General features: G+C 60.7%; 55 protein-coding genes and 1 tRNA gene (2 of these 56 cut by a window edge). 18 read left to right on the top strand and 38 right to left on the bottom strand.

Annotated elements, in window-relative coordinates; all coding sequences use genetic code 11:
- The 3 genes in view from ACVCMJ_RS12810 to ACVCMJ_RS12800 are tightly spaced (at most 11 nt apart) and all read right to left on the bottom strand, a layout consistent with a single transcriptional unit that may run on beyond the window.
- A protein-coding gene (locus ACVCMJ_RS12810) for a deoxyguanosinetriphosphate triphosphohydrolase (RefSeq protein ID WP_447081780.1) crosses the window boundary here: on the bottom strand, window positions 1-1,068 show its 5' portion. The gene continues 60 nt to the left of window position 1, outside the view; only the first 1,068 of its 1,128 coding nucleotides appear in the window; its start codon is at window positions 1,066-1,068; its stop codon lies off the left edge, out of view.
- A gap of 11 nt (window positions 1,069-1,079) precedes the next feature.
- On the bottom strand, window positions 1,080-2,162 hold the full coding sequence (gene aroB, locus ACVCMJ_RS12805) for a 3-dehydroquinate synthase (RefSeq protein ID WP_447081779.1): 1,083 nt from the start codon (window positions 2,160-2,162) through the stop codon (window positions 1,080-1,082).
- A complete protein-coding gene (locus tag ACVCMJ_RS12800; RefSeq protein ID WP_447082591.1) occupies window positions 2,156-2,662 on the bottom strand; it encodes a shikimate kinase in 507 nt (168 codons plus the stop codon). Before ACVCMJ_RS12800 ends, aroB begins: the two co-directional genes overlap by 7 nt.
- Before the next feature lie 238 nt (window positions 2,663-2,900).
- Between ACVCMJ_RS12800 and ACVCMJ_RS12795 the strand changes: the two genes are divergently transcribed.
- The 4 genes from ACVCMJ_RS12795 (at window position 2,901) to ACVCMJ_RS12780 (ending at window position 9,948) form a co-directional block, all read left to right on the top strand.
- Window positions 2,901-5,372 (top strand): penicillin-binding protein 1A, encoded by a 2,472-nt coding sequence (locus tag ACVCMJ_RS12795; RefSeq protein WP_447081778.1) that lies wholly within the window; start codon window positions 2,901-2,903, stop codon window positions 5,370-5,372.
- Window positions 5,372-5,569 carry an LPS translocon maturation chaperone LptM gene (lptM, locus tag ACVCMJ_RS12790; RefSeq protein ID WP_447081777.1) on the top strand — a complete coding sequence of 66 codons (198 nt, stop codon included), beginning with the start codon at window positions 5,372-5,374 and terminating at the stop codon, window positions 5,567-5,569. The genes ACVCMJ_RS12795 and lptM overlap by 1 nt, the downstream gene beginning before the upstream one ends.
- The gene (gene lysA / locus ACVCMJ_RS12785; RefSeq protein ID WP_447081776.1) at window positions 5,566-6,846 is read left to right on the top strand and encodes a diaminopimelate decarboxylase; all 1,281 of its coding nucleotides are present in this window, start codon (window positions 5,566-5,568) and stop codon (window positions 6,844-6,846) included. Before lptM ends, lysA begins: the two co-directional genes overlap by 4 nt.
- Window positions 6,847-7,005: 159 nt before the next feature.
- Window positions 7,006-9,948, top strand: coding sequence for a putative bifunctional diguanylate cyclase/phosphodiesterase (locus tag ACVCMJ_RS12780; RefSeq protein WP_447081775.1), 2,943 nt, complete (start codon window positions 7,006-7,008; stop codon window positions 9,946-9,948).
- A 24-nt stretch (window positions 9,949-9,972) separates the two neighbouring features.
- On the opposite strand, the gene ccsB is transcribed toward ACVCMJ_RS12780, so the two are convergent.
- From ccsB to ACVCMJ_RS12765, 3 genes are all read right to left on the bottom strand, one after another.
- The gene (ccsB, locus tag ACVCMJ_RS12775; protein WP_447081774.1) at window positions 9,973-11,334 is read right to left on the bottom strand and encodes a c-type cytochrome biogenesis protein CcsB; all 1,362 of its coding nucleotides are present in this window, start codon (window positions 11,332-11,334) and stop codon (window positions 9,973-9,975) included.
- Window positions 11,324-13,318 (bottom strand): cytochrome c biogenesis protein ResB, encoded by a 1,995-nt coding sequence (locus tag ACVCMJ_RS12770; protein ID WP_447082590.1) that lies wholly within the window; start codon window positions 13,316-13,318, stop codon window positions 11,324-11,326. The genes ccsB and ACVCMJ_RS12770 overlap by 11 nt, the downstream gene beginning before the upstream one ends.
- Before the next feature lie 225 nt (window positions 13,319-13,543).
- Complete coding sequence (locus ACVCMJ_RS12765; RefSeq protein WP_447081773.1) at window positions 13,544-14,236, bottom strand: c-type cytochrome; 693 nt, start codon at window positions 14,234-14,236, stop codon at window positions 13,544-13,546.
- A gap of 161 nt (window positions 14,237-14,397) precedes the next feature.
- Here ACVCMJ_RS12765 and yihA point away from each other — a divergent pair, with 161 nt between their 5' ends.
- Entirely contained in the window at window positions 14,398-15,021 is a 624-nt protein-coding gene (yihA, locus tag ACVCMJ_RS12760) for a ribosome biogenesis GTP-binding protein YihA/YsxC (protein WP_447081772.1), read from the top strand.
- Between the two features lie 14 nt (window positions 15,022-15,035).
- A complete protein-coding gene (gene hemB / locus ACVCMJ_RS12755; protein ID WP_447081771.1) occupies window positions 15,036-16,052 on the top strand; it encodes a porphobilinogen synthase in 1,017 nt (338 codons plus the stop codon).
- A gap of 84 nt (window positions 16,053-16,136) precedes the next feature.
- Here hemB and ACVCMJ_RS12750 read toward each other — a convergent pair whose 3' ends face one another.
- A complete protein-coding gene (locus tag ACVCMJ_RS12750; RefSeq protein WP_447081770.1) occupies window positions 16,137-17,300 on the bottom strand; it encodes a S1C family serine protease in 1,164 nt (387 codons plus the stop codon).
- A 26-nt stretch (window positions 17,301-17,326) separates the two neighbouring features.
- Between ACVCMJ_RS12750 and ACVCMJ_RS12745 the strand changes: the two genes are divergently transcribed.
- A complete protein-coding gene (locus ACVCMJ_RS12745) occupies window positions 17,327-18,106 on the top strand; it encodes a Nif3-like dinuclear metal center hexameric protein (protein ID WP_447081769.1) in 780 nt (259 codons plus the stop codon).
- Between the two features lie 80 nt (window positions 18,107-18,186).
- On the opposite strand, the gene mscL is transcribed toward ACVCMJ_RS12745, so the two are convergent.
- Window positions 18,187-18,633: a large conductance mechanosensitive channel protein MscL gene (gene mscL, locus ACVCMJ_RS12740; protein ID WP_447081768.1), complete on the bottom strand. Its 447-nt coding sequence runs from the start codon at window positions 18,631-18,633 to the stop codon at window positions 18,187-18,189.
- A gap of 140 nt (window positions 18,634-18,773) precedes the next feature.
- On the opposite strand from mscL, the gene petA reads away from it, so the two are divergent.
- From petA to ACVCMJ_RS12710, 6 genes are all read left to right on the top strand, one after another.
- Window positions 18,774-19,439: a ubiquinol-cytochrome c reductase iron-sulfur subunit gene (gene petA, locus ACVCMJ_RS12735; protein ID WP_447081767.1), complete on the top strand. Its 666-nt coding sequence runs from the start codon at window positions 18,774-18,776 to the stop codon at window positions 19,437-19,439.
- A gap of 42 nt (window positions 19,440-19,481) precedes the next feature.
- On the top strand, window positions 19,482-20,870 hold the full coding sequence (locus ACVCMJ_RS12730; RefSeq protein ID WP_447081766.1) for a cytochrome b: 1,389 nt from the start codon (window positions 19,482-19,484) through the stop codon (window positions 20,868-20,870).
- A gap of 30 nt (window positions 20,871-20,900) precedes the next feature.
- Window positions 20,901-21,746 carry a cytochrome c1 gene (locus ACVCMJ_RS12725; protein ID WP_447081765.1) on the top strand — a complete coding sequence of 282 codons (846 nt, stop codon included), beginning with the start codon at window positions 20,901-20,903 and terminating at the stop codon, window positions 21,744-21,746.
- Window positions 21,747-21,884: 138 nt separating this feature from the next.
- A complete protein-coding gene (locus ACVCMJ_RS12720; RefSeq protein ID WP_447081764.1) occupies window positions 21,885-22,493 on the top strand; it encodes a glutathione S-transferase N-terminal domain-containing protein in 609 nt (202 codons plus the stop codon).
- Window position 22,494: 1 nt separating this feature from the next.
- On the top strand, window positions 22,495-22,956 hold the full coding sequence (locus ACVCMJ_RS12715; protein WP_447081763.1) for a ClpXP protease specificity-enhancing factor: 462 nt from the start codon (window positions 22,495-22,497) through the stop codon (window positions 22,954-22,956).
- A 32-nt stretch (window positions 22,957-22,988) separates the two neighbouring features.
- Window positions 22,989-23,064, top strand: a tRNA-Thr gene (locus tag ACVCMJ_RS12710).
- Between the two features lie 67 nt (window positions 23,065-23,131).
- Here the strand turns inward: ACVCMJ_RS12710 and ACVCMJ_RS12705 are convergent.
- The gene (locus ACVCMJ_RS12705) at window positions 23,132-23,416 is read right to left on the bottom strand and encodes a type II toxin-antitoxin system RelE family toxin (RefSeq protein WP_447081762.1); all 285 of its coding nucleotides are present in this window, start codon (window positions 23,414-23,416) and stop codon (window positions 23,132-23,134) included.
- On the bottom strand, window positions 23,406-23,654 hold the full coding sequence (locus tag ACVCMJ_RS12700; protein WP_447081761.1) for a type II toxin-antitoxin system Phd/YefM family antitoxin: 249 nt from the start codon (window positions 23,652-23,654) through the stop codon (window positions 23,406-23,408). Before ACVCMJ_RS12700 ends, ACVCMJ_RS12705 begins: the two co-directional genes overlap by 11 nt.
- A gap of 376 nt (window positions 23,655-24,030) precedes the next feature.
- Here ACVCMJ_RS12700 and ACVCMJ_RS12695 point away from each other — a divergent pair, with 376 nt between their 5' ends.
- From ACVCMJ_RS12695 to ACVCMJ_RS12675, 5 genes are all read left to right on the top strand, one after another.
- Window positions 24,031-24,456 carry a quinol oxidase gene (locus tag ACVCMJ_RS12695; protein ID WP_447081760.1) on the top strand — a complete coding sequence of 142 codons (426 nt, stop codon included), beginning with the start codon at window positions 24,031-24,033 and terminating at the stop codon, window positions 24,454-24,456.
- 4 nt (window positions 24,457-24,460) lie between these two features.
- A complete protein-coding gene (locus ACVCMJ_RS12690; protein ID WP_447081759.1) occupies window positions 24,461-25,093 on the top strand; it encodes a LolA family protein in 633 nt (210 codons plus the stop codon).
- A 10-nt stretch (window positions 25,094-25,103) separates the two neighbouring features.
- On the top strand, window positions 25,104-25,583 hold the full coding sequence (locus tag ACVCMJ_RS12685; protein ID WP_447081758.1) for an SRPBCC family protein: 480 nt from the start codon (window positions 25,104-25,106) through the stop codon (window positions 25,581-25,583).
- A gap of 206 nt (window positions 25,584-25,789) precedes the next feature.
- On the top strand, window positions 25,790-26,230 hold the full coding sequence (locus tag ACVCMJ_RS12680; protein ID WP_447081757.1) for an Hsp20/alpha crystallin family protein: 441 nt from the start codon (window positions 25,790-25,792) through the stop codon (window positions 26,228-26,230).
- Window positions 26,231-26,257: 27 nt separating this feature from the next.
- A complete protein-coding gene (locus tag ACVCMJ_RS12675; RefSeq protein ID WP_447081756.1) occupies window positions 26,258-26,665 on the top strand; it encodes an Hsp20/alpha crystallin family protein in 408 nt (135 codons plus the stop codon).
- A gap of 39 nt (window positions 26,666-26,704) precedes the next feature.
- On the opposite strand, the gene hutG is transcribed toward ACVCMJ_RS12675, so the two are convergent.
- The 28 genes from hutG to ACVCMJ_RS12535 form a co-directional block, all read right to left on the bottom strand.
- On the bottom strand, window positions 26,705-27,643 hold the full coding sequence (hutG, locus tag ACVCMJ_RS12670; protein ID WP_447081755.1) for a formimidoylglutamase: 939 nt from the start codon (window positions 27,641-27,643) through the stop codon (window positions 26,705-26,707).
- Complete coding sequence (locus tag ACVCMJ_RS12665) at window positions 27,643-28,425, bottom strand: amino acid ABC transporter ATP-binding protein (RefSeq protein WP_447081754.1); 783 nt, start codon at window positions 28,423-28,425, stop codon at window positions 27,643-27,645. Before ACVCMJ_RS12665 ends, hutG begins: the two co-directional genes overlap by 1 nt.
- The gene (locus ACVCMJ_RS12660; protein ID WP_447081753.1) at window positions 28,422-29,090 is read right to left on the bottom strand and encodes an amino acid ABC transporter permease; all 669 of its coding nucleotides are present in this window, start codon (window positions 29,088-29,090) and stop codon (window positions 28,422-28,424) included. Before ACVCMJ_RS12660 ends, ACVCMJ_RS12665 begins: the two co-directional genes overlap by 4 nt.
- Window positions 29,090-29,800, bottom strand: a complete 711-nt coding sequence (locus ACVCMJ_RS12655; RefSeq protein WP_447082589.1) for a transporter substrate-binding domain-containing protein — start codon at window positions 29,798-29,800, stop codon at window positions 29,090-29,092. Before ACVCMJ_RS12655 ends, ACVCMJ_RS12660 begins: the two co-directional genes overlap by 1 nt.
- A gap of 380 nt (window positions 29,801-30,180) precedes the next feature.
- Window positions 30,181-30,594 carry a type II toxin-antitoxin system VapC family toxin gene (locus tag ACVCMJ_RS12650; protein WP_447081752.1) on the bottom strand — a complete coding sequence of 138 codons (414 nt, stop codon included), beginning with the start codon at window positions 30,592-30,594 and terminating at the stop codon, window positions 30,181-30,183.
- A complete protein-coding gene (locus tag ACVCMJ_RS12645) occupies window positions 30,591-30,848 on the bottom strand; it encodes a type II toxin-antitoxin system Phd/YefM family antitoxin (RefSeq protein ID WP_447081751.1) in 258 nt (85 codons plus the stop codon). Before ACVCMJ_RS12645 ends, ACVCMJ_RS12650 begins: the two co-directional genes overlap by 4 nt.
- A 467-nt stretch (window positions 30,849-31,315) precedes the next feature.
- Window positions 31,316-32,083, bottom strand: coding sequence for an IclR family transcriptional regulator (locus tag ACVCMJ_RS12640; protein ID WP_447081750.1), 768 nt, complete (start codon window positions 32,081-32,083; stop codon window positions 31,316-31,318).
- A gap of 180 nt (window positions 32,084-32,263) precedes the next feature.
- Entirely contained in the window at window positions 32,264-33,556 is a 1,293-nt protein-coding gene (locus ACVCMJ_RS12635) for a sugar transferase (RefSeq protein WP_447081749.1), read from the bottom strand.
- Between the two features lie 7 nt (window positions 33,557-33,563).
- Complete coding sequence (locus ACVCMJ_RS12630; RefSeq protein WP_447081748.1) at window positions 33,564-34,712, bottom strand: glycosyltransferase family 4 protein; 1,149 nt, start codon at window positions 34,710-34,712, stop codon at window positions 33,564-33,566.
- A gap of 7 nt (window positions 34,713-34,719) precedes the next feature.
- Window positions 34,720-35,529, bottom strand: a complete 810-nt coding sequence (locus ACVCMJ_RS12625) for a glycosyltransferase family 2 protein (RefSeq protein ID WP_447081747.1) — start codon at window positions 35,527-35,529, stop codon at window positions 34,720-34,722.
- A complete protein-coding gene (locus tag ACVCMJ_RS12620; RefSeq protein ID WP_447081746.1) occupies window positions 35,514-37,904 on the bottom strand; it encodes a glycosyltransferase in 2,391 nt (796 codons plus the stop codon). The genes ACVCMJ_RS12625 and ACVCMJ_RS12620 overlap by 16 nt, the downstream gene beginning before the upstream one ends.
- The gene (locus ACVCMJ_RS12615) at window positions 37,904-39,145 is read right to left on the bottom strand and encodes an O-antigen ligase family protein (RefSeq protein WP_447081745.1); all 1,242 of its coding nucleotides are present in this window, start codon (window positions 39,143-39,145) and stop codon (window positions 37,904-37,906) included. Before ACVCMJ_RS12615 ends, ACVCMJ_RS12620 begins: the two co-directional genes overlap by 1 nt.
- A gap of 228 nt (window positions 39,146-39,373) precedes the next feature.
- On the bottom strand, window positions 39,374-39,904 hold the full coding sequence (locus tag ACVCMJ_RS12610; RefSeq protein ID WP_447082733.1) for a hypothetical protein: 531 nt from the start codon (window positions 39,902-39,904) through the stop codon (window positions 39,374-39,376).
- 444 nt (window positions 39,905-40,348) lie between these two features.
- Window positions 40,349-40,933 (bottom strand): O-antigen ligase family protein, encoded by a 585-nt coding sequence (locus tag ACVCMJ_RS12605; protein ID WP_447081743.1) that lies wholly within the window; start codon window positions 40,931-40,933, stop codon window positions 40,349-40,351.
- Between the two features lie 732 nt (window positions 40,934-41,665).
- On the bottom strand, window positions 41,666-42,427 hold the full coding sequence (locus ACVCMJ_RS12600) for a glycosyltransferase (RefSeq protein ID WP_447081742.1): 762 nt from the start codon (window positions 42,425-42,427) through the stop codon (window positions 41,666-41,668).
- A 52-nt stretch (window positions 42,428-42,479) separates the two neighbouring features.
- Window positions 42,480-43,895, bottom strand: coding sequence for a mannose-1-phosphate guanylyltransferase/mannose-6-phosphate isomerase (locus tag ACVCMJ_RS12595; protein WP_447081741.1), 1,416 nt, complete (start codon window positions 43,893-43,895; stop codon window positions 42,480-42,482).
- A 90-nt stretch (window positions 43,896-43,985) separates the two neighbouring features.
- The gene (fcl, locus tag ACVCMJ_RS12590; RefSeq protein WP_447081740.1) at window positions 43,986-44,960 is read right to left on the bottom strand and encodes a GDP-L-fucose synthase; all 975 of its coding nucleotides are present in this window, start codon (window positions 44,958-44,960) and stop codon (window positions 43,986-43,988) included.
- 9 nt (window positions 44,961-44,969) lie between these two features.
- The gene (gene gmd / locus ACVCMJ_RS12585) at window positions 44,970-46,091 is read right to left on the bottom strand and encodes a GDP-mannose 4,6-dehydratase (RefSeq protein WP_447081739.1); all 1,122 of its coding nucleotides are present in this window, start codon (window positions 46,089-46,091) and stop codon (window positions 44,970-44,972) included.
- On the bottom strand, window positions 46,091-47,296 hold the full coding sequence (locus ACVCMJ_RS12580) for a glycosyltransferase (RefSeq protein ID WP_447081738.1): 1,206 nt from the start codon (window positions 47,294-47,296) through the stop codon (window positions 46,091-46,093). Before ACVCMJ_RS12580 ends, gmd begins: the two co-directional genes overlap by 1 nt.
- A gap of 1 nt (window position 47,297) precedes the next feature.
- On the bottom strand, window positions 47,298-48,425 hold the full coding sequence (locus ACVCMJ_RS12575; protein ID WP_447081737.1) for a DegT/DnrJ/EryC1/StrS family aminotransferase: 1,128 nt from the start codon (window positions 48,423-48,425) through the stop codon (window positions 47,298-47,300).
- Between the two features lie 2 nt (window positions 48,426-48,427).
- Window positions 48,428-49,183, bottom strand: a complete 756-nt coding sequence (locus tag ACVCMJ_RS12570; protein WP_447081736.1) for a class I SAM-dependent DNA methyltransferase — start codon at window positions 49,181-49,183, stop codon at window positions 48,428-48,430.
- Window positions 49,183-49,620: a hypothetical protein gene (locus ACVCMJ_RS12565; protein WP_447081735.1), complete on the bottom strand. Its 438-nt coding sequence runs from the start codon at window positions 49,618-49,620 to the stop codon at window positions 49,183-49,185. The genes ACVCMJ_RS12570 and ACVCMJ_RS12565 overlap by 1 nt, the downstream gene beginning before the upstream one ends.
- Complete coding sequence (locus ACVCMJ_RS12560) at window positions 49,613-50,287, bottom strand: glycosyltransferase family 4 protein (RefSeq protein ID WP_447081734.1); 675 nt, start codon at window positions 50,285-50,287, stop codon at window positions 49,613-49,615. Before ACVCMJ_RS12560 ends, ACVCMJ_RS12565 begins: the two co-directional genes overlap by 8 nt.
- 545 nt (window positions 50,288-50,832) lie before the next feature.
- Window positions 50,833-51,807, bottom strand: a complete 975-nt coding sequence (locus ACVCMJ_RS12555; protein WP_447081733.1) for a GDP-mannose 4,6-dehydratase — start codon at window positions 51,805-51,807, stop codon at window positions 50,833-50,835.
- Window positions 51,804-53,282, bottom strand: a complete 1,479-nt coding sequence (locus ACVCMJ_RS12550) for a class I SAM-dependent methyltransferase (RefSeq protein WP_447081732.1) — start codon at window positions 53,280-53,282, stop codon at window positions 51,804-51,806. Before ACVCMJ_RS12550 ends, ACVCMJ_RS12555 begins: the two co-directional genes overlap by 4 nt.
- Before the next feature lie 219 nt (window positions 53,283-53,501).
- Window positions 53,502-54,989 (bottom strand): hypothetical protein, encoded by a 1,488-nt coding sequence (locus ACVCMJ_RS12545; protein ID WP_447081731.1) that lies wholly within the window; start codon window positions 54,987-54,989, stop codon window positions 53,502-53,504.
- Window positions 54,990-55,932: 943 nt separating this feature from the next.
- Window positions 55,933-56,850 carry a hypothetical protein gene (locus ACVCMJ_RS12540; RefSeq protein WP_447081730.1) on the bottom strand — a complete coding sequence of 306 codons (918 nt, stop codon included), beginning with the start codon at window positions 56,848-56,850 and terminating at the stop codon, window positions 55,933-55,935.
- A protein-coding gene (locus tag ACVCMJ_RS12535; protein WP_447081729.1) for a hypothetical protein crosses the window boundary here: on the bottom strand, window positions 56,843-56,871 show its end. It continues 847 nt past the right edge of the window; the window shows 29 of its 876 coding nt (coding positions 848-876); the start codon falls outside the window, past its right edge; it ends in the stop codon at window positions 56,843-56,845. Before ACVCMJ_RS12535 ends, ACVCMJ_RS12540 begins: the two co-directional genes overlap by 8 nt.

The following is a 56,871-nucleotide window of genomic DNA, read 5'->3' as shown; positions in this document are numbered from 1 at the left end:
AATGTAGTCCGCGATCGCACGCGCCTGCTCCACCGGATCGTCGCGCCGGTATTCGTCCGCCAGCAGACGCGGGTCGTCCAGGAAGGCCTGGAACAGCTCGCGCACGACGCGGCGCGCCTTGCCCATCATGCGCATCACCTGGGAATGGCGGTACAGGTTGCGCAACAGGAACTGCTTGAGCGCATCGGCCTGCGCCTGGATCGTCGGCGAAAACGCCGCCACGGGCGGCCCGGCGCGCAGTTCGTCCACAGATTGCGGCGCCAGCGCCAGGATGCGCGCCTGCGTGGTGTGCGTCAGGTCCAGCACCAGCGTATTGATCATCGACCGGATGACCTCGGACACCAGCCGCCTGGGCTCCACGTCCGGATAGCGGCGCAGCACCTGATCATGATGCACGGCAAAGATCTCCAGATGCATCAATTGCGGCACCGTGATCAGCCCGGAACGCAGCCCATCGTCCACGTCGTGGTTGTTGTAGGCGATCTCGTCCGCCAGATTGGTGATCTGCGCTTCCAGCGACGGCTGGGTACCCGCCAGGAACCGCTCCCCCACATCGCCCAGCGCACGCGCGTGGCGGCGCGAGCAGTGCTTCAGGATGCCCTCGCGCGTCTCGAAGCACAGATTCAGGCCGTTGAAGGCGGCGTAGCGCTCCTCGAGTTCGTCCACCACCCGCAGACTCTGCAGGTTGTGCTCGAAACCGCCGGCCTGAGGCGCCAGTTCGTGCAGACAGGCGTTCAGTTCGTCCTGTCCGGCGTGCCCGAAAGGCGTATGGCCCAGATCGTGCGCCAGCGCGATGGCCTCGGTCAAGTCCTCGTGCACCCCCAGGCTGCGCGCCAGGGTGCGCGCGATCTGGGCAACCTCGATACTGTGCGTCAGGCGTGTGCGAAACAGGTCGCCCTCGTGATTGAGAAAGACCTGGGTCTTGTACTCCAGCCGCCGGAACGCGGAACAATGGATGATGCGGTCGCGGTCGCGCTGGAAATCGCTGCGGCCTTGCGGGGCGGGCTCCGGATGACGGCGCCCCCGCGTGGCCTCGGGGCGGCAGGCATAAGGAGCAAGCGTCGCCATGATGCAGGCCCCTAGGCGCCCAGGCGCGCGGGCTCGAGCAGCGGCCGCACCGTCTCGTCATCCACGGCCCGGACCTGCGCGCGGCCCAGTTGCGGCAGCAACACATACCGTATGTGTCGTCCCTGATTCTTTTTGTCCACCCGCATCAGGTCCAGCCAGCGCTGGACGCCCAGGTCCGGCGCCTCGATCGGGCAACCGATGGCCGCCACCAGGTCCCGGATGCGCCCGGCCACCGACGGGTCCAGCCCCATCACCCGCACCGAAAGCTCGGCGGCCATCACCATGCCGCAACCCACGGCTTCGCCATGCAGCCATTGCCCATAACCCAGGCCGGACTCGATGGCGTGGCCAAAGGTATGGCCAAAATTCAGGATGGCGCGCAGCCCCGATTCGCGTTCGTCCTGTGACACGACGCGCGCCTTGATCTCGCACGAGCGCCGCACGGCATGCAACACGGCCTCCTCGTCGAGCGCGCGCAACGCCGCGACATGGTTCTCGCACCACGCAAAGAAGTCGGCGTCGGCGATCATGCCATGCTTGATGACCTCGGCCAGGCCGGCGGAGACTTCCCGCGCCGGCAGCGTCGCCAGCACCGCCGGGTCGATCTCCACGGCCAGTGGCTGGTAAAACGCGCCTATCATGTTCTTGCCGCGCGGGTGGTTGATGGCGGTCTTCCCCCCCACCGACGAATCCACCTGCGCCAGCAGCGTGGTGGGCACCTGGATGAAACGAATGCCGCGCATGTAGCAGGCCGCCGCAAAGCCGCAGATATCCCCCACGACTCCACCGCCCAGGGCCACCAGCACCGCATGGCGGTCCAGGGCGTGCTCCAGCAGCGCGTCGAAGATGCGGTTCAGGGAATCCCAGGTCTTGTATTGCTCGCCGTCCGGGAGCTCGACCCGCAGCACTGGCTTGCCGGCCGCCCGCAGCGTGCCGCACACCGCGTCGCCGTACAGCGCACCCAGCGTGGTGTTGGTGACCACGACGACCGAGGTGGCGTCCGCCGGGACGCTCTCGGCGAGCAATGCCAGCCGCCCGGCACCGATATGGATGGGATAGCGCCCGCCGGGGGCATCGACCTGGACCGTCAGCATGAAGGCTCCTGGGACTGAGTGGCGCGCAGCAGCGGCAATAAATGCTGCAACACGTGAGAAATGGGCTGGTCGGCGGTATCCAGCGTGATGTCGGCCAGCTCCGCATACAGGCGCTCGCGCTGGGCGATCAGATCGGCCAGGCGCTGGCGCGGATCGGGGGTATGCAACAGCGGGCGATTGCGATCGCGCGCCACGCGCCGGTAGAGTTCGTCCACCCCGGCGCGCAGATAAACCACACAGCCGCGCGCCTTCAGCATGGCACGGTTTTCGGCCGCCAGCACCGCCCCGCCACCGGTCGCCAGGACCAGGCTGGTCTTGCGCGTGAATTCGTCCAGCGCGGCCGTCTCGCGGCGCCGGAAACCCGCTTCGCCCTCGATATCGAAAATGGTGGCCACGCGCACGCCGCAACGCGCCTCGATGGCCTGGTCCAGATCGATGAATTCACGGCCCAGTGCCGTTGCAAGCTGCCGTCCGATCGTGGTCTTGCCCGCCCCCATCATGCCCACCAGGAAAACGGACGAGACGCCATCCCCGCGCCCGGACGCAGGCCCTGCAGAGTCAGTCACAGCACATGCGTTCGTCATCGCGCATCAAGTATGGGGTGGTTCGTTTGCGTGTATTATCGCATTTGCGGTTCGTTCACCCGGCGCGGTTCGATCTCAGCCCGCAGCATTCAGTTACATAGACCCTGCCCAGACCTGCTGGGCCGCCCGGGCCCTGGCTTTACAATCGCCCCTGATGAGCTCTTCCTCCCAATCTTCTTCCCGTCAGCAGGCGCCTGCCCGTTCGTGGCTTTCCCGATTCGTCCTCAAGGCGATCGTCGTATGCGCAGGCCTGGGCTTGTGCGGCGCGCTGCTCATGACGCTGGCCTTGGCGCTGGCCTGGCCCAATTTGCCCGACCTGCACGCGATGACCGATTACCGGCCCCGTATTCCGCTGCGTGTCTACACGGCCGACAACGTACTGATTGGGGAATTCGGCGAAGAACGCCGCAACGTCCTGCGCTTCGATGAAATCCCGGACGTGATGAAGTCGGCCATCCTGGCCGCTGAAGACGACCGCTTCTACCAGCATGGCGGCATCGACTGGACGGGCGTGATCCGGGCCGCCATCGCCAATGTGGTGCACATGTCCAAGACCCAGGGCGCGAGCACCATCACCATGCAGGTGGCGCGCAATTTCTACCTGTCGTCGGAAAAGACCTACACCCGCAAGTTCTATGAACTGCTGCTGACCTTCAAGATCGAGGCGACCCTGTCCAAGGACCAGATCCTGGACCTGTACATGAATCAGATCTTCCTGGGACACCGGGCTTACGGTTTCGCGGCCGCCAGCCGCACCTATTTCGGCAAACAGCTGTCGGAGATCACGCCGGCCGAGGCCGCCATGCTGGCGGGCATTCCGAAGGCCCCCTCCCGCTTCAACCCGATTTCCAATTTTGACCGGGCCAAGGCTCGCCAGGGCTACGTGCTCGGACGCATGCGCGCCCTGGGCTACCTGACCGAAGCCGAATACCAGGCGGCCATGAAGCAGCCCATCGTGGTCAAGTCCGCCGCCGGCACGCCGACCGGCCGCTACGCCGTGCATGGCGAATATCCGGCCGAACTGGCGCGGCAGCTGCTCTACGGCGTGTATCAGGACGACATCTACTCGCGCGGATTCAACATCTACACCACGATAGACTCCAAGGACCAGGAAGCCGCCTACGATGCCGTTCGCGCGGGCGTATTGGACTACACCCGCCGCGCGCCCTTCCCGGGCCCGGAAGGCGACGTCGACCTGCCCGCCGGCATCGAGGGCAAGACCGACGCCTTCAATGACCTGCTCGACGAGCTGCAGGACAAATACCCGGACAGCGGGGATCTGCTCACCGCGGTGGTCCTTTCGGCCAGCCCGACGGACGTGAAAGTCGCGCGCAGCGCCACGCAGATCATCGACGTCAATGACAAGCGGGCCCTGAAGGTCATCGCTCGCGCCCTGACGCCCAAGGCCAAGGAGTCCGTCCGCCTGCAGCGCGGGTCGGTTGTGTATATCCACCAGATGGACGGCTACTGGGAAATCATCAACAAGCCCACGGTGCAGGCGGCACTGGTTTCGCTACGCGCCCAGGACGGCGCCGTTGAAGCCATGGTGGGCGGCTTCGACTTCGAAGAAGGCAAGTTCAACCGCGTGACCCAGGCCTGGCGGCAACCGGGATCGTCCTTCAAGCCGTTCATCTACGCCTCCGCACTGGAACGCGGCCTGACCCCCGCTACGCAGATCTCTGACGAGCCGTTCTCGCTGACGGCGGAACAGACGGGATCCAAGGCCTGGAACCCGAAGAACTACGGGAACGCCTACGACCCCGTCCTGACCATGCGCCAGGGCCTGTATAAATCCAAGAACATGGTGTCCATCCGCATTCTCCAGGCCGTGGGGCCCAAGTACGCCCAGGACTACGTCACGCGCTTCGGTTTCGACCGCTCCCGGCAACCGGCCGTGCTGCCGATGGCTCTGGGCGCCGGATCCGTGACGCCGATGCAGCTCGCGGGCGGCTATGCCGTCTTCGCGAACGGGGGCTACCGCGTGCCGCCATTCCTGATCGACCATGTGACCGACAGCGCCGGCAAGATCGTCATGCGGGCGCGCCCGACGGTGGCGGGTGACACACTGGCGCGCGTCATCGATCCACGTACCGTCTATGTGATGGACGACATGCTGCGCGGCGTGGCCACGTTCGGCACGGGCGCGCGCGCCCACCGCGAACTGGGCCGCAACGACGTCGGCGGCAAGACCGGCACCACCAATGACTCCCAGGACGCCTGGTTTGCCGGATTCACGCCCAAACTGGTGGCCGTGGCCTGGATGGGATTCGACCAGCCCAAGTCCCTGGGCCAGGGCGAAACCGGCGGTGGCGCCTCGCTGCCCATTTGGGTGAGCTTCATGCGCACGGCGCTGAAGGGCCAGCCGGAAACGCCGCCGGGTCCCATGCCCAGCGGCCTGACCAAGCTCGACGGCGACTACTATTTCGACGAATACCCGCCGGGCACGGCGATCGCCCGCGTGGGTCTGCCCGCCCCGGGCGACCCGGCACCCGCCCACCCGTCGGGCAACACACCGGACGGCATCGGCAATCTGCTCAACCAACTGCAGGGCAACGCCACCCCGCAAAAACCTTCCAACAACCCACCTGGCAGCGCCGTCACCCAGCCGGTGCGCGTCCCCTTCTGATGAAGCTCGAACCCTCTTTCCTGCGAGCCGCGCGCCTGGTCACTGTCAGCGTCGCCTTTCTCTTGGCGGGCTGCGGCATGAAGGGCCCGCTGCAGCATCCCGCGCCTCCGCCGCCCGCCGATGCGGAACTCGCCACGCCGCCGACCGTGGCCCCGGCGCCCAGCCCCCCGGCCGCGCCCGCCGCGCCGCGGCCATGATCACCATGAGTCCGGATTACTCATTTCCCATGCGCGACGGCGTCCTGTACGCAGAGGACATTCCGCTTACCGAGTTGGCCGACCGCTACGGCACTCCCCTCTACGTCTACTCGCGCGCGGCGCTGCACGCCGCCTGGCAGAGCTACGAACGCGCCATCGCCGGGCGCGACGCACTGGTCTGCTTCGGAGTGAAGGCCAACTCCAACCTGGCCGTGCTGCATGAGTTCAAGCGCCTCGGCGCGGGATTCGACATCGTATCAGGCGGGGAACTGGCCCGCGTCCTGGCCGCCGGCGCACGCGCCGACCGTATCGTGTTCTCGGGCGTGGGCAAGCAGAGCTGGGAAATCCGCTCCGCGCTCACGGCCGGCATCAAATGCTTCAACATCGAATCGGCGGCAGAACTCGACCGCCTGGCCGACATCGCGCACGAAATGGGACTGGTCGCGCCTATCTCGTTGCGCGTCAACCCGGACGTGGACGCACAGACGCACCCTTATATTTCCACCGGGTTGAAGGAAAACAAATTCGGCGTGGACATCCACCAAGCCCCTGAACTCTACCGGCAGGCCCTGCAGCATGCCAGTCTCAAGATCACGGGCGTGGACTGCCACATCGGCTCGCAGATCACCAGCGTCTCACCCTACCTGGACGCACTGGAGAAACTGCTGGCCCTGATCGACCGCCTTTCCACCGACGGCATCCGCCTGGAGCACCTGGATCTGGGCGGCGGCCTGGGCATCCGCTACACCGACGAAACACCGCTGGATCCCGCCGTTCTGCTGGATTCCGTATTCCAGCGCCTGGCGGCGCACGGGCTGGACTACCTGCAGGTAGTGCTGGAGCCCGGCCGTTCGCTGGTGGGCAACGCCGGTGTGCTGCTCACGCGCGTGGAATACCTGAAACGCACCCCGGTCCGCAATTTCGCGATCGTGGACGCGGCCATGAACGATCTGATGCGCCCCGCCCTGTATGAGGCCTGGCACGGAGTCGTCCCCGTCGAAGCGCGTGCGGGAACACCCGCCGAGACCTGGGACATCGTCGGCCCCATCTGCGAAAGCGGTGACTGGCTGGCACGCGACCGGACTCTGCCGCTGGAGCAGGGCGACCTGCTCGCCATCCAGTCGGCCGGCGCCTACGGCTTTTCGATGTCGAGCCAATACAACACGCGGCCGCGCGCAGCCGAAGTGCTGATCGACGGCCAGGACTCCTATCTGGTGCGTCCGCGCGAATCCACGCAAGCGCTTTTCGCATCCGAGCGCATTCCCCACAAAGGTTAATCTCCGGTCCGGTCCAACCTGTGGTTGAATTGAGGACCGCCGCCTCCAATCCCAGCGACTGAATCGCTCTTTGTGAGACGCGGCGCGGCGGCCCTAAAGTTCCTGCAGAATGGGCCGTCAATGCCGTTGGTGTGGGCTTGTCGTCCGCACACATTCGTAATGTCGCGTAGTCCTATGGCGCAGAAGAATCATCCGCCGGTTCGTGCCACCCGTCGGTTCGCCCGGCTTTCGGGCCGGCTGGCACCGCTTGTCACGCACGTCCTGGTGCCGCTGCTGATCGTGCTCTGTGTGGTGGCCGGCATCGCCGTGCTCCCATCGCTATTTGGCAACCACCAAGGCCAACCCTTGGCCACCCGCTTTCTCGTCCAGTCCACCGTCACCGACCCGGATACCGCCATCCTGCGGCTCACGCAGCGCCCCAGCCGGCTCACCGAACGGCTGCCCGCCGGTACCGTCTGGCTGCTGGCCGAATTGCCCGTCCGGACGGCCGCCTCACCGCTGCCCCAGGAATTGCTGCTGCCCTCCCACCAATTGGTGGCGCCCGCCTGCTGGCTGCTGGAGCGCAACGCGTATCCATCGGGCCACGAACCCTGGACGCTGGTGCCGATGCCGCTGCACACGAGCATCGCCGGCACCCAGATGCCATTGCCGACGGCCACGACCGCCCGCCAGGCGCTGTGCCGCGTCGGCCTGGCGCAGCCCGCGCGTCTGTCCCTGGAGCGATGGGATCGAACGGATCTCTCCGACGCCTCGGCGCGCGATGCGCGGTCTCTCGGCCTGTTGCAGGGTGGTCTGCTCACGCTGGCGCTGTTCCTGTTCGTGATCGCCGTGACCATGCGCGAATGGCCTTACGTGCTGCTCGCCTGCTGGCTGGTCGGCAACATGCGCCTGGGCGCGTGGGCGCTCGGGTGGGACTACCAGTGGCTGGGCCTGTTGATTGCGCCGGAGTACCTGCCGTGGGTGCGCAAGTTCACGCTGGTGCTCTATTACCTCGTCACCTACCATCTGTTTGCCGATCTGTTCCGTGAAAGCCTGGAGACTTCGACCCAGACCCGCGTGCGCAAGATCGGCACCCTGAGCAGCCTGGTGCTGCTGGTCGCCACAGTGGCGCTGCCCTACGACTGGTTCCAGACCATCGTTTTCCTGGCGGCGTGGCTCGCCACGGGCCTGGTCGCCATCCTGCTCATCCATGCCCTGTTCCGCTCGCACACACGCACCCGGCTGTGGCATACCGTAGGCGTCTGCGTGGCGCTCTCCATCATGCTGACCGGGCTGATCCTGGTCGGGCTGGAGCGGCGCGACCTCATCGATCCCCAGATCGGCACCATCGCGCTGCTGCTCTGCAACGTGCTCATCGCCCTGGCCGTCGCCGAGCAGATGCGGGAAGACCGGCAGCTTCGCTCACGCCAGCGCAACGACCTGATCGCGCACGACAGCTTGACGCCCCTGGGGCTGTTCACACTGGGCGCCACCCGCCACTTCGAGCACCTGAACCCGAATGCCCGCGACATCCTGGCCGTGAACGACGCGACCGACTCGCTCAGCCTCGCCTGGACCGATTTCTTCCCCGACATGGACTGGCTGCAGGTTTCGTTGGCGACCGAACAGGGCCAGGACACGGAAATCCAGACGAACGCCTCGAGCACCTCCCCGTCACGCAGCTTCTTGCTGCGCGCCACGATGGCCGGCAGCCGCATCGAGGGCTCCCTGCAGGACGTGAGCGCCCGCTACGAAACGATCCGCAACCTGCGGCTCATGGCCGACAATGACCCGCTCACCGACACACTCAACCGGCGCGGCATCGAGACGGCCATGCAGACCTCCATCGACGCCCTGCGCCAATCGGATACACCGGCGGCCATGGGGTTCCTGGACCTGGACCACCTGAAACGCGTGAATGATCTGTTCGGCCACTCGGCCGGCGACACACTGCTGCAGATGGTCTGTGAGAGAGTCCGGTACTCATTGAACGAGCAGCAGAGCATAGGGCGCGTCGGCAATGATGAATTCATCATTCTGTTTCCCAACATGCGCGCCCGTGAAGCCCGGCGCGTCAGCCAGGACATCGTGGAAAGCCTGAACAGCGCCCCGATATACGTAGGCGAACGCGCGTTCCAGCTCAAGTCCGCGATGGGACTCATCGACATCGACCGGAAGATGAACCCGGCCGACGCCATCGCGGCCGGCAGCCGGGCCTGCCGGGATGCGCGCAAACAGCATCGCGACATCACCCTGTACGAGGAAAATGCCCAGGAGCTCTTCGAACACATCGATGAACAGTACCTCTTCGAGCAGCTCGACAAGGACGAGCCCCCGAAAGACTTCCATCTGGAAATGCAGCCCATCATGTCGCTGCGCCACCCGCTGACCACGCTCAACTTCGAGGTCCTGCTGAGGGTCCGCAGTTCGGGCGAGCGCCTGGTGCAGACCCCCCGGATCATCCAGGCGGCCGAGGACAACGGCATGATCACGGCCATCGACAAATGGGTGTTCTCCACCACGCTGGCCTGGATGGCCCAACACCGGCTCATGCTCGGCCGGACGCAACTGGTGAACATCAACCTGAGCGGGGTGTCGCTCAACGATGACCGGTTCATCGATACGCTGTTCGGAATCCTGAACCAGCACGCGCAGTTCTCGCGCAGCTTGTGCGTGGAAATCACGGAGGGCGTAGCCTTGCAGGACCTGGAGCGCACCCGGCAATTCATGCGCCGCCTGCAGCGCATGGGGACGCGCGTGGCGCTGGACGACTTCGGGGCCGGCTACACCTCTTTCTCGTACCTGAAGGAGCTGCCCGCCGACATGATCAAGATCGATGGCACCCTGATCCGCGACATGCTGGCCAGCGACGCCAACATCGCCATCGTCAACAGCATCGTGGACCTGGCCCACAACCTGGGTATGGAATGCATCGCCGAATGGGTGGAGGACCTGCCCACGCTGCGCACGCTGACCGAGATGGGCGTGGACCACATCCAGGGCTATGTGGTGTCGGCGTCGCGCGCACCCGCCGAGATACTCGCCTACGACAGCATCCTGCCCATGATAAAGGACGCGGCCACCAAGGCCTATATCGAAGAAATCAGCGGGCGGCGCGTGTGATGCGCGCGCCCGCCATGCCCCCGATCAGAGTTCGCCGTAGGAATGCAGCCCCGACAGGAACATGTTCACGCCGAGGAAGGCAAAGCTCGTGACCACCAGGCCGCACAGCGCCCAATACGCCGCCATGGAGCCGCGCAGGCCCTTCATGAGCCGCATATGCAACCACGCGGCATAGTTCAGCCAGACGATCAGCGCCCAGGTTTCCTTGGGATCCCACTGCCAGTACGTACCCCAGGCATCCGCGGCCCAGAGCGCCCCCAGGATGGTCGCCACCGTGAAGAACGCGAAACCGACGGCAATCGCGCGATACATGACGTCATCCAGGACTTCGAGTGAGGGCAGCCGTTGAGCGATCGGCGCGCGCATGGCGAGAATCCCGCCGACGATGAGCAGCCCCACGCCGAAATACACCATCCAGATCGGGGACAACTCGCGAGCGCTGAAGACCACCGGCTCCGCACACAGCACCGCCCCCAGCACGAACAGCGGGATGAGCGGTTTCCAGCCACGCGTCTCGCCGTGCGCCTTCACCAGGTAGGCAAACCCCACCATCGCCGCCAGGCTGAAGGTGCCGTAGCCGATGAAATTGGCCGGCACGTGCAGTTTCATCCACCAGCTCTTCAGGGCCGGCACCAGCGGCGCGATCTGATAGGCATCGCGGGTAAACGAGTACCACAGCAGGAACACCACCAGCGAACTGATCACCAGCAGCGCAAAGCCGCCCAGCGCCCGCGTGGCATAGCGCCGTTCGTAATACAGGTAGAACAGCGCGGTGATGAGCGCGAACAGCACGAAGACTTCATACAGATTGCTGACCGGAATGTGGCCAATGTCCGGCCCCAGCAGGTGGCCTTCACGCCACCGCACCAGCAGGCCGGTCAGGCCGGCGTAAACGGCTCCCCACGTCAGCACCGTGCCCAGCCAGGCCGCCGTGTCGCTGGCGAACCCGATCCAATAGCAAACGGTCGCCAGGAAGAACAACGCGCACATCCACAGAATGGCGGACTGCGACGAGATCAGGTATTTCAGGAGGAAGTTGGTATCGGCCCGAGTCAGGTCGCCCTGCAGCAGAACGCCGGTCGGGCTGTACAGCCAGATCGCCAGCAGCGCCGTCAGCCCACTGGCGACCATGAGCGTCCGCATCGGGCGCCACAGCCAGCCCAGCCAACTGAACACGGCCACCGCGCCCACCAGGAGCAGCTTCTCGTAGTAGTTCATGAAGCTGCCGTACTGGGTGAGCACGTACCCGGCGCCGATGGCGAGCACCAGGAAGAATCCGAAATCGGTCCAGTCCGGCCGGCCCCGCCTGCCACGACGGTCCCCGCTCGAATTCGCGCCCAGCGACCACAGTGTCAAGGGATCGTGGGTAATGGTGTCAGACGTCATGGTCGGATCCTCCGGTAGACAGGCGGCGCAAGGCTTCGCGCAGCCGCTCAAATTCGTGATTGAAATCCAGTGTGCGGCGCTGCGTGGTCATGGCCGCGAGCCAATGGCTCCCATGGCCCTGATCGGACGGCCGGATCCACACCCATATCCGGCGCTCGCGGATGTAGAACATCGAAAACACGCCCAGCACGAGCAGAATGCAGCCGATGTAGACGATGTTCTTGCCCGGACTGCGCGCGATCTGGAAGACGCTGGCCTGAACCTGGTCGAAACTGGAAAGCTGCAGGGCGACAGGAGCAGGATAATCCGGAAGCGATGCCAGCGCCAACACGGCCAGCCGCATCCATTGCAGTTCGTGTTCGCCCTTCGTCCCCTCGCGCGGCACGAGCGGCTCATGTGCCTGCTCGTGGACCAGGTCGCGCAGCTCCACCAGGCTCAACTGGATCATGGGAACCGCAAAATTCAGTATCTTTTCGCGCTGATCCGCCGGGGCCGAAGCAATGATGCCATTGAAGCCCTGCGTCGCAAAGGTGCGCAATGCGCCGCGCGCGGCCTCGAACATCAGATCCTGCTGCTCGCCGTCCGGCGCACTGCGGCGCGCAAAGCGGCGGGCTGCTTCCTCGCGCAGGGCGGGGTCATCCAGCGCGGCCCGCAACCGCATGAATTCGGTCATCCCGCCCTGATCGTCGGCCGGGATGCGCAAATAGCGATACGGCTGGGATGCATCGTCGCGCGTGCCCATCAGGAACACCGGGAAGCCGTCGAGCTTGACCGGCAGCATGTACTGGTTGAAGTCGTGCGACTGCCCGTCGTCCCCGACTACCCGATACTGCACGCTGGGTCCCACATTGTGCAGGTTCTTGTTGGGCGCGCGAGCCCCGCTGCCCGTGACCGCGGCCACCTCGGCCACTATGCTCTTGGGTTGCGGATCCTTGGTGGCGCCCAGATCCTCGACATTGATCACGCGCAGCCCCGTGAAGTCGACCGCGAGCTTGGTGCCCGGCAGGGTGCCGTTGCCGCCCACGGTGCCGTCCAGCGCGGCGGGCTGGGCATCGGCGCCCTTCAGCGGCCAGGCCTTGAGCTTCAGCTTGCTGCCGCCATCGTCAAAGCTGGACTGGTACACGGTCACGCCGTCGTAGTGCAGCGGCTCATTGACCAGAATGGTGCGATCAAAGGATTTGCCGCTGCCGAGGTCCGTGACGGTGACGTCGCTGCGGAAGTCGCTGGGCTGCCCGTTGCTGTAATAGTCGATATAGAACTTCTTCAGGTGGAGCGTGAATGGCAGCGGTTGCAGCAGCACGCCCCGGCCCGAGGACACGATGCCCATGCTGCTCTGCTTGCCGTCAGGCAGCAGCATGTTGGCGCGGAAGCTGGGGTTGTACGCCGACAGCCGGCCGGACTGCGGCACGTCCGAAATCAGCATGTTTCCCACGACGGGCTGCTTGTCGAACAACCAGGTTTGCAGGCGCACCGGCAGCTCGCTGTCGAGCAGGCCGCCCAACAGAACCACCACGATGGCGGTGTGCGCAAAAATATAGCCCAGCCGGTTCGCGCCGCCTTTTTTGGCGGCGACCATCAGGCTGTCGCCGTCTTCCCGCACCCGATAGCGGTAGCCCTGTGCGCGCAGCAGCTTGCCGACGTTGTCACGCGCCTGCGCCGGCGTCTGGGCACTGGCCAGCTCCACCCGGTGGTGGAACGCGCGCAGGCTGCTGCCCCGTACGTATTCCCGGAAAGAGCGCGCATCCCGCAGCATCTTGGGCGCATTGCGGAACACGCACAGCGTGGTGGACACCACCAGGAAGGACATGACCAGCAGGAACCACGTGCTGTTGTAGATCTGCCAGAGCGAAAACTCACTGAAGACGGCAAACCAGAAGGGGCCGAACCGATCGATGTAAGTAGTAGCCGCCTGGTTCTGCTGAATGATGGTGCCGATCAGGCTGGCCACGCAAATGAACACCAGCAGGCTGATGGCAAAGCGCATCGAACCCAGCAATTCGATGACGTCCGCGCCGCGGGCGCGAAAACGGGAAAGAGATGACACGAGGACCCGATTCCGTAAAAAAAGGGGGCGCGCGCTTGCGCGCACCCCCCGATGAGCTTTTAAGCCTCAACCATACAGCGACTTTGCACCGCAGTCCACCAAGACCCCAGCCGCAACCCGGGAATCAGACCGGGGCGAGAAGGGCGTTCCGTGAAGGGCGATCGATCAGCGCAGACCCGCCGCGTAATCGGCCACGGCCGCGAGATCCTGGTCGTTCATGCGATCAGCGATGTCATGCATGATCTCGTTCTGGCGGTCGCCCGAACGGAAGAGCTTGAGTTGTTCCAGAATGTATTCCGGATGCTGGCCCGCCAGGCGCGGAAACTCAGCGGGCAAGCCCTTGCCATTGGCCGAGTGGCACGCGGCGCAGGCCGGCACATTGCGGTCGGCGATGCCGGCGCGCCAGATGCGCTGGCCCAGATCCTTGGTCGCCGGCTTGGTGGCCGTGCCGGCCTTGTCCCAGTCCAGCGGCTGCTGCGACAGGTACAGGGCGAGGTTCTGGATGTCCTGGGGCTTCAGATTGGCGGCGATGCTGCTCATGATGGTGGGCGCGCCATTGGCGCCGGTGCGGACAGGCGGCGTTTTGTCGTGCGCCTGGAAGTCCCGCAGTTGCTTCGCAATGTATTCGTGGGGCATGCCGGCCAGATTCGGATTGGCCGGAATGGTGCTGTTGCCCGCCGCGCCGTGACAGGTCATACAGGCCAGGACCCCGCGCGACGTATCGCCATGGACGAAAAGTTGCTCACCAGCCTTGACGTCCGGCTTCTGGGGCGCATCCTGGGCTTGGGTCAAGCCCGGAATGACACCGGCAAGCACCAGGCTGCCGGCCACGAACAAACTGGAAAGCGCGCGCTTCATGAGGTCCTCGGATATGGTTCGATCCTGGCGCCAAGCGGCGCCACCAGGGTCGTGCCCGAGCAGACCCGCAGGCCGACGCGGCATCAGGCACAACAAGTTCAATACGAAATTATACAATAGCGATCATCTCCTTCATTGCCCCTCCATCGAGACCGCACCCCGTGTCCCTTCTCCACCGCGCCCGGTTCACGGTTTCCGCCGCCCGCCTGGACCAGCTTCCCCCGCCCACCACCTCCGAAGTCGCTTTCGTGGGGCGTTCGAACGCCGGCAAGTCGTCGGCGATCAACGTGCTGGTGAACCAGAAGCAGCTCGCATTCTCCAGCAAGACGCCGGGTCGCACACGGCTCATCAATCTGTTCGGCATCCCGGATCCCGTCGAACCGGATGCCTGGCTGGGGTTCCTGGTGGACCTGCCGGGCTACGGCTACGCCGCCATCGACCAGAAGGCCCGCGAAGCCTGGGCCGAGGTCCTGGGGGACTACCTGCACCAGCGCACCAGCCTGGCGGGCGTGGTGATGGTGGTGGACATCCGGCGCGGGGTCACCGAGCTGGACCGCCGCCTCGCGCACTGGATCGGCCTGCGCGGGCTGCCGACCCTCGCCTTGCTGACCAAGGCCGACAAACTGCCCTACGGCCAGCGGGTGAAAGCCGCGCAGCAGACCCGCCGCGACCTGGCGGAGATCGGCACGCTGACGGCACTGCCGTTTTCCGCACCCCGCCGCATCGGCCTGGAAGAGGCCGGCCTCCATATCGAAAACTGGATCTCGCCCCAGATCGTGCCGTAAACCCCGGAGTTCCCATGACCCGATTTCTGCCTCAAACCGATTTCCCCACCCTGCGGCTGCGCCGCAACCGGCGCGACGACTTCTCGCGCCGCCTGGTGCGCGAGAACCGCCTGTCCGTGGATGACCTGATCTACCCGGTGTTCGTGCGCGAGGGGCAGAACGTGCGCGAGCCGGTGGCCGCCATGCCCGGCGTCGTGCGCCACTCGCCGGACACACTGCTGGCCACCGCCGAAGAATGCGTGCGGCTCGGCATCCCCGTGATGGCGCTGTTCCCGCACATCGATTCGGCGCTCAAGACCGCGGACGGCAGCGAGGCCGCCAACCCGGACGGCCTGATTCCGCGCACGGTGGCGCTCCTGAAGGCCAACTTCCCGGGCCTGGGCGTCCTGACCGACGTGGCGCTGGACCCCTATACCAGCCATGGGCAGGACGGCCTCATCGACGAGGAGGGCCAGTTGCTGAACGAGCCCACCGTCTCCATGCTGGTGCGCCAGGCACTGACCCATGCCGAGGCGGGCGTGGACATCGTGGCTCCCAGCGACATGATGGACGGGCGCATTGGCGCCGTGCGCCGGGCGCTGGACGGGCGCGGCCGCATCCACACCCGCATCATGGCCTATTCCGCCAAATACGCCAGCGCGTTCTACGGCCCCTTCCGCGAGGCCGTCGGGTCCGCGGCCAACCTGGGCCGGTCCGACAAGGCCACCTACCAGATGGACCCGGCCAACCGGCTGGAAGCGTTGCGCGAAGTCGCCGCCGACATCCACGAGGGCGCCGACATGGTGATGGTCAAGCCCGGCATGCCGTACCTGGACGTGCTGCGCGAGGTCAAGGACGCCTTCGGCATGCCGACCTACGTCTACCAGGTCAGCGGCGAATACGCCATGATCCAGGCGGCTGCCGCCAACGGCTGGCTGGATCTCGACAAAGTCATGATGGAATCCCTGCTGGCCTTCAGGCGCGCCGGCGGCGACGGGATCCTGACCTACTTCGCCATCGCGGCAGCCAAGCGGCTGCGCGAACAGGGCTGAGATCCCGGCCGTCTGGCGGCGCCCCCGCGGCCCGGCCGGTGTGCGACGGGCGCGGCCGGCGCCCCCGCGTGCCCGACGATTCGCTCAGCGCCGCTGAGCGGGCGGGCGCAGCCCCACTTTTGCCGTGCGCTGCAGCATCCGGCCGTCGCGCAGAATCTCCACCTTGACCTCCGTCCCGGGCTTGAGCGGCGCCAGCCGCGTGAGCAGGTCCACCGCATCAGCCACCGGCTTGCCGTCCAGCGTGCGGATGATGTCGCCCACGTGGATGCCGGCCCGATCGGCCGGGCCGTCGCGCAAGATGCGCGCCACGATGGCCCCCTCCGTCTGTTTGAGATGGAACGCCCGCGCCAGGTCCGGTGTGATGTCCTGCGGTTCCAGCCCCAGCCAGCCCCGCCGCACGCTGCCGTGCTCGATGATCTGGTCCAGAATGTTGTGCGCCACCGCCGCCGGAATCGCAAAGCCTATGCCCAGCGACCCGCCGGTATCGGAATAGATCGCCGTATTGATGCCGACCAGGTCGCCCCGCGTGTCGATCAGCGCGCCGCCCGAATTGCCGGGGTTGATCGCCGCGTCGGTCTGGATGAAGTTCTCGTACAGGGTCAACCCCAGCCGATTGCGGCCCAGCGCCGACACGATCCCCTGGGTCGTGGTCTGTCCCACCCCGAACGGATTGCCAATGGCGAGCACCACGTCGCCCACCCTCACGGCTGGATCGGGGTCGAACGTGATGGCCGGCAGCTTGTCCAGGCCGACCTTCAGCACCGCCAGGTCGCTGTCCGGGTCAGCCCCCACGAGCTTGGCCGTTTCCTGGCGCCCGTCGGCCAGGCCCACCCGGATGGCGTCAGCCGATTCAATCACGTGATAGTTGGTCAGAATGTAGCCGTTTGCGCGCACGATCACGCCCGAGCCCAGGCTGGTGGACGACTCGCGGCGCGTGAAGCCCGGCAACTGGCGCAACAGCCGCTCGAGGCCCGGGTCCGCCGGCAGCGGCACCAGCGGCACGTCCACGTGTTTGGCCGTGTAGATGTTCACGACCGAAGGCGCCGCGCGGGCCACGGCGGGCGCGTAACTGGCCGGCGCCTGCACCGCGGGCGCCACGACGACTCCCGCGCCTCCGGCCCCGGCTGGACCAGGCACGGCAGGCTTGTCACGCCCCGGCAGCCACTGCGGCCGCAAAGTCGTCACCAAAAACAGGATGCCCAGGCAGACCGTGACGGTCTGGGCAAAAATCAGCCACAATCGACGCATACGCTTCGCTCAGGAAAAGAAAACCCATGACAGCCGAAATCACCCGTCACGAACTCGCGGCCTGGCTGGCCGACACGCTGCAACCCGGGCGCTTTCGTGATTATTGCCCGAACGGCCTGCAGGTCGAAGGCCGGCCCACGATCCGCCACATCGTGACCGGCGTGACGGCGTCCCAGGCGCTCATCGAAGCCGCCGTCGCGCGCGGCAGCGACGCCATCCTGGTGCACCACGGCTGGTTCTGGAAGAACGAGGACGCCTGCATCCGCGGCCCCAAGCGCCAGCGCATCGCCGCCCTGCTCGCCGCCGACATCAATCTGTTCGCCTATCACTTGCCGCTGGACGCGCATGTGGAATGGGGCAACAACGCGCAGCTTGCCCGGGTCATGGACTGGACGCCGGACATCTTACCCGACGGTACCCCCCGGCGCTGCGGACCCGACGAACTGGTCTGGCTGGGCAGTCCCGCGCGCGATTGCACCGTCGCCGAGCTGGCCGCCGACATCGCCCACCGCCTGAAGCGCAAGCCGCTGGTGATCGGCGACCCCGACCACCCCGTCCATCACCTGGCCTGGTGCACGGGCGCCGCCCAGGGCATGATGGACGCCGCCCTGGCCGCTGGCGCCGACTGCTATGTCAGCGGCGAGATTTCCGAACCCACGGTGCATCTGGCCCGCGAAACGGGCAGCGCCTACATCAGCGCCGGTCACCATGCCACGGAACGGTATGGCGTGCAGGCGCTGGGTGCCGCCATCGAAGCCCAGTTCGGCGTGCCCTGCACGTTCGTGGACATCGACAACCCGGTCTGACGGCCCGCGCCGCCAGGCGGGGCTCCCGGGGCCGTCCCTTGCCCGGGCGCGCCCATCCCGGCCGGCGTGCGGCCGGGGGGCTATTTTTTCAGCGCGTCGCGAATTTCCCGCAGCAGCAGCACGTTCTCAGGCGTGACCGGCGCCGTCGGCGCGGGCTCTTCGAAGCGGCGGCGGGCGTTGTTGACCAGCTTCACCAGCATGAACACCACGAGCGCCAGCAGAATGAAATTGACGGCGACCGTCAGAAAGTGGCCCCACGCGAAGACCACACCGCCTGCTTTGGTCAGGTCCGCGATCGTCATGGGGCCGCTGTACCCCGCCGGCGTGCGGAGCACCCAGAACAGATTGTCGAAATTGACGCCGCTTCCGATGACGAAGTTGATGACGGGCATGATCAGATCACCCACGATCGAATCGATGATCTTCCCGAAGGCGGCCCCAATAATGACGCCGATGGCCAGATCGATCATGTTGCCTTTAACCGCGAACTCCCGGAATTCCTTGAGAAACCCTTTGGCAGTGCTCATCTCGGCTGTCTCCTGTCGATTTACCACATGGGACGTAACGCTATAATACGCGGTTGAAGACCCACTTACAGCCAGCAAAATATCTTTCAAACGCGCGTCCGGGACCAGCGGACGGCGACCAGGAACCTAGGGATCACAGCATGAGTCATCAACCGACACAGTCCGACGAGACGCAGCTCGACGAGGGCGCCAGCCCCCTGAACCTGCCCGCCGATCCTTCACGTCGCCGATGGGTGGCGACAACCTGTGCCCTGGGCGGCGTGGCGGGCGTGGCAACGGCCGTGCCCTACGCGCTGTCGCTCTCGCCTTCAGCCCGCGCCGAGGCCGCGGGCGCACCCGTCGAAGTCGACATCGCCGCACTGGAACCGGGCAAACAGATGACCGCCGAATGGCGTGGCCAGCCCATCTTCATCGTGCGCCGCACCGACGCCGAGGTCGCGGACTTGGCCAAGCACAACAGCGAACTCGCCGACCCGCTGTCCAAGAACACCGAATACACTCCCTTTGCGTGGGCGCAGAACGTCTGGCGCTCGCGCAAGAAAGAAATCTTCATCTGCGTCGGCATCTGCACCCACCTCGGCTGCGTCCCCACGCCGCGCTTCAAGGCCGGCGCCCAGGAAAACCTGCCCAGCGACTGGCCGGGCGGCTGGCTCTGCCCCTGTCACGGCTCCACCTATGACATGGCCGCGCGGGTCTACAGCAACAAGCCTGCGCCGGCCAATTTGCCCATTCCCCCCTATGCCTTCTCGCCGGATGGCAAACGCGTCATCATCGGCCTCGAAGAATATCCCGCCAACAAGGCCTGATGAACGCCGCCGTTCATCCTTTCGCGACACAAGGAGCTATCCATGGCCGATAACAACATCGAGACGACGGGAACGCTGGGTTGGGTGGACCGCCGCTTCCCGCTGACCAAGATGATCCGCGAGCATATGACTGAATACTATGCTCCGAAAAACTTCAATTTCTGGTATTTCTTCGGATCGCTGGCCCTGCTGGTGCTGGTGATCCAGATCGTCTCCGGGATCTTCCTGGTGATGAACTACAAGCCGGACGCGGCGCTCGCGTTCAATTCCGTCGAATACATCATGCGCGAAGTGCCGGGCGGGTGGTTCATCCGCTACATGCACTCCACGGGCGCCTCGATGTTCTTCGTGGTGATCTACCTGCACATGCTGCGCGGCCTGTTCTACGGCTCGTACCGCAAGCCGCGCGAGCTGGTCTGGATCTTCGGCGTGGCCATCTTCCTGGCGCTGATGGGCGAGGCCTTCATGGGCTACCTGCTGCCCTGGGGCCAGATGTCCTACTGGGGCGCCCAGGTGATCGTGAACCTGTTCTCGACCATCCCGTTCGTGGGTCCCGACCTGGCCATCTGGATTCGCGGCGACTACGTCGTGTCCGACGCCACGCTGAACCGCTTTTTCGCCTTCCACGTGATCGCCATCCCGCTGGTGCTGATCGGCCTGATCGTGGCGCACATCCTCGCGCTGCACGAAGTGGGCTCGAACAACCCCGACGGCGTCGAAGTCAAGCAGGGCCCCAAAGACAAATACGGCCGCCCGCTGGACGCCATCCCGTTCCACCCCTACTACACGGTGCATGACATCGTGGGCGTGGCCGGGTTCCTGATCATCTTCGCCGCCATCATCTTCTTCGCCCCGGAAATGGGCGGGTTCTTCCTGGAATACAACAACTTCCTGCCGGCCAACCAGTTGCAGACCCCGCCGCACATCGCGCCGGTCTGGTACTTCACGCCGTTCTACACGATGCTGCGCGCCACCACCAGCGACTTCACGTGGGTCCTGTCGGCGGGCGCCGTCATCGCGGCCGTCGCGCTGTTCGCCAAGGGCCGTCTGTCAGGCTTCTGGAAGTTCCTGACCCCGGCCATCCTGATCGTGGTCGCCATCCTCATGAAGACGCTGGACGCCAAGTTCTGGGGCGTGCTGACCATGGGCGGCGCCGTGGTGATCCTGTTCTTCCTGCCCTGGCTGGATCATTCGCCGGTCAAGTCCATCCGCTACCGCCCGAACTGGCACAAGGTGCTGTACGGGATCTTCATCGTGGACTTCCTCATCCTGGCCTGGCTGGGCACCCAGGAAGTCAACCCCGTGAACACCATCATCGGGCAGATCTGCACGGCCATCTACCTGTCTTTCTTCCTGCTGATGCCGGTCTGGTCACGGCTGGGCACGTTCAAGCCCGTGCCTGACCGCGTCGTTTTCCACTCCCATCACTAAGGCCGCCCCACTGACTGTTACGGAACAATCATGATCAAAAAACTGCTCGGTGCCCTGGCTCTTTCCCTGGTGAGCACCTTCGCCTTCGCCGAAGGCGGGGTCCACCTGGATCACGCACCGGATCGCATCACGGATTTGGCTTCGCTGCAAAACGGGGCCAAGCTGTTCGTCAACGACTGCCTGAACTGCCACAGCGCGCATTCCATGCGCTACAACCGCCTGACGGACCTGGGGCTGACGGAAGACGAAATCAAGAAGAACCTGCTCTTCACCGGCGACAAGGTGGGCGATCTGATGACCGTCGCCATGACCCCCGAAGACGGCAAGAAATGGTTCGGCAGCACCCCTCCTGACCTGTCCGTGATCGCCCGCGCCAAGAGCGCGAACTTCGGGCCGTCCGGCGTGGACTATATCTACACCTACCTGCGCAGCTTCTACCGCGACACGACAAAGAAATCCGGCTGGAACAACGTGGTCTTCCCGAACGTGGCCATGCCCAACGTGCTCTGGCAGCTCGAAGGCCCCCGCACCTACACCACCATCGAGACCCACGAAGTCGCCGACGCAAAGGGCAGCGACCATTGGGTGCGCACCACCACCAGCTACGATCAGGATGGCATCCCGACCGTCAAGACCGAAGACCTGAACGGCTACGAGGGCGAAGCTTCCGTGATCGGGCGCTTCAGTTCGGCCGACCCCAAGACCTTCGCGCACTTCGAAAGCAACGTCGCCGACCTCAGCAACTTCCTGGGCTGGATGGCCGAGCCGTCGCAGCTCCTGCGCAAGCAGATCGGCGTGTGGGTCATGCTGTTCCTGTTCCTGTTCCTGTTTGTCGCCATACGCATGAATGCGGCATACTGGAAGCACGTCCGGTAATCGCCGTGCGCCCCCTGGGGGCGCACGCAGGCCCGGCCGCCGCGAACAGGCCGCGCAGCCAGGCGCCCCTCAGCCGCCTGGCTTGTGTTTTCCGGCCCCGCCGGGCATCGGCCTCAATTTTGTATTGGAATCCACGACATGATGGTGCTCTATTCCGGGACAACCTGCCCCTTTTCGCAACGCTGCAGATTCGTGCTGTTCGAAAAAGGCATGGATTTCGAAATCCGCGATATCGACCTCTATAACAAGCCGGAAGACATCGCCGTCATGAATCCCTACGGCCAGGTCCCCATCCTGGTCGAGCGGGACCTGATCCTGTACGAATCGAACATCATCAACGAATACATCGACGAGCGCTTCCCGCATCCGCAGCTCATGCCGGCGGATCCGATCATGCGCGCCCGCACGCGGCTGTTCCTGTACAACTTTGAAAAGGAACTGTTCGTCCACGTCTCCACGCTGGAAAACCGCCACATCGCCGACGAAAAGATCCGCAACGCCGCGCGCGCCGCCATCCGCGACCGCCTGGCCCAACTGGCGCCGCTGCTGGTCAAGAACCGGTTCATGCTGGGCGAGGAATTCTCCATGCTGGACGTGGCGGTTGCGCCCCTGCTCTGGCGCCTGGACCACTACGGCATCGAGCTGCCCAAGAGCGCCGCCCCGATCCAGAAATACGCCGAGCGGCTGTTCTCCCGGCCGGCCTACATCGAGGCGCTGACCCCTTCCGAAAAGGTCATGCGGCGCTGACATGCAGGAATCGTCCACCAAGCCCTACCTGATCCGCGCGCTGCACGAATGGTGCACGGATAATGGCTACACGCCGTACCTGGTGGTGACGGTCGATGCCAACACCGTGGTGCCGGCAGCGCATGTGCATGATGGCCAGATCACACTGAACATCAGCCACCTGGCCACCAACCGGCTGACGATGGGCAACGATTACATCGAATTCGAATCCCGCTTCAACGGCGCGGTCGAACAGCTTTTCGTGCCCGTGGGCGCGGTGTCGGCCATCTACGCCCGCGAAACCGGCGCGGGCATGGGGTTTGATGTCATCGCCTCGCAGCCCTATCCGGGCGGTGAAACGGACGCGGAGCCGGCGGCCGGTATGCCGCCCGGCGACGAGGCTCCCGTGGCTTCGCCCACGCACGGGCCCGACGACGACACGCCGCCGCCCCCGAAGCCCTCGCACCTGAAGATCGTCAAATAAAGAACGTCGTTCCTGTAGAATGGCGATCTTTCGCCGGCTTAGCTCAGTTGGTAGAGCAGCGCACTTGTAATGCGAAGGTCGGGGGTTCGACTCCTCTAGCCGGCACCAAAATTCTTCATGTGACTTTCGGCTCGACAGAGGCCAGGCGGGTCGTACCTGCCTTCGTTGCCGAGCCTCAGCGCTTGGCCGCCGCGGCGTAGGCTGCATTGCGTTCGCGCTTGCCGATGGCGACAACAACGACGACAACGACCTCTATGTCGCGTACTTCATAAACCAGCCGGTAACCACTTGACCGTAGTTTGATTTTGTAGCGGTCGGCGTGACCAGACAGCTTGGCGGCGGTCACGCGTGGGCCTTGCAAACGTTCAGCGAGCTTCTTCTTGAATTGTTCGCGCAGCGTGCTGTCCAGCTTGTGCCATTCTTTCAAAGCCTCGTCTTTGAACTTCAACCTATAGATCATCCAGGGAAACCTCGATTTCCGCCTGGCCTTGGCGAGCATCGGCGAGAGCGTTCAGTTCAAGGTCTTCCAGTCGGTTCAGCAAGGCTTCATAGGCCTTTGCAGGGACGCAATAGAATGCGGGCTCGTTGCGGTTGAGGATGGCTACAGGCGACCCTTCGCCCGCCGCCACGGTCCCCATAGGGTTGCGCTTGAGCTCGGAAACGCTGGCGGTCGTTTCAGCAAGAACGGTGTGAGTCATGCAGAAGCCCTTTATGAAGTGCCATTAACGGAACTTATATTAGCCCTTTCAAGAGTACTTTTCAACGCCTGGAACTAGCTTGCAAGCGGGCGAGCGAGGGGCCGCACCGCAGTCTGGCCCGGGCCAGACCCTGACGGATGAACCTGCACTACAGGAGGGCCGGCCGATGACACCAATTTTCAGGCAACCGCGCAAGGAAGTTCAGCTCCTCGATCCGGCACCAACGGAATCAATGCGTTATGAAGTCCGGGAACCGAAATTCTGGGCTTTGCATCGCCCCGTGGCAGTGCGAGAATATTCGACGATAGGCGGGTGCGCCCTCCCATGAGGGACTTGAACGCGCAAGCCGACCTGCTCTGGTGTCCGGAGGCATGCCATGTACAACATTGTCACGCCGTTCCTTGGCATGGTGTGCCGCGTTCTGGCGGTCGCCGCGCTCCTGTCCCCGGGCATGGCCCACGCGCAGGAAATGCCCACGGCAGCCACCCCGGGTGCCGACGGCGTGCAGCGCGTCACCATCGTCGGCGGCAGCTACTTCTTCCGTCCGGCACGCATCACGGCGCGCGCCAATCAGCCACTGGAAATCACCCTGAGCATCGAGTCGGGCGTCATCCCGCATCGTTTCGTGCTGGATGGGCCTGACGGCACGCACGTGGCCGATGTCCCACTGGGCACCCACACGCAGGTCGTCCGCCTGGTTCCAAAGGCGGGCGACTACGTCTTCTATTGCCCCAATCGGCTGCTGTGGTTCAAGAGCCATCGCGAGCGAGGCATGGCGGGCGTGTTGCACGTGCAAGGATAAACGCATGAGGTGGTGGCTCCTGACTGCGACACTGCTGATGAGCTCCTTCGCCATGGCCGACCCGCTGACCGACGCCGCCGCCCGTTTTGAAGCGTTGCAGAGCTACCAGGTCACCCTGCGTTCGGTCGACGCCTCGGGCGACCAGCAAGTCATCCGTTACTTTTATCGCAAGCCCGGCTGGATCCGGATGGATTTCGTCAAGCCGCATCACGGCGCCGTACTGATCTACTCGCCGGACTCCCGGCGCGTGCACCTGTGGCCGTTCGGCCTGCACCACTGGCCGTCGCTGGACCTGGCGCCCGATGACGGACTGCTGCGCGGCCCGCGAGGCCGCCGCGTCGATCGCTCGGATTTCGGCGTGCTGCTGGCCGACGTCCTGGCGTTGCGCGCGCACGGCAGCACAACGCCATTGGGCCATACGCACGTGGCGGGGCGGGCGGCGACAGAACTGGAAGTCGTCGGAACGACCGATAGTCCGGTGAGCCATGTGCGCCGCTTCCGGATATGGCTGGCGGACGACACCTTGTTGCCGCTGCGGGTGGAAAGTTTCGCTGCGAACGAAAGCCGGATCGAAACCGTTGACATGAGCGACGTGCAGGCCGACGTGCCTTTCCCCGAGCGGTTCTTCACGCCTTGAACCCTCTCGCATGAACGAACCGGCCGTCACCGCCTACCGACTGACCACGCAATGGTGCTTCGATGCCCCCCTTGACGTGGTCTGGAATGCCATCCTCGATGCGGATGGCTGGGCGGCCTGGTGGCCAGGCGTTACGAGCGCCCCGCTGGTCCCGGGCGCCACCCATGGCCCCGGCTCGGCACGGCGCTACACCTGCCGCAGCGTACTGCCGCTGCGCCTGATCTTCGTCGCGAGGATTACCCGGGTTGCCCCGCTGCGGCTGATCGAAGGTCTGGTCGAGGGTGACCTCGCGGGCATCGGGCGTTGCCACTTCCGTCACACCGGGGGACAGACGACGGTCCGTTTCGATTGGCAGGTACACACGACCAACCCCTGGTTGAATCGGATGGGGGCGTTGGTGATTCCCGTGCTGCGATGGAATCATGATCGGCTCATGCGTAACGGCGGCCGGGGGCTGGGGCGCTATCTTCCTTCCCCTCCACACGTGTAAGCGTTCGCCGCTCTTCACGGCCTGTCGGAATACGCCGCTACCCTTGAAAAACTCCCAGCGGCCCTTATCTTCAACTTGCTCCAGGCAGACGTACGGCCAGTTCTCGGTCCACCGTCCCGCGCGTCGATCTATCGATCGCAGGCGGCCGGCGGATCGAGGCTTGCGTAGGCCGGTTCGCCTTCCTGTCTTTCGAGGGAGAAATAACCATGAGTGACATTTTTTCCGAAAACGACCTCTTCAACGAGTTGGATCGCCTGCAACAGCAGATGACCGGCTTATTCGGAGGCTTTCCATCCAGCATACGATCCGGGCGATCCAGCGCCTTTCCACAAATCAATATCGGATCGACGGACGACTCGATCGAGGTCGTCGCGTTCGCGCCGGGCATCAAGCCGGAGAGCTTTGACGTATCCGTCGACAAAAGGCTGCTGATCATCAGTGGCGAGCGCAACACAGAAACGCCCGAAGCCAGCGAAGAAGCGCGGATCTACGCTCGGGAACGCTTCACTGGCACATTTCGCCGGGTAATCGAGTTGCCCCAAAACGCGGATCCCGACAAGATCACGGCCCAATACGTCAACGGGTGTCTGGCGATCAGCATCAAAAAGGCCGAGGCGTCCAAGCCGCGCGCCATCACGATTCAGTAAAACCGTCACGGAACTCAGGAGGACATCATGAGCAACACAGCGGAACTGGCTACGAAGAACGAATCGGCGCTCAGCCAACAGACAGACGACCAGACGAGGCGTCGAATCACATTGACGCCGCCCGTCGATATCTTCGAGGATAGCCAGAATGTGACACTGCTGGCGGATCTGCCGGGCGTCGCAAAGGACGGGCTCAATATCAGAGTATCCGAGGGCACCTTGTACATCGAAGCCGAAGCGACGGTGCCCACACCCGCAGGATTGCGCTTGCAGCATGCGGAAATTCGTCAACCTCACTTCGCACGGGCATTTTCGCTCGCAGCCGATCTGGACACATCAAAAATAGATGCCAGCCTGTCCGATGGCGTGCTGAAGCTGACGATCCCGCGCCGCGAAGAAGCGCGGCCACGCCGGATCGAGGTCCGCACTAGCTAGCGCGGGGGGCGGCTGGCGACACATCGCGGTCGCGCTGGCTCATGCCGCGGGCCGGAGCAACTGCCACGCCAGCCGCGCCGCCACGCGAGCTGTCCGACCGTCGGCATCTTGCTGGGGATTCATCTCCGCGATGTCGGCCAGACGCAGCTTGCCGCTGGATTTGACCGCCTGCAGGCAAGCCTCGACCACGCTCAAGGGCACGCCCAAGGTGGCCGGTGCCGAGACGCCTGGAGCCACCCCCGCAGGCAGGACATCGAGGTCAATCGTGAAATAGACCACGTCCGCCTGCGCGACCAGGTCGGCCAGCTGCTTCAGTCTCGCATCCAGATGCCGTTCCTGCATCTGGCTGTCTTCGACGTAGGTCGCTCCGAGCGACTGTGCATGATCAAACAAGCCCTGGGTATTGCCAATGGGCGATATACCAAAACAGGCATAGTGGACGGGGTAGTCATGCTGGCGTCCCCACTCCAGAATCTGGTCGAACGACGTGCCGGACGACCCGGGTCGACTGGTCCGAAGATCGAAATGCGCATCAAGATTGATGACCAGAATCCGGGGCTTGACGGACCGGTTCGTCACGTGCAGGATCAGCCCCTGAAAGCTGGACCAGGCGACTTCATGGCCGCCCCCCAACGTGACCGGTCGCGCTCCCGCGTCCAGGACGCGCGCGACTTTGACCGCTTGTGCCGACTGTGCCGCTTCCAGCCCGTCGCCCTCGCAGGTGACGTCCCCGGCATCCCAGAACCGTTGCAGATCGCGCGCGGGCAAATTCGCCAGCATGCGGCGGATGGCAAGCGGCCCCTTGCTTGCCCCCGGTCTGCCATGGTTGCGCAATACGCCGGCGTCGCTTGCAAAACCCAGCAGCACCGCGTCACCGAGGCCGTAGCCCTCATCTTCACATTGGACAATGTGATAGAGGCGCCGCGTATCGCCGCCCTCGGCAGAATCATCACGCCCCGTCCAAATCGTTGTGTCCATCAGCCCCTTTCCTCCATGGGTCCCTTGCTCAATACCGCTTGCAGGAACGAACGCGTACGCTCGTGCGTCGGGTGAGCGAAGATGACATCAGGTCTGTCCGCTTCGATGACGCGACCGTAATCCATGACGACGACCGTATCGGCCATCTCGCGCGCGAAACCCATTTCATGGGTGACCACCATCATGGTCATCCCTTCCTTCGCCAACACTTTCATGACCTGCAGAACCTCGCCGACCAACTCAGGGTCCAGGGCGGAGGTCGGCTCATCGAACAGCATGACCTCCGGTTCCATCGCAAGCGCACGAGCGATGGCCACGCGCTGCTTCTGTCCTCCCGACAGGCTATTGGGCATGGCACTCGCCTTGTCCGCAAGACCGACCTTGGTCAGCAGCTCCATTCCGATTTCACTGGCCCGCGCGGCGGGCGTCCCGCGCAGTGTCCGGGGCGCAACCGTCACGTTTTCCAGGGCGGTCAGGTGCGGAAAGAGATTGAATGACTGGAACACCATCCCGACGCGGGTGCGCAAGTGATTCAACGACTTCTCGGGCATGAGCCGGCCATCTTGGAGGAGTTGTTCGCCACAGATCTGGATGCTGCCGCGCTGGGCGACCTCCAGGCCGTTGCAGCAACGCAGCAGGGTGCTTTTGCCGGAACCGCTGGGGCCGATGACGACCACGACTTGAGACCGGTCAACCTCCAGGTCGATTCCCTTCAGCACCGCATTGTCCCCGTATGCCTTGTGCAGTTGGCGGATTTTGATCACGGCATCGGTGCTTGTCATTGGACCATTCCCCCTGCCTGCAGTCGCAACTCGATGCGGCGCAGGATCCATGACGTGGCGCTCGTCAGAATCCAGTAAATCACCGCGATCACTACGTAGACCTCCAGCGAGCGGTACGAGACACTGATGATCTTCTGGCCTTCATGCATGACATCGTGGATGGTGACCAGCGACACGAGGGCGGAATTCTTGATCAAGGCAATGAATTCATTGCCCAGCGGGGGAATCATGCGCACGAACGCCTGAGGCAAGATGATTTTCATCATCGCCTGCGTCGATGACATCCCCAGCGACCGTGCCGCCTCGCGCTGCCCTTTGTCCACGGACTGGATGGCGCCCCGGACAACCTCGGACACGTAGGACGCCGAATACATTCCCATGCCCAGCACACCGCAGACAAAAGCCGGAAGCAGTATCCCGAAGCGCGGCAGACCGAAAAACCAGATGAACAGCTGAACGAGAAGCGGCGTGCCGCGAAAACATGACAGATAGATGCTGCAAATCTTGTATGGGATCTTGCGGCGCGGATTCAGCCGGCCGATGCCGATCAGCAGGCCCAGGCAACACGAGAGAATCAAGGCGCACACGGTCACTTCGACCGTGACCAGCGTGCCCCTGAAAAGGTCTTCCCAACCGACGAGCGCCGGGGTGAAGTCCAGATCCATTATTTCTTGCCCTCGAACCACTTCTCGACCAACTTCTGATAGGTACCGTCCGCCTTGATGGCCTTCAGCGCGGCATTGAATTCCTGTGTCAGCTTCGGCTCTTGCTTGCTGACCGCAATCCCGTATTCCTCGGTCGTGATCTGCTCGTCCAGAACAGTGAAGGTTGGGTTTTTCTGGGCGAAGAGCTTGGCAGCCGGCTTGCCCGTGACAGCGGCGTCCGCGCGGCCAATGTCAACCAGGTTGAACATCTCCTGGTTCTTCTCGACCTCCACGCGATGAACGAGCGGGTAATGCTCTTGCAGGTAATTGACCGACTTGGTGCCGACCTGGACCGTGACGCGCTTGCCGTCCAGATCCTTCAGCGTCTTGATCGAGCTGTTCTTCTTGGTCAAGACGACGAGACCGCCCGCATAGTAAGAGTCCGTGAAATCCACGGCCTTTTTGCGTTCCGGCGTGATGTAGATCGCGGACACCGCCGCGTCTGCCCTGCCGGAAAGGACAGCGGGGATCAGGCCTTTGAAATCGATATCGGTCCAGGCGATCTGCTTGCCCATGGCCTTGGCCAGTGCCTCAGTCAGCTCAATATCAAAGCCGGTCCGCTTTCCATTGACTGTCATTTCCATGGGCGGAAAGGTGGCGTCGGTCACGATCCGGATGGTGTCTGATGCCGCGTGGCCGACCCCGGAGAATATCGTCATCGAGGCGGCCATCAGGCCGGTGAACAGCGCATTGCGGAATTTCATATTGAGTCTCCTGGTGAGCGGTCTGGTGTGTATGGCGTGAAATGACCGTTGACTGGACGCGTAGGAAGCCGGTGAAGGTCTTCCACATTGCGGATGAGCACACGTATGCTAAGCCATGACGTGATAACGACCGGATGAAAATTCCCGAGATGTGAGAACGATCAGGGAAATTACTGAACCCGTGTCGGGTGCGTTCGCAGAGCGACGTCAACCAGCATGCGGTTCCTTGCTGTTGACCGTGCGCACGAACCAGCGGATCGAGGGCGCAAATCCGCAAAGGCTTCTCGAATGGCGGGCCAACGCGTCCACGAAATTCACCACCCACGGGCAGCTCCATCACCCGGGGATCAGACCCCCAGCAAGGGCACCTCGCAGGCGACGGCAGCTTTTCGCAGAGCCCCATCACGGCTCGCCAGCGGCAACCCGAGTCGCAAAGCCAATTCAAGATACGCGGCGTCGTAGAGAGTCAGACCATGTGCCTCTGCCAGGTGAAGCGTGTCGCTCCACGCGAAACTACTGGTATCGGGATCAACCTGAATGTTGAGCAAGGATAGGTCCGCCAGCGAAGCATCTCGAAAAGCCGCATCGATACGGCCCCGCCGAACAGCCACCTGCAAGCTGTTAGCCACTTCCAGCCGCCAGAGATCAGGCACCCATGCCCGGCTGACCACAATACGGTCCAGAACCTTTTGAGCCGGTATTTCGTGTTCATCTGGCAGCAGCCACGCCAACGCGACCGAGCAATCCAGGACCAGACTCACCGGCGCCCCTCGTCCCGAAAAGACTTCCAGTCAGACTGTGTAATGGGCGCGAAGGCGGCCGCCTTCGCTCTGGCGCGGATGCGCGCAACGGCTTGCTCGCCCTGACGGCTCAACTCGGTGGGAGTGACATTCATTGACACCAAACGAGCCACAGGCTTTCCCCGACGGGTGACGACGACCTCTTCCCCGCTTTCTACCCAATCAAGCAGAGTACCCAGCGTATTCTTGGCCTGAAAGGCCCCGACCGTTTTCATCGTAATCTCCTTGTAAGCTAGATTGTAAGCCAGGAAACGCAGGTCCGCAAAGTCCCTTTCCGACCTTACGTGTGGCGTGAGCGTGTCAGTCGCGGACGACAACCCGTATTCCGAGGCGCTGTTCCGCACCTTGAAATACCGTCCCCGGTATCCGCATAGGCCCTTCCGCGACCTGCAAGCGGCTCGGACGTGGGTGGCCAAGCATACAACGCCGGCCGCGAGATGCCCGTCTCGCAACTCAGGTGGGCAACGCTTTGGTTGTGCGGCGGCATCATCTTTCTGACGATCTGCTCTTTGAGTTCCAAGCTGTAGGCGGACATGAAATCATTCCGATCGCTCCCTCAATCGCTGGTTTCAGGAGACCGGACATCTATTGTGACCAAGGGGGTCATCGAGGCGGCCATCAGCCCGGTGAACAGCGCATTGCGGAATTTCATATTGAGTCTCCCGGTGGGCGGTCTGGTGGGTTAGCAGCATTGCAGCCGCGATGAGATGCGCGCTGCCCCGCGCACAGTCATATCGATGAATCGTTTTTCCTGGCCTCTCGCGCGCGAACTGGGCGCCATCAAGGTGATGACAGCGATCGCGACATCGCCGGACTGTTGATAGAGCGGAGCACTCACGCCCCAGACTCCGGCATCGACCTCGCTGTCGGATACCGCGTAACCCTGCGCCTGCACAAGCTGTAGCTGGCGGACCAGTTCAGCGCGCGCCACACCGTCAGGCGCAGTTTCCGGCGAGAGTGCGTCCAGGCTGGTGCGCCGCTGTGCTGCCGGCATGAATGCCAGCAATGCCTTTGCCGTCGCGCCTTTGTGCAACGGGAGCATGCGCCCCTTGACGAAGGAACACCGCAGCGGATGAGAGCTTTCCATCATGTCCAGGCATACGACCCGGTGCTTGACCGCCACCATGAGACCGACGGATTCTTCCGATCCCCGCGAGATGGCCTCCAGCTCCGGTTGTGCTTCCAGAGTCAAGAGAGACGCCTGATCGAAACCTCGAGCCAGCGGAACGCACATCGGCCCGGGCGAAAACAGGTTCTGGCGCCCGACCACGAAGCCCCAGCGACGCAAGGCCGCCAGTTGTCGATACAAGGTGCTCTGGGCGAGTCCCGTGACAGTCGCCAATTCCGCGATGGACGCGCCTCGCCCGAGCTGCGCCAGTGTCGCCAGAACCAACAATGTGCGTTCGGAGCTGCCTTTCGCGGCGGCATCGGGGGCTGCGGGATCGTGCATGGCGTGAAATGACCTCTGACTGGACGCGTTGGGAGCCGGTGAAGGGCTTCCGCATTGCGAGTGAGCACATGTATGCTAAGCCATGACGTGATAACAATCCGACGAAAATTCCCGGGATGTGAGAATTATTAGGGAAATTACCGGCCCGTTGCGCACGCGGGGGTGCAACGCGATATCGCGTTACCGCGCGCCCCACCCCGTCAGCACGATGCGCACCGTCTTGAAAACGATCAGGATGTCCAGCCACAGCGAGAAATGCTTGATGTAATAAAAATCGTGCTGGATTTTAACGCGGGTTTCGTCGGCATCGCTGGTATAGCCCTGCATCACCTGGGCCCACCCCGTTATGCCTGGCCGCACGACATGGCGGTAGATGTAGAACGGGATTTCCTGCTCGAACTGGTCCACGAACACGCGCTGCTCGGGCCGCGGCCCGATCAGGCTCATATCGCCTTTCAGGACATTCCAGAGCTGGGGCAGCTCGTCCAGCCGCGTCTGCCGAATGAAACGGCCCACGCGCGTGATGCGATCGTCGTCTTCCGTCGCCAGCCGCGCCCCGTCGGCCTCGGCATCGACGCGCATGCTGCGGAACTTGTAGATGCGGAAATCCCGATCCCCCAGACCGACGCGATTCTGCACGAACAATGCCGGCCCGGCGCTATCCAGACGAATGGCGATGGCCGTCGCCGCCATCAGCGGCAGCGCCACCGGCAGCAGCAGCACCACCGCCACGATATCGATCAGCCGCTTGCAGACTGTATAGATGGGCGACGGCAGCAGCGTGCCCACTTCGTTTTCCGACAGGTGATCAATGCACACGCGACCCGACAGGCCCTCCGCCACCTGGCGCACATGGACGACCGGGATATGCGCCAGAATGCAGCGCGCCAGGAAACGCTCCCAGTCCGGCGTCATCCCCGCCCCACGGAGATCGGCCACGACCGCGTCGTAGCGCACTCCCTCGAGATCCGGAGACTGCAGATGGCGGATTTCCAGATTCCAGTCCGATTGCAGCGTACAGGGTGGATTCATGGGCAGCACGGCAAACTTCAGCATGCGGTAGCGCCGGCCGATGAAATAGCCCAGATAGAACCAGAGGAGACACAAACCATAGGCGACCAGCAGGACCGGGCGGGAATAGCCGCCTCGGGTGAAGAATAGCCCGGCGAACGCCAACAGGAACACCCCGGTGACCACCGGCGCGATATGGGCCATCAGGTTGGCGCTGGAGAACCGAGACAGGCGGCGCAGCACCAGGCAGATCACCAGAAACGAGAGCCCCACGGCCCACAGCGTATTGATGCGCACCGCATCCAGCCGCTCCCAGAGCGGCGGCCGCCAGAGCCAGACCGCCGGCAACAGCATGACCACGCACAGCCCCGCCACCACCTGCAGCGGCCCATTGAGCAGCAACACCTCGTACCAACGCGAATGTCGGCGCTCGTAATTGCTCACACTGGCATCCCCCTGCATCTTCAAATCATCTCCGTCGTGGCCCATCCGTCGCGCCCATCAGCATCCCCGTCAGGCGGGCGTTGACTTCGCGCACGTCGAAGCGAGACTCGGCCATCCGGCGGCTGGCCGCCCCCATGGAGTCTATCAGGGCCGGGTCGCGCACGAAGCGCAGCATGGCCTGCGCCAACGCCTCCACGTCCCGGACGCGCACCAGATATCCATTGACGCCGTCTTCGACCGTCTCGCGGCAGCCCGGCACGTCGGTCGTAATCACCGGCCGGCCCATCGCCATGGCTTCCTGAGTGCTACGGGGCACACCTTCGCGGTAAGACGGCAGCACGAACACGCTGGCCCGTGCGAGCCATGGCCGTACCCCGACATATCCAGGCCATTCCAGAATGCCGGCCTCTACCCAGGACTGGACTTCCGCCCGCCCCAGCCCGCCCGGATTGGAGTCCAGGCCACCCACCAGCAGGAAACACACAGCGGGATATTCCGCCCGGACGCGCTGGGCGGCCGCCACATACTCAAGAATGCCCTTCTCGCGCAGCAAGCGGGCCACCAGCAGGAACGTGACCGGAGAGACGGCGGGCGGGGCGGGCGTCCAGGCGTGAAGGTCCACACCAATTCCGCCCAGCACATCGGCCCGATCCTCCACCACCAAACCCTGTGCGACGAATTCGGCCCTATCATCCCGATTCAGAAAAATGACCTGGTGCGCATGCGACAGCGCCAGCCGATACAGACCCGTGACGAGGCTGCGCAGTATCTTGCGGCGCCAGCTCAGCGGCTGGCCCGGATCCGTGAAAACGAACCCCACACCCTCGATCATCGCCACGCGGCGCGGCACCCGGGCCAGCCAGGCGGCCAGCGTGCCATAGATGACCGGTTTGGTGGAAAACGCAAACGTCACGTCCGGCCGCAGCCGGCGCAGCAAACGTGTGAGCGCCCACGCATCGCGGGCGTCGCGCAGCGGATTCATGCCGGTACGCCGCAAGCCGTAGTCCACCGGCTCCGCACCCAACGCACGGACCGCGGCCCGGTCCTCATCCCGGTAGTCGGGGGCTAGGCACCACACCCGGACCCCGGATGCACACAAATCGCGGATCCAATCGCCGCGGAAAATCAGCAGCGAAACCGCATGATGGGCAATGAGAGCGACCGTCTTCAACATATCGAAATTATCCGCCGGCCGCATCGGTGCCGAAACGCCGTACAACCCGATAGAGCAAGCACTGCCCGCAGCGCACCACTGCCTTGAGCTTGCCAGTCAGATACGGCTCGCGGCGAATCTGTTCCGCGTAAAACAAGAAGAACCCCCGCGGATTGCGCCGCAAATGTGTCGAAAAGTTTCGAGTATACCCGTCTTCCAGGTATTCACAGCAATACACCGCGCGGTCCAGATAGAACAGCATCCGGCCCTGATCGGCCACCCGATTCCAAAGGTACTGATCCGGCACGAATTTTTCCCCGGGGAACACCGGAAACGGCGCAGCCACCATGCATGGGCGCCGGCATACATAGGCCAGCTCGCCGCGCGCGCGGCGCCCCGCCTGGCTGGGCGTGGCCTCCCAGGGCACCGGCAGGTCCGTGCGAAGCTGTCCCAACAGATACCCGCGCGCATCGGTCTTGCGGAAGCACACGCCGGCGACATCACCATCGTGGTCGACATCCTGCAGCGCAGCCCCCACCACCTGGAGCGCATTGTCCGGCAGCCAATCGTCGCTATCGACCACGAAGATCCAGTCTCCCAACGCCCGCGACACCCCGAGATTCACAGCGACGTGTTTGCCCCCATTGGCCTGGCTCAGATACCGGATCGGGAACGCCGCGCGCGCCGCCAGGGACGCAATCAGCTCGCGCGTTTCGTCCCGGCTGCCATCGTCCACCACCAGCCATTCGAAATCGGTGTTCTCCTGTCGGGCCAGGCTGTCGTAGAGACGAGGCAAGGTGCGGGCACGGTCGTAAGTCGGGGTCAGAACCGTGAGCACGACCGGCCCCCGCGATAGATATCCAGCCACTGGTTGACCAAGCGGTGGATGTCGAAGTGGCGCGCCACATAGCTACGATTAAGCGCCGAACTGCGCGCCAACTGGGCGGGGTTGAGGGCCAGCGCCTGGGTCATTCCCTGCGCCAGCGCCGCCACATCCCCCGGCGGCACCAGAATGCCATGATCCTGCATCACTTCCGAGACGCCACCCACGTTGGTGGCCACCACCGGCGTGCCCGAGGCCATGGCTTCGGCCACCACCAGTCCGAAACCCTCGACTTGCGAGGACAGCACCAGCAAATCGGCCCCACGCATCAGCGCCGGCACATCGTCGCGTTTCCCGACCAGGCAGACCCTACCGTCCAGACCCAGCTCCGCCCGGAGGGCTTCAAGGTTCGCGCGCAAGGGTCCCTCGCCCACGAGCCAGAGATCCGTATCGCGATGCTGATCCCCGATCAGCGCAAAAGCGCGCAGCAGCGCCGCCTGATTCTTTTCCGGCACCAGGCGCCCTACGGACAGCACCAGACGCCGCCCCGGCTGGAGCTGCCCGCAGCCCCGCGCGTTCGCCCCGGATCTCTCCGCAAACCGCTCGACGTTGATGCCGTTGTAGACCGTCAACATACCGCCCGGGGGCACGGCGCCGGCCTGCTCGTATTCCCGCGCCGCCTCTTCGCTGACATGGGTCGTCACATCGGCCAGCCCGTTCGTCAGGCGGTAGGCCCACATCACAAGACGCCCGCCTTCGCGGTTGCTGTGGGCCGTGCACACCAGCCGCGGCATGGGCGCCGCAAGCCGCGCCAGGCGCGCAATCAGGTTCGCGTGGACCATATGGCTGTGCACTACGTCCGGGCGCCACTGATACACCAGGCGAACCAGACGTAAATAGGCACGCAGCAGGCTCAGCGGCGCCCGGCTGCAATGCATGGGGTACAGATGAACGCCCGGGTCGGTGGGACGCAGGACAAGCCCCTCGGCCAGATAGGCAATCGCCACGCGGTGCCCCAAAGACGCCAGGCTATCGGCCAGATCCACTACCTGGCGCTCGGCACCGCCCATGTTCAAACCCGTGGACACCAGCAGAATGCTCAACGACCCCCGATCCTCGCTGGGGACAACGCCCGCCGCCACAGCCGCAGGCGCCCCCCGCAGGCGCCCGCACAGGATCGCGAGCGTGATGCACAGCAAACCTTCGCCGGCCAGCAGTCCGACCGCCATTCCCCATGCGCCCACCTCCACCGCCAGGCCCGCTCCCAGCAACACAGAGGCGGTCGAGAATGCCGAGATCGCATAGCTGGCCGGGCGGGCGCGCCCCGCCGGGATCAGCAGCACCAGGGCCATGCTCTGGTTCAGTATCCGCAGCGGCACCAGCGCCAGCAGCCAGCCGAAGACGACGAAAGCCTCATCGAAGCCTGGCCCGAGCATGGCGTGCAGTATCCAAGGCCCCAGCCAGACCCCGATCGCCGTGCCCGCCAGCGCCAGGATGCCCAGACCGACCACCAGCCGAAGTCCCGCGCCATAGGCCAGCGTGCCGCCGCGCCCCACCACACGGGCGCACACGGGGTAGAGCGCCATCAACAGCGGCTGCGCCAGGCTGACCATGCCGCGAATCAATTTTTCCGCCGGCGCGAACTGACCCACCGCCCGCTGCCCCGCGGCAACTCCCAGCGCCACCGGCACCACCGCCAACGCGAGGCTCGCCGCCCCCCGATAGACAAAGAAGTGGAAGCCGTCACGCAACTGCCGCGCGGCACCACCCCAGGTCCAATGAACCGTCCCCACTTCACGCCAGGCCCAGCCCAGCGTGAGCCCCGTATTCAGCAAGGGCGGCACCACCAGAATCCACAGCGCCGCATGGAAATCGGCCCGGCCGCGCACCCACACCGCCAACACGGCCACGCCCATCAGGCGAAGCGCCACGTCCAGCGAGGCCGGACCCGACATGCGCTCCACCCCCTGGAAGTACCACATGGGGCTGTAGCCGAACGCCAGGAAATACGCCAGCACAAACGGGACGAGCACAGGATCGGCCAGCATCGCGCCGCCCCAGCCCAACCACCAGGCTGCCACCAGCGCCGCCATCATGGGCAACGCCAGCAATGTCCTGGCGCCGAGCACCTCGCCGAACAATCGAGCCAGCGCCCCGCGGTCCCGCTGCACCGCCGCCTGCTGCGTGGCATTCAGATTGAAGCCATATTCCGCCACCACGGACGCGCTGAGCGCCAGCGACTGGCAAAACAGAATCTGTCCATAGGGGCCCGGCCCCAGCGCACGCGCCAGAATCGGGATCTCCAGCAACGGCACCAGATATGAGGCAAACTGCACGCCATACAGCGCACCCGCATTGCGCACCAGCCCCCTCACCGTCCCGCGTGCCATCACGGCTCCCGCTCCGCCCGCCAGGCGAACACCAGCATCAGAACCAGGTATCCCCACTCGGACATTTCACTGCTGAAGGTATTCAGCATCAAGGCTGCGCAGTACGCCAGCGCGGAGCCGGCCACCCCCACGCGAAAATAGGCCTGCTGCGCCGGGACCGTGCGGTCAAGCGCCACCCGCAGCGGAAGCGCGGCCGCCACGATGAACGCCAGCATCCCCAGAAAGCCCAGCACCCCGAAATCCGCCAGCGCCGCGAGATAGGCGTTGTGCACGTTTTGAGGAAAGCCGTAGCCGGCATCGATGGCCGTCGATCCGAAGCCGCAGCCCAGCGGAAAACATTCGCGCGACTTCGCCAGACCATTGCGCAGCAAGCGGATCCGCGGTTGATCCCCATTTCCCAGACGGCTGTCCACCACCGGTGCCACGGCGCTATCCATCAGCGCCTCGACTCGCGACGACTCGCTGCCTGCCGATGAAGGCCAGCTTATGCCACCGACCCGCAGGACACCAAGGCCGGCGTCGAGCAGCAGCAGCACAATCAATGTCCCTGCCGCCAGCGGCAGCATCCAGGGCCTTCGGCGCACCAGAACCCAATCACGGCGGGCCCACAAAACAGCCGCCATCGCCAGGAAAATCGCCACGATCAACAGCAGCCCGGTGCGACTGCCGTCCGCTACTGTCAGAAACACGCACGCACCGATCGCACATGCCGCGCGCCGCCAACGAGCCGGATGGCTCAACCCATCAGCCAGAAGCAGTGGGAGAAACAGCAGCCCCGATTTCCAGAGCACCCCCGGCATCGCGAAAATGTCGCCCTGGCGGTTGCCCAGATCAAAATCGGTGGAAAAAACCGCCCTGGACACAAAAAAAGCGACCGTCACCAATGCCAGAGCGCCATACAGCACACTGATCAGGAGTTCTGCGTTCGCCCGAACCCCGAGCCCCCACATGGCCGCAAACAGCAGGCCGATCACCAGGATCTTGAGCGCCTGATAAAGTGTGGCCAAGTCGCTGTTCGCCCAGCCGGACACGACCATTCCGACGACCAGCAGCCCGAACGCTGCGACTATCCACCATACCCAATCCCGGGCCGGCCGCGGGTTCCATCCTTGCCCGGCATAGGCGACGGCCGCGCAAGCCCATAGTCCCCATAAAACCCAATACCCGAGTGGCGTCACGGTGTCGCGCAAACTGCCCCATGCCATCAGCAGCAGCGGGAGCGCCAGCAAGAACGTGAGCATGCGGTTTCGTGCCATTCCCCAACTGCCGTCGTTGTCCGTGAACCTTTCGATAGTACACAGGTCCATGTAACGAGCCGGTAAGCATTTAGAAGATATGTAGAATAACCAGACCAAATAAAACTAAAAATCCGCTGAAGAGCCGATGGTCAAACCAGCGGACTTCAGCGGATTGGAATACGAAGACACGAATCGAAGGCCGACGTTACAACTAGCGTGGCCTGCTACCGATCACAAGCTCTGCAAAAACTTCAGGAATCCGGACGCCTCCAGAACACGGTTCCACTCCAGAGCCGAAACGTCCACTGGCGTGAAAGCGTGCCGCAGCAAGTCATCCCTCGACTGAATTCGATCCAGCCACAGAGGCTCGAACCCGCGACTGCAAGAAAACTCGCGGATCCACGAGTAGCGGTTCGACACGACACCCAGACCGGCCGCGCAATATTCCAACGTCTTGGTGCTGGTCTGAATATTGAACGGATGCATCGCCGGCGTGTAGTTCAGGCCGGCACGGGCGGTTGCGAAGGCCTGGGGCAGTTCTTGCCGGGTCAAGCGGCCCGCCAAGGTAATGTTCGGCCGATGCCGAAGCAGCGTCAGCACGCGGTCGGATACCGTGCCGACCACGAGCACCTTGATACCCAAGCCCGCCAATCGAATCAACTCCTTCAACAACCCGGGACGGCCATCAACCGAGCCGCAGTAAAGGATGTCATAGATCGGATCCGAAGGCGCCGCCGCGAACAGGTTGCCGCTGATCCCCATGTCTCTGAAAACGTAAGGGACGCGGTCGGAAAACGACAGCCCTGCCCGGACCAGGGGATTCAGAAAAATGCGCCCGGACGGCATGGCGTTGCATATGCGCTTTGCCACGTCCTTGAATCTGGCCCAAGGGGGAATCGAGAGGCTCTGGTATTCATGGACCACACGGCCTCGTTCCTTGCGCCCTTGCCCCCACACGGGCCTCATGCCCATGAAGTAGATCCGCATATCGGAATCCGGCGACATGGACGGCCCGTCGCACAGGCGCACAATATGACCGTGTATGGCCAGATAATCTCGGTACGCGAAGGCTTCCGGCGTGTAAGCCTGCTCTTTCAGTTCTATTTCGATAAGCACACGTTACTCAAAAAAGGCACACTGGCGAAGTCGCTACAAATAAAAATCAGCAATGAGGAATATTGGATGTAAGGCGATGAGTCGGCCATTCTATTGAACCAATTGACAGGCAGGAAGGTTCAAAGCACAGACGAGCACCGCCGCGGTATACATGAATGAGAGCAACCCAATACCCCCTACCGATATAACAATGAAATTCGACGACACAAACAGGAAAACCAGCACAGGGAATTGCCGGACGTTCTTATGAAATCCCACCCAAAGTGCATATCCCAATAGCGTAAGTAGAAGCAATACGTACGTTACGCCATATTCGATCATACTATCCAGGAAAAAATTATGAGTGCTGGAATGGAGAAAACCGCCAGCATGCATCACGCCTGCCAAGCGGCCGACGCCGACACCAATATAATTACCATTTTCAAACACAAACCTGAGGGCATAGGTCCACATGTCCATACGACCACTGGATCCGTGAAATGCCCGCATGGCAAAAAGATCCGGGTTCACCGCCATCAAGACCGCAGCCAACAAAAGTATCGAAGTAAAATACGAGACAAATAAATGCTTATTACGTTTGCATATTAGCCATGAGCCACAAGCCACAACAAAGCTCACAATAGCGCCCCTGCTATACGTTAATGCCATTCCGGTGACAAGAAGAAGCAACAACATTCTCCGCATCTTGATATTCCCATACACTAGGCAAAATATGGCACCCAGGCCAAACAGGGTCCCCGCATAGTTAGGATCCATAAACAGGGACGAATTCCGCAAGGCTATAAAACCCCACCAATCAATGAGGCCGGCTTGCTCCAAACAGGAAATTAGGGCGCATACCGCAACCCCGGAAACAAAATAAACAACGAACTTGTAATAGTTTCGATAGATGGATAGAACGACACAAAAAAGGAGTGGTAGAATAATCGGACGGTACGCTGAACGGACGTCGCTAGATAATATTGCAACGACAATCTGACAGATTGCGATGCAACCTAGCAGCGCTATGATCCTGGCATTCAGTCGGATCCAGGAGAATGTGCTTCCCGTAACCCATGCACAGCATCCCATAGACAAAATGAACGCCACGCTTAGCCACGTGTAGGCCGTCCCGTAAAGATGGACCTCATACGACAGCAAGCCTAGCGCTGACGCCGTTGCTAAGAATGGTTCATATCGCATATTTCCAATCATAACCGACTGTCCTTCACGAATCCGCCTTATTGCTTTGCTCGGAATTACACGCAACACTGGAGCAGACTTTGATAGTTCCGTACCTGCAAGAGACCTGGGCCAGCGGGCCCCTGACACGGTTCAATGCATAGCCTATGGTTCGGGTGCGTGAAGGACAGCCACAGGCGAAACACCGTTCTTGATTCCTGCTTCCCCTAGCATGTAGCGCCCGCCCTACCGACGCCGTAGAGTATCGGGGGATGAACACGCAGTGTTGATTCTCCGAGGTCGTGGCAGGAGACAATATCGCAGGACTCGCAGGTTAAGCAACAAAAGCTGCAGTGGAAGCGAATGCCCGAGGTTAACCAGGACTCTACAAAGATCCGTGAGAGAACTCAGCAGGTCGCTTCCACTCGACCCCGTCTTATAGAAGATCCCCGCACAAAAATCACCGACAGAAACCTGCGCTCCCATATGTAGCGCACTCAGGACGAAATATTGATCGGCGGCAACCGGATAGACTCGAGAATACCAGCCAACCCGCGTGTGCAAGTCACGCCTGATCGCCACCCCCACCGCGTGGCCGCTCACATACGCAAACTGCCCGTGCAGCCACTCCCACCGCCGTTTCCGCACCCCATAGACGCGCCCATCCACTTGGATCCGCGCCGTCACCAGATCGGCATCGCTTCTTGAGCAGGCCGCCTTATACCGCGCCACCGCATCCGGGAACAACTCATCATCCGCACCCACGACCAGGTAATAATCGCCGGAGGCCATCTTCACTGCACGATTCAGTGCATCGTAAATACCGAAATCGGGGCGGGAATCCACCCGGATGTGGAGGTCGCTATCAGCCTCCCGCAACAGGCGCAGCGTCTCGTCCGTGGATGCACCGTCCGCGACGATCCATTCAAAGTCCCGATCGGTCTGCGCGCGTAGCGACCGAATCAAGCGGGGCAATACATCGACAGCGTTGTAGGTGGCGGTCACCACGGACAGAGCTACTTTCCGGCCGTCGCCTGACGCCGACCCTGGTACTCGATCGCTAGACCCGGCCATACCGGTCCTCCAGCCGCACGATATCGTCCTCACCCAAATAGCTGCCGGACTGAACCTCGATCAGTTCCAGCGGGATGACCCCCGGGTTCTCCAGAGAATGCACTTGACCGATCGGGATGTAGGTGGACTGATTTTCACTCACCAGGTAAGTCTTATCGCCATTAGTGACCCTTGCAGTTCCGCTCACCACCACCCAGTGCTCCGCCCGGTGATGATGCTTCTGCAATGACAGCTTCGCACCCGGTTTGACGGTGATTTTCTTCACCTGATAGCGCGGGCCGCTGCCGATGGCATCGAACATTCCCCACGGCCGGTACACATCGCGGTGCTGGACGTGTTCGAGGCGACCCAGCGCCTTGAGCTGTTCCACGATGCCCTTCACGCCCTGCACCGCGTCCTTGTCAGCCACCAGCACCGCGTCCTTGGTTTCCACGATGACCAGATCCCGCACGCCCACGGCGGCCACCAGACGGCTATCGGCACGTACCATGGTGTCTCGAACAGACTCTGTCAGCACATCGCCCTGCAGGCAATTGCCGTTCGCATCGCAGTCCAACTCGCCGGACAACGCTGCCCAGGCGCCCAGATCGTTCCACCCGGCGTCCAGAGCGACCACGGCCGCGTCCCGGGTATGCTCCATGACCGCATAGTCGATGGAATTGGACGGCGATCCGGCAAACGCCTCGGCATCGACGCGAATGAAATCCAGGTCGCGGCGGGTACCCGCCAGCGCTTCACGGCAAGCCATCAGGATACCCGGGGCGAACCTTTCCAGTTCCTGCAGACAGCGGCTGGCGCGAAACAGAAACATGCCGCTGTTCCAATAGTATCGGCCAGAGGCAAAATACTCGGCTGCCCTCGCCGCGTCAGGCTTTTCCACGAACCGCGCCACGCTCCAGCCAGCCCCTAGCGTCTCGCCCCGTTCGATGTAGCCATAGCCCGTTTCGGGACGATCAGGGACGATACCGAAGGTCACGAGGCGGCCCTGATCAGCCAGTGCCGCCGCCTCAGCCACGGCGCGCTGAAACGCGTTCACGTCCCGGATGACATGGTCGGCCGCCAGCACCAGCAGCAGCGGATCATCCTCGGAGTTCGTTGCTTGCAGCGCTGCCAGGGCGATCGCGGGCGCCGTATTGCGCGCCACAGGCTCCAGAATTATGCTGGCATCCTCCACGCCGGTCTGGCGCAACTGTTCCGCCGCGAGAAACCGGTGTACCTCATTGCAGATCAAATAAGGCGAACGACAGGCAAGGCCCTGGAGGCGGCCGATTGTCTGCTGCAGCAGAGATTGGTCACCGACCAGGTTCAAAAACTGCTTGGGTTTGTGTTCGCGCGACAACGGCCAGAGGCGGGTTCCCGCCCCACCGGCCAAAATCACGGGTTGTAGAGATCGATGGGACACAAGGCTCCAGTAGTTTGTCGCAAAAGAAAAGAGACGGTTCCTGCAGTGTAATGCAGGCAACTGTCCACGTTATGACGGACCCGGCGACGCTTAGGTCCTGAGATTCTCGCCCTGGGACAGATACCATGCATACGTATCCTTCAGCCCCTGCTCAAGCGGGATGCCAGCCCGCCAGCCCAAGCTGCGCAGCAGAGACACATCCAGTAGCTTGCGGAGCGTACCATCAGGCTTGCTGGCATCGAACACGATATCGCCGCTGTAACCGATGACGCGCGCAATGGTTTCTGCAAGTTCGCGAATGGTGACGTCCACGCCGGTCCCGACGTTGATGTGCGACAGCATGGGCCGCGTCAGCGCGCGATACGTTTCAGCGTCCAGCTCCATGACATGTACGCAGGCGGCTGCCATATCATCCACGTGCAGAAACTCGCGCCGCGGTATGCCGCTGCCCCACACTACAACCTGCGGTTCATTCTGCTGTCTGGCCTCGTGGAACCGGCGCATCAACGCCGGGATCACATGACTGTTTTCCGGATGAAAGTTGTCGCCCGGACCATACAGATTGGTCGGCATGACGCTGCGGTAGTCGCACCCATACTGCCGATTGTAGGACTCACAGAGCTTGATGCCCGCGATCTTGGCAATCGCGTAAGGTTCGTTGGTTGGCTCCAGCTGGCCCGTCAACAAGGCCGACTCCGACATCGGCTGGTCCGCGAGCTGGGGGTAGATGCAGGATGACCCCAGAAACAGCAAATTTTGCACATCATGCTCATGGGCCGTCTGAATCAGATTCGCCTGGATCATCAAGTTTCGATAGATAAATTCGGCCGGATAGGTACTGTTTGCATGTATACCACCGACCATTGCCGCTGCAATCACAATCTGGTCGACTTGACGGTTGTCGAAATAAGCCCGCACAGCCTGTTGGTCGATCAAATCCAGCTCGTCGTGCCGCGCGGTCAAGATGCGGCCATAGCCCAGCGTCCGCAGACGCCGAACGATCGCCGAACCTACCATACCTTGGTGGCCCGCCACAAAAATCGTCTGATTCAAGCCTAGGTTCATTCTCTTAGCTTAGCCTTCCCGAGACACGTTCACTTGGTAGCCGTGCGCTCTGAGCAACGCTTGACGTTTGGCTTGCTCCAGATCGTGCGCAACCATCTCGGCCACCATTTGATCCAATGTGATTTCGGGCACCCATCCCAGCTTGACCCGCGCTTTTGTTGCGTCGCCTAAAAGTGTCTCGACTTCTGCAGGCCGAAAGTAGCGTGAATCCACAGCTACAATCACATCCCCCGGCTTCACACCAGGTGCATCGTCACCGGTCACGGACTCCACAATTCCTTTCTCCTCCGGCCCCGAACCCTCGAAACACAGCTGGATGCCCAGCCGTGCCGCTGCTTTATGTACGAAATCCCGGACTGAGTATTGCACACCCGTCGCAATTACAAAATCGTCCGGCTTGTCCTGTTGAAGCATGAGCCATTGCATGCGAACATAGTCATGCGCATGACCCCAATCACGCAGAGCATCCATGTTACCCAGATAGAGACAGTGCCCTAGTCCCTGCGCAATATCAGCCAGGCCACGAGTGATCTTGCGCGTCACGAACGTCTCACCACGTCGCTCAGACTCATGATTGAACAAGATGCCATTGCAGGCATATATCCCGTAAGCCTCTCGGTAATTGACCGTAATCCAGTAGGCATAGAGCTTGGCCACCGCATAGGGGCTTCGCGGATAAAACGGCGTCGTCTCCCGCTGAGGAACCTCGCGTACCAAACCGAATAATTCCGAAGTGGAAGCCTGATAGAACCGTGTCTTTGTCTCCAGCCCCAAGAAACGGATACCTTCTAGCAGGCGCAAAGCTCCAAGACCGTCGACGTCCGCCGTATATTCAGGGGATTCAAAGCTGACAGCGACATGAGACTGTGCCGCCAGGTTGTAGACCTCATCCGGCTGGACCTCCGAGAGGATACGGGTCAGGTTAGAGGCATCGGACAGGTCCCCATAGTGCAACACCAAACGACGGTTGGATTCGTGAGGATCCTGATACAGATGATCAATACGCCGGGTGTTAAGCGACGACGAGCGACGCTTGATCCCGTGGACTTCATAGCCCTTTCCCAAAAGGAGTTCAGCAAGATACGAACCATCCTGACCTGTGATTCCCGTTATCAGCGCCTTCTTACCCATCAGACGAATCTCCAGCAAGATTTTCTATTATTGAAGTTCCCCAGCCTCTCAACCAGATTATTCTCAGCAACAAGCCTTGACTGATCAATTTCTCTCAACCGCCGAGTCCCAGCAGCAAGCAGATGGTCAATTAGCCTACCGTCCAGGTAGATCTTACGAATAGCACTAGCCAAGTCAACAAACGAATCAGGATCTATGCATAGCGCAGCATCTCCCACCTGTTTTGCAAATAGACTGGAATATATTAGTGGCTTTCCAACTAACCATGCCTCGAGAGGCGGAAGATTGGTCGGTCCAAAATAAGTTGGCATCACTACGGCCTTGGAATGAGCATAGAGTCCTTGCATATCGGAGTCCTCAACAAATCCAACGCAATAGACCTGATCGGCGATGCCAAGCTGCTCCGCCGCCGACAAGACGTTCCTCATATTCCCTTTGTCCCGCCCACAAAAAACAACCGGGTATCGGAGCCCCTCTCTTTTTAGATATTCAAGCGCCTGAACAATACGTATATGATTCTTATGTGCCCAGAACTGGGCTGGATAGAACAGATAATTAGAAGGGAGTTTGAGTTTATCCACTATGGTGGGACCGTTTGCTCCCCGGGCACCCTTAGCGATCGAGGCGGCAGGCTGGAATGGCATAGCAATCAGCCGATCAGCTTCAATCCCATAGCGTCGCGATATGCTATTGCTCAATTCCTCCGAATCCGTTAGCGTTATATACGATCTACCGATCGCATTTCTATAAAAATGCTCCCGGTGTGAGAACTCGCCACCATCGGAGACCTCGGGAAATTCTGGATGATCACGATGACATAAATCCCATACCGTAAGAACATAAGGTAGAGAACGGAACGACAACGCGTATGTGGAAGGCCCTAAAAGATAGGCTAGATCCACCCCCCTCTTCAGCATCAGTTTCTCTAAAGAGGTGACCACCCTTACACGAGCAAGGATCTCGCTAAGAACATATTCCGGATGTGCTAAGAGTCGCAACTTCATCCTCTCTGCGTACCAGCTCGACATAGCAAATACCTCTATGTCAGCTAGCGCCGGATGCGTAACATTTTCTTTCGCTGTGGTAAAGACCTCTATGGTGATCCATTTGGGACATATTCTCAGCAGTTGCTGAACCGCGTTGATGGACTGCTGGAACCCTCCGCCCGACCGGGGATTCTGATCCAAAACCACACCGATCTTCATCCTAGCCACGATCGCTTAGCACAGATCTTACCGTCTCAGCGACTCGCCCAATCTGGCCGCGGGTCAACGCGAGGCCGCTGGGAATATAAAAACCTTGCCGATAGAGGCGCTCCGACACGGGATACGATTCGCCGCTGAAGAGCCCCATCTCCCTCAACACCGGCTGTTGGTGTAATGGATAAAAGAACGGCCTAGTGCCAATGCCATTTCTAGCTAACGCAGCCATCGCAGTGTCTGCGTTGAGGCCAAGCGACTCGTCTATTACCAGACCGTACACCCAGTATATATTCTCGGCGTATTCCGTCGACGCGAGAGGAAGCTGCACACCCGCTAGCCCAGAAAACATTTCAGTATAGAGCCTCCCCATCTCTCGCTTGCGCGAAACGAACTCGTCAAGCCGTTCCAGCTGCGCTAGGCCCAACGCAGCCTGCACGTTCGTCATGCGGAGGTTCCAACCCAGCCGCTCATGAACAAAACGCTTACCAGGCTGAAAGCATAGATTGCGTAGGCCCCTACATTTGTCGGCGAGATCCGAGTCATCGACAAGCACCATACCGCCCTCACCAGTGGTGATGTGCTTATTCGGGTAGAAACTGAATGTACTTATGTCCCCAAAGCTACCACAAGGTCGCCCTTTATAGCTCTGACCATGCACCTCAGCGGCATCCTCGATGATGGCCAGTCCGTGCTTCTTCGCGAGGAGAAGCAATGGATCCATATCGACAGGCAACCCATAAATATGCACAACGATAATCGCTCTGGTCCGAGGCGTAATCCGCGCCTCGACTTGCCCAACATCCATGTTCCAGGTAAACGGATCTGAATCTACAACCACAGGCGTGGCACCATTACGCACCAATTGATTTACGCACGAGATTATCGTGAACGCTGGCAGTATAACCTCGTCGCCAACACCAATTCCCAACGCCTCGACCGCAGCATCAATAGCCGCAGTTCCATTCACAACCGCTACCCCATACTTGCGCCCCATACGCGCCGAAAATCGTTTCTCGAACTCCTTGACAAATGGTCCCTCAGACGAGATCCACCCCGTATCAATACATTCTGATAGGTATTTTTTCTCGTTGCCATTAAGTAGCGGCGTGTTAACCGGTATGAAATCATTCATTGCTAGTCTTTCTGTAGCATCACGCAGACACCCCACGTGCGCTCTGACGGGGTATTCGACGTAAGGAATTCCTCGGCGCCGATTCGGGTAAATCCAGCGGCCTCCGCAAGAAGATCTATCTCAGGTAGCGAAAAATGACGCATCCGATGCAGCTCAGACATCACCTTGATTTCGCTGTGTCCAGCGTCCTTCGCATAGATCGTATACTGCACATCTACCCGATCCTCGTTCGGATGGATATGAGGCTCCGCTATCCTCGTGATCTCCGTGTGAGCATCGGCCATCCGTTTGACACGTGTTGAAGGTCGCAATGTATAAACAGCAGGGGTATACCAGAAATCGAAGATGAATAGCCCCCCGCTTAGGAGATGCTCGGAAGCACGAGAAAAAACCGCGTGTAGATCCTCATTCCCAGTTTGATAGCTAATGACATGAAAAAGCGACAAGACCGCATTGTAAACGCGACCCATATTTGCGGTACAGATATCACCCTGTTCACAGGTAAAGCCAATTGCAGGTTCGGCTCTTGCCACCATCTCTGCACTCCGCTCAATGCCGTGAACCCTATACCCCCGCTTAGCTAAAAGCCGCCCATGTTTTCCGGTACCCGAGCCCAGCTCGAGTAGATCACCCCCTCCAATTCCAAACCGGGCCAGAACATCGCAAACGTATTCCACCTCGCCCTCATAGTCCTTGTCTGAGTAAAGTAAATCATAGTAGCGACTGTAAGCGTCGAAGACAGAGCAGCTATTGACCATCACTTCACCTCACGAAAGCGAACGTCTCGGTCATCAATCGGATCGAAGCGAGTCTTGTCGGCATCACCGGCATAGGGTCCCTGCTTTACCTCAATCATCTCGGTCGGTTCAAGCATCGTAAAACCATGCCCCCCATAGGCGAGGAGAATGACGTCCCCAGCGCCGAGAATAGAGCTCTCTAGGTATCGTTTCGACTCGTCGTAAAAATCGACCCTAACTCGCCCACTCTTGATCAAGAGAACCTCTTTGGTATATTGGACTTCCCGCACCACCGGGTTATGAACATGAGGCGGAATAACATGGCCCGCAGGATGATTCATATACCCCAATTGTTGTGAATAGGCACTCGGTGTAAAGAACTCTATCCCATCACGGAAAAACGATGCCCTTAGGATAAGGGCAAGTTCTCGCCCCTCTGTTATTATGCGCTCAATCATGGCTAAGAAACTCCAGTATTTTCGAGGCCTCATTCTGCAGTGCAGCTACGCTGAAACGAACGTTCACGAGATCGTGGCAGTTCTGAGATACTTTAGCGGCGAGGTCGTCATCGGCAAGTAGTCTAAGGATCGCAGTCGCAAATTCCTGAGGAGTATCTGCTAGCAAGATATGTTTCCCGTCAACAACGGGAATACCTTCTGCTCCGAGAGTGGTCGAAACAATCGGAATTCCGCATGAGCCCGCTTCAAGTATCTTAAAACGTGTTCCAGATTCGAACTTCAACGGCACAAGCGCAATAGTGGCATTTTTCAGATAGGGGAGAACACTGTCTAAACGGCCGGTCACTGTGACATTCGGATTAACCACGTTACCAAACCCCTTTTCTGAGCCACGACCAACAATATAGAAATGTAATTCCGGGTAAACACGCCAAACGATGGGAAGAACCTCCTCGAGCACCCATCGAGCTGCGGCATCCATCGGGCTGTGGTAATGGCCAAAAGTCCCCGCCAGATAAACTGATGGCTTTTTGAACCCATCTGGAGGCCCGATCATAGATCTATAGCTATCAATATCGATTGCATTAGAAAACACCCAGACTCTATTTGGGTCGGCCGCTATGTCACGGTAATAGCTGGCATCGATCTCGGAAACCGCCGTAGTCACCTCACATGCATCCACCCATGCGCGTTCCTCTCTCCTTTTCCTGTAACCATTATATAATATACGAAGCCTCCGCAATTTCGTTGTATATGGCAGCTCCCTCAAGATAAATCGCGACCATACGCTGTCCGTGTCGCATACGATCTTTAGACCTGGCCTCTTTCTTTTTATATATCTAATTAGCGAGTACGAGATATTTCCATACCCGAACCACACTACATCAATATCATAATTAGCGGCATATTCCAGTATATATTCCCCATGCCGCTTGGACGCGAAATCCGCCAATCGATTGACGACCCTGGAATACTGTCTAATCCACCACGATGACGAGGCTGCTAGTGGTCTCGTGTATATCGTCGTACACGCTTTGGCATACCTCTGATAAAACTTCTCAGCTTCGTCAACGGGCCCAGTTGGTGAGTGCGCTCTATGCAAGATGTATAGATCACAAACCTTCGATAGCGCTTTGATGGAGTTTTCTATTCTGAGCTGGGGACCGCCCGCAGGCGGATGCTCCAAGATTGGGGTGGTAAACAGGACCCTCATTATTCTGCTCTCAGGTCATCGATATCTGCAAGAACCATCTCCTTCACAATCTGATCGAAGGTTTTGGTCGGATTCCAATTAAGCTTAGTGCGAGCTTTGTTAGCATCGCCGCAGAGCGGAACGGATTCGCCCGGACGGAAGTGAGACATATTAATGGAGGTGAAGGACCGATAGTCGAGCCCTACTACCCCAAAGGCTTCACTTAGAAAGTCCCGGACTGAATGTAGCTTGCCGGTCGCGACTACATAATCTTCCGGGGAATCAGATTGCAGCATAGCATGCATCGCCGTTACGTAATCCGGTGCGTAGCCCCAATCCCTCAACGCATCTATATTTCCAATCTCCAGTTTGTCGATCATGCCAAGGTGAATCTTGGCTACAGTTGAGCTGATTTTCCGGGTGACGAATTGATACCCCCTACGGGGTGATTCATGGTTATAAAGTATTCCGGCAGCAACGAAGAGCCCGTGGTGTTCACGATAATTCCTCGCAAGATGGAAGGCCGCGAGCTTAGAAATGCCATATACTGATCTAGGATTGAAGGCCGTCAACTCGTTCTGCGGAGATTGCGCAGAGTCACCAAACATCTCACTTGAGCCCGCGAAATAAACACGGCAAGTCGGCACCAATTCTTTGATCCCAGCCAGCAATGCATGAGTAGCATTGAAATTATTTGCCACCAAGGCGAACTCGTCCTCGAAGTTGTAGCTCACGAAGCTCGATGACGCGAGATGGTAACATTCATCGGGACGAGTCTCAGAAATTATCTTATAGAGGCTCAGATGATTATCTATCGCACCGACATGAAGCTCCACCTCACCCAGGACATTGGAAAGGTTAATCATCCGACGGGGTGGGTCCTCAAGGGCCTCCCGACGAACAACCCCGTGAACTGCATAGCCCTTGGCTAGTAGCAGCTCCGCCAGATAGGAGCCATCTTGGCCCGTGATACCGGTGATAAGCGCCTTTTTCATACGCATACACGCCTACTGCAGATCAGAATCTTTCGTGTTTCGGGATGGGAGCTGCTCACGCTTATATCGAAGCCATAGTCTCCGATCAGCTTGGTTAGCGTTTGAATGTTGTAACCAGTGAGTATCTTTCTGTTCTTCGCATACGCGGGGAAGAACTCTGGCTCGTTCTGTATCATCGGATCGTTCGGCTCTATAAACTCTATTATGACCTGTTTCTTACTTAACGCGAACAGCGACGCTAAGATCTCACCAAAACTCAACCCCAACCCTAATGCTAGATGATGAATAATGCCCAGCGCGATGACGGAGTCAGACCTCAGCCGCTCCGTGGCGTTGATCAGAATTCGGTTCCCGTCGTATATGGAATACCTATCTTGAGTCAATTTCGTAAAGTCCATGACCAGGGGCAATATATTCAGGCGGAAGTCTCGAACTCGACTGTACAATACCTCCACACAACTCTCATCTATATCAAAGGCCACCACAGATTTACCCAGTTTCTCGGCCATCATCGCAAACCAGCCGGTATTGCACGCAACATCCAGCACACTCCTGATTCCGGGTCTATTTAATGCGTCATATACGGATCGCTGTTTCTCATTCCACGTCTCGGAATACTCAACGGCTTGGTCTTCCTTCTTTTTTTTGTAATATGACGAATAGGCGCTCCCACCCGCCGCCACATTCAGGCATTCCACATGTGACCTTAGTCTATTATAGAAGTGCCTTACATCAAACTTATGCGACAGTTCCGAGAATATGCGATCCTCGGCTAGTTTAGCTCTGATAACCCTCGCAATGCTCTTGACAGACGAGCGGCTTATCATAGGTCGCCTCAAAAAATCGCGCCGAGATATGAGAGACGTGGACGCATTAAGCGTGGTCTCCTCTATCCGCTGCCTAGCTCGCTCTCTATTCCCGATTAAGTATAGAAGTATCGGAGCCATGAAATAGGGTTGGTACATTCTCTTGTGGATTTCACCGACCAACATTGCGATGCGTACGCTTTCCGGGCTGTCGCGGTAATCCTGGTTGGACTTTAAATAGCTCTCATGAAATAGGCCATTCTTCGTGACGAGCGAAGTAAAATCGATAAAAATAGCCTGTCCCCGATCGAACAGAATATTCCATGGATGAGCGTCCTTTAAAAAGACCCCCATTTTAAGCAAGTTTTCAGCGAGCCTGAGATGGGACGTTGCCGCATCCTGAAGCATGGAAGCACACCATTCATGCGGGTAGGAGATGCGTGCTACCCGCTCGTGCCTCAAAACGAGCGAGTTGTTATCCGCGCTCAACTCAGGAGGTAACATATCAGTCGCGCAAATATCAGCATCTACAAGCCCCTCGATCTTGTTCCCGACGATATCGAGGACTTCTCTCACGCTTGCCTCATGTGGCGGCGCGATCAGGCGGTAAACTCCTGTCTCACTTATGTAGACACGCCCCTGACTGTCACAGCTCGCCATCTTTAGCATCTAATCTCCTCGATTACTTGGTTGATCATTACCCTACCTCTGCCGTCATACTGGCCCCCGCTCCGCCTGCTTTTACATCACCCACCATACGACACGCTAAAGCGCCCTCTTTCAAGTCCAGGGGCTTGTGCAGTACTTTGGGTTATGGAGAATAGAGCGCTGCCTTACCTCGATTCGCATTGTTTCTACCTGTTCCGTAGGAGCATCATGCCAGTCAGGTCACGACCGACCAATAGTGTCCTCTAGCTCTTGGCTCATTATGAAATCCGTACCATCCAGTATCCTCTCACAGAGAAAGTCGATCATTGGATCCGCCCCTGGGAGCAATCGTTTCCTCTTGTCGAACTGAAACCGCCACCATTTCGAGCTAGGATCCGTAACCACGGATACAGGAATCTGCCTTAGAATAAAATAACAATAGGCATACTTCTGTGCTAGTTCGATCTGGGATTTGGTCAATGTTCCAGTATAAGCCACACTACGTAGCAACTTCTTGTATGCGTCTTTGCTTTCGGCATCTAAAGTAAACCCTCTCTTCCCGTAGTGGGCGTCGCCCGCCAGAATTACAGGCTTCCCACGCATAGCCAGTTCGAGCCCCGCCGTTCCATATACGGTTATAGCTCCATCTACTAAATCAAAAAAATCCAGTGGGCTTATTTCTTCCTCGGCAGGTAATATCGTTATGTTCTCTGGAAGATCATGGAAGTTCTCCCGGAGTAACGATTCAACACCGCTATCCGGATTATCCCATGCTTCGGCGGGATGCACCTTAACCAGCCACTGAACACCTGGAATATCCTTGGCGGTTTTGATAGTATCGATCATCCACTCATTGAACGATTCATACAGCATCGGCGCGTAGTCGCTAACAGCGTCCCAGTTTATGTGTGCCATTATTCCCCAGATTGGCCTCGTCTTGTCGAGGCCATATCGAGCAATCACCTCGCTAATCGTTCCGGTGTAGGTTTTGAACCGCTTCATGTCGAAACTAGCATCTCTCTGATACCGATCGATTAAGTAATTATCGAGGCGAGCTCTTTGTTGTCTGGTGAAGGGCATTGACGCGACTCTGTCCCACGCTTGGGCGCTGATGCTATGGAAATCGATACGCACACCATCCTGTACATGCTTAAAATAGAACCGTGCGGGCAGATATGAAGCCATCCAAGCGACTATCGGAATCTGCATTCCGAGTGCTGTATGCAGGGCTGGCCCCCAATCGACATATGTACCGTGAGACATGAAGAGCCTTGATGGCCTGTGCTTGTTGAGGGCGTTGCGCGCTGCTGCAGCACACACCAGCCCGCTATACGTATATTCCCGAACTAACCGCGAATCAGTCGGGACGTCATGTCCCTTTAGATAGCGTAAGATTGCGGACTTGACATTACTCCCAATGAAAACACCGTGGCAACTTAGACCGTCAATCGTGTCCCACGTAACCATATCGGACGCTCTTCTCGCTTCGTCCAACTCTTGCTTAGAGACATAATCTCCGATAAAGGAATGACTAATGCCTAGCTCTGTGAGGGTGTTCGAGCAAATACGCTTACAAGGCCCACAGGCCTCGCCCCACTTCTCAATCAGGGTCTGGTCGGTAATTTCTCTCTTCACACACGCAGAAAATACTCCATCGCAGAGAATCGCATGTACATCGTACCCACGCAGTTTTAGCGCGGCAGCGACCGCCCCTTCGAGATGCAGCATAAGCGGCATCCCGCCCGGCACCCACAACAATATCTTTTCTCGTTTTTTGGGGGACTTTGGGACTCTATATAGACGCTGCATTGCGCGGTTTCGCCAACTTGCGACTACCCCCCCTCTTGCTCGAGCCCATAACCCCTTTATCGCGGAATATCTCATGATGAACAAGTCCGATAGGAGATTAATCTGCGAAAACATTGTGCCGAGTTGGCCAATTAGGTCCATATCCCAATAATAATGAGTTGATGCGATGACAAATCTCGCATGAACCCTTTGCGTAACTCATATACTGATCTCTCATTGTGACATCCCGGAAGCGAACCATAACATCTATCCTTTGCCCACGCGGGCCGTGATCTCGCCGTCATGGCCAGGAGTTGGCTGTCTGATCTAGATACTCACGTGCAATCATCGGTCGCTGCGGCATGAAGCCGCGGCTCGTTTACCATGTGAGTATACTGAATATAGATCGGTCAAAAGCCAGCCCTGAGAACTCGCTACGATATTTCAATATTATTACGACGATGAGGAGCTTCTCAGCGCCGCTCCCTTGTTGTGCACCGATTTGGAGGAATGCGACGCATCGTTGGGAAACTACTGGGTGGTGTCATTTTACGACGCCCGATCATTCGCCGGCCCCTGTAGAACAGAGGGATCCGAATCCGAGTGGAAATGGGAGTGTACGCGCTGCTCAGTCAAACAGCTGTTCAGCAACTCGATCCCGTTGCGCTGGAGCCCAACGCCATCGTATATCAACCTCCGCCGCGCAAACGGCTCCGGTCGCAGCGAGCCATCGGGTTGGAGAACCCATGACAAACTTCTCTGGCGATGTGCATTCCGTTTTTGTGAGTTACAATCGCGACCTTTTCGAGGTCCAGATGGGCCATGGATCAGCTCATCCTTTTCGCATGATGTTGCGCATCCATATCCGTTGTCAGCTATCCTGTTAAGGAAGTAGATCCGCAAGAATCTCGATTTCTCTATGCGGTAAAACACACCTTCTCCCTTCAGGTGGAATGCAACTTATCACGCGCTTACTCGCCAGCAAGCCGACAACCATCGCCATAGACTGGCAGCCAACTACGATATCGCTATCTGCAATCTCGGCCAACAGGGCACGCTCCCCGCCCCGCGTGATAGGTAGGTCAAACTCTTTAGCTGCCCACGAGTACTTATCTTGGTCCTCGGAGGGGTGCGGGCGTATGCGCACCTCACCAATCTCACTTCCCAATACATCCACGTGGTTCAGAAAGTAGCGCAGGGCGTCTTCTTCCACATAGCCCCAATATCTCTCGCTACCGTAGCGCAACCTAGCGTGCTCCTTAACCGGCTCGCATATATACAAAACGGATAGCCGTCCTTCGGATTTCTTGTGCTGGCCGAGGGCGAGTATCTCCTCTTTAATTTCTAGAAAATATGGATTCTCCACCATGTGGACACAATGGCCTGGAAAGCTTTTCTGGGCCATCTTTAGTCCAATCGAGTCGCCTACCCAAATCTGGTCTGGTAACACCCGTTCATTGTTGCGAACGAATCTTTCGCCATAGTTAACCCAGTGATCGAGAAAGGCCACTGACGGCTTGCCAACTATCTTGCTCTTACTAATCGCACGAAACTCCAGATCCGACTGCCAGCTTGTAGAACACAGGACCGACTCCGCCCGCTCAAGAGCATCAGCCAACGGGATGATTTCCGAAACTCCCAGCTTACGTTCAAATATCTTTCGCGCTGGCCCATCCAGCACGTACACTGGCTTCACTGCATGGCGACGGACGTAGCTACTCAAGACCTCAGCGCCACCCGCGTCATGGGAAACTATGGCGACAGTGCCGTTCTGATGGAGCAGCCGTCTGCATTCAGCCACGAGGTTTCCACCTGACAATAG

This window comes from Castellaniella sp. UC4447_H14 (assembly GCF_052978285.1).
This window is presented reverse-complemented; position numbering and strand designations above follow the sequence as displayed.

Bases quoted from the DNA above. Each gene is read 5' to 3' on its own strand.
- ACVCMJ_RS12565 (WP_447081735.1), bottom strand. From the start codon at position 49,620: ATGATTGAGCGCATAATAACAGAGGGGCGAGAACTTGCCCTTATCCTA.
- ACVCMJ_RS12555 (WP_447081733.1), bottom strand. From the start codon at position 51,807: ATGAAAAAGGCGCTTATCACCGGTATCACGGGCCAAGATGGCTCCTAT.
- ACVCMJ_RS12550 (WP_447081732.1), bottom strand. From the start codon at position 53,282: ATGCTAAAGATGGCGAGCTGTGACAGTCAGGGGCGTGTCTACATAAGT.
- ACVCMJ_RS12750 (WP_447081770.1), bottom strand. From the start codon at position 17,300: ATGCGTCGATTGTGGCTGATTTTTGCCCAGACCGTCACGGTCTGCCTG.
- ACVCMJ_RS12725 (WP_447081765.1), top strand. From the start codon at position 20,901: ATGATCAAAAAACTGCTCGGTGCCCTGGCTCTTTCCCTGGTGAGCACC.
- ACVCMJ_RS12780 (WP_447081775.1), top strand. From the start codon at position 7,006: ATGTCGCGTAGTCCTATGGCGCAGAAGAATCATCCGCCGGTTCGTGCC.
- ACVCMJ_RS12610 (WP_447082733.1), bottom strand. From the start codon at position 39,904: ATGGGGATCAGCGGCAACCTGTTCGCGGCGGCGCCTTCGGATCCGATC.
- ACVCMJ_RS12655 (WP_447082589.1), bottom strand. From the start codon at position 29,800: ATGGCCGCCTCGATGACGATATTCTCCGGGGTCGGCCACGCGGCATCA.
- ACVCMJ_RS12765 (WP_447081773.1), bottom strand. From the start codon at position 14,236: ATGAAGCGCGCGCTTTCCAGTTTGTTCGTGGCCGGCAGCCTGGTGCTT.
- ACVCMJ_RS12660 (WP_447081753.1), bottom strand. From the start codon at position 29,090: ATGGATCTGGACTTCACCCCGGCGCTCGTCGGTTGGGAAGACCTTTTC.
- gmd (WP_447081739.1), bottom strand. From the start codon at position 46,091: ATGGGTAAGAAGGCGCTGATAACGGGAATCACAGGTCAGGATGGTTCG.
- ACVCMJ_RS12605 (WP_447081743.1), bottom strand. From the start codon at position 40,933: ATGTTGTTGCTTCTTCTTGTCACCGGAATGGCATTAACGTATAGCAGG.
- ACVCMJ_RS12640 (WP_447081750.1), bottom strand. From the start codon at position 32,083: ATGCACGATCCCGCAGCCCCCGATGCCGCCGCGAAAGGCAGCTCCGAA.
- ACVCMJ_RS12580 (WP_447081738.1), bottom strand. From the start codon at position 47,296: ATGAAGATCGGTGTGGTTTTGGATCAGAATCCCCGGTCGGGCGGAGGG.
- ACVCMJ_RS12730 (WP_447081766.1), top strand. From the start codon at position 19,482: ATGGCCGATAACAACATCGAGACGACGGGAACGCTGGGTTGGGTGGAC.
- ACVCMJ_RS12620 (WP_447081746.1), bottom strand. From the start codon at position 37,904: ATGGCACGCGGGACGGTGAGGGGGCTGGTGCGCAATGCGGGTGCGCTG.
- hutG (WP_447081755.1), bottom strand. From the start codon at position 27,643: ATGGACACAACGATTTGGACGGGGCGTGATGATTCTGCCGAGGGCGGC.
- ACVCMJ_RS12685 (WP_447081758.1), top strand. From the start codon at position 25,104: ATGAACGAACCGGCCGTCACCGCCTACCGACTGACCACGCAATGGTGC.
- ACVCMJ_RS12700 (WP_447081761.1), bottom strand. From the start codon at position 23,654: ATGACTCACACCGTTCTTGCTGAAACGACCGCCAGCGTTTCCGAGCTC.
- petA (WP_447081767.1), top strand. From the start codon at position 18,774: ATGAGTCATCAACCGACACAGTCCGACGAGACGCAGCTCGACGAGGGC.
- mscL (WP_447081768.1), bottom strand. From the start codon at position 18,633: ATGAGCACTGCCAAAGGGTTTCTCAAGGAATTCCGGGAGTTCGCGGTT.
- ACVCMJ_RS12800 (WP_447082591.1), bottom strand. From the start codon at position 2,662: ATGATGGGGGCGGGCAAGACCACGATCGGACGGCAGCTTGCAACGGCA.
- ACVCMJ_RS12770 (WP_447082590.1), bottom strand. From the start codon at position 13,318: ATGCGCTTTGCCATCAGCCTGCTGGTGTTCATTTGCGTGGCCAGCCTG.
- hemB (WP_447081771.1), top strand. From the start codon at position 15,036: ATGACCCGATTTCTGCCTCAAACCGATTTCCCCACCCTGCGGCTGCGC.
- ACVCMJ_RS12665 (WP_447081754.1), bottom strand. From the start codon at position 28,425: ATGACAAGCACCGATGCCGTGATCAAAATCCGCCAACTGCACAAGGCA.
- lptM (WP_447081777.1), top strand. From the start codon at position 5,372: ATGAAGCTCGAACCCTCTTTCCTGCGAGCCGCGCGCCTGGTCACTGTC.
- ACVCMJ_RS12615 (WP_447081745.1), bottom strand. From the start codon at position 39,145: ATGCTCACGTTCTTGCTGGCGCTCCCGCTGCTGCTGATGGCATGGGGC.
- ACVCMJ_RS12545 (WP_447081731.1), bottom strand. From the start codon at position 54,989: ATGCTGCATCTCGAAGGGGCGGTCGCTGCCGCGCTAAAACTGCGTGGG.
- ACVCMJ_RS12795 (WP_447081778.1), top strand. From the start codon at position 2,901: ATGAGCTCTTCCTCCCAATCTTCTTCCCGTCAGCAGGCGCCTGCCCGT.
- ACVCMJ_RS12630 (WP_447081748.1), bottom strand. From the start codon at position 34,712: ATGTTGAAGACGGTCGCTCTCATTGCCCATCATGCGGTTTCGCTGCTG.
- ccsB (WP_447081774.1), bottom strand. From the start codon at position 11,334: ATGACGTCTGACACCATTACCCACGATCCCTTGACACTGTGGTCGCTG.
- ACVCMJ_RS12680 (WP_447081757.1), top strand. From the start codon at position 25,790: ATGAGTGACATTTTTTCCGAAAACGACCTCTTCAACGAGTTGGATCGC.
- ACVCMJ_RS12570 (WP_447081736.1), bottom strand. From the start codon at position 49,183: ATGGTCAATAGCTGCTCTGTCTTCGACGCTTACAGTCGCTACTATGAT.
- ACVCMJ_RS12695 (WP_447081760.1), top strand. From the start codon at position 24,031: ATGTACAACATTGTCACGCCGTTCCTTGGCATGGTGTGCCGCGTTCTG.
- lysA (WP_447081776.1), top strand. From the start codon at position 5,566: ATGATCACCATGAGTCCGGATTACTCATTTCCCATGCGCGACGGCGTC.
- ACVCMJ_RS12720 (WP_447081764.1), top strand. From the start codon at position 21,885: ATGATGGTGCTCTATTCCGGGACAACCTGCCCCTTTTCGCAACGCTGC.
- fcl (WP_447081740.1), bottom strand. From the start codon at position 44,960: ATGAACCTAGGCTTGAATCAGACGATTTTTGTGGCGGGCCACCAAGGT.
- ACVCMJ_RS12635 (WP_447081749.1), bottom strand. From the start codon at position 33,556: ATGCAGGGGGATGCCAGTGTGAGCAATTACGAGCGCCGACATTCGCGT.
- ACVCMJ_RS12645 (WP_447081751.1), bottom strand. From the start codon at position 30,848: ATGAAAACGGTCGGGGCCTTTCAGGCCAAGAATACGCTGGGTACTCTG.
- ACVCMJ_RS12575 (WP_447081737.1), bottom strand. From the start codon at position 48,425: ATGAATGATTTCATACCGGTTAACACGCCGCTACTTAATGGCAACGAG.
- ACVCMJ_RS12715 (WP_447081763.1), top strand. From the start codon at position 22,495: ATGCAGGAATCGTCCACCAAGCCCTACCTGATCCGCGCGCTGCACGAA.
- ACVCMJ_RS12745 (WP_447081769.1), top strand. From the start codon at position 17,327: ATGACAGCCGAAATCACCCGTCACGAACTCGCGGCCTGGCTGGCCGAC.
- ACVCMJ_RS12705 (WP_447081762.1), bottom strand. From the start codon at position 23,416: ATGATCTATAGGTTGAAGTTCAAAGACGAGGCTTTGAAAGAATGGCAC.
- ACVCMJ_RS12690 (WP_447081759.1), top strand. From the start codon at position 24,461: ATGAGGTGGTGGCTCCTGACTGCGACACTGCTGATGAGCTCCTTCGCC.
- aroB (WP_447081779.1), bottom strand. From the start codon at position 2,162: ATGCTGACGGTCCAGGTCGATGCCCCCGGCGGGCGCTATCCCATCCAT.
- ACVCMJ_RS12675 (WP_447081756.1), top strand. From the start codon at position 26,258: ATGAGCAACACAGCGGAACTGGCTACGAAGAACGAATCGGCGCTCAGC.